At 49.7% G+C, this 57,671-nt stretch carries 48 protein-coding genes (2 of these 48 cut by a window edge); 31 read left to right on the top strand and 17 right to left on the bottom strand.

The window, feature by feature from the left end; translation table 11 throughout:
- The 3 genes in view from COW20_23535 to COW20_23525 are tightly spaced (at most 57 nt apart) and all read right to left on the bottom strand, a layout consistent with a single transcriptional unit that may run on beyond the window.
- On the bottom strand, nt 1-89 hold the 5' end (the start) of the coding sequence (locus COW20_23535) for an ADP-ribose pyrophosphatase (protein ID PIW44618.1). The gene continues 361 nt to the left of window position 1, outside the view; 89 of the gene's 450 nt are visible here — the first part of the coding sequence; it begins with the start codon at nt 87-89; its stop codon lies beyond the left edge, outside the window.
- Complete coding sequence (locus COW20_23530) at nt 86-424, bottom strand: hypothetical protein (GenBank protein PIW44617.1); 339 nt, start codon at nt 422-424, stop codon at nt 86-88. Before COW20_23530 ends, COW20_23535 begins: the two co-directional genes overlap by 4 nt.
- Before the next feature lie 57 nt (nt 425-481).
- On the bottom strand, nt 482-2,620 hold the full coding sequence (locus COW20_23525; GenBank protein PIW44616.1) for an RNA-binding transcriptional accessory protein: 2,139 nt from the start codon (nt 2,618-2,620) through the stop codon (nt 482-484).
- Between the two features lie 23 nt (nt 2,621-2,643).
- Here COW20_23525 and COW20_23520 point away from each other — a divergent pair, with 23 nt between their 5' ends.
- Both COW20_23520 and COW20_23515 read left to right on the top strand, forming a co-directional pair.
- Nucleotides 2,644-3,072: a hypothetical protein gene (locus tag COW20_23520; protein PIW44615.1), complete on the top strand. Its 429-nt coding sequence runs from the start codon at nt 2,644-2,646 to the stop codon at nt 3,070-3,072.
- A gap of 59 nt (nt 3,073-3,131) precedes the next feature.
- Nucleotides 3,132-3,413, top strand: a complete 282-nt coding sequence (locus COW20_23515; protein PIW44614.1) for a hypothetical protein — start codon at nt 3,132-3,134, stop codon at nt 3,411-3,413.
- Between the two features lie 106 nt (nt 3,414-3,519).
- Here the strand turns inward: COW20_23515 and COW20_23510 are convergent, their stop codons facing one another.
- From COW20_23510 to COW20_23490, 5 genes are all read right to left on the bottom strand, one after another.
- Nucleotides 3,520-4,122, bottom strand: coding sequence for a hypothetical protein (locus COW20_23510; GenBank protein ID PIW44613.1), 603 nt, complete (start codon nt 4,120-4,122; stop codon nt 3,520-3,522).
- A 15-nt stretch (nt 4,123-4,137) separates the two neighbouring features.
- A complete protein-coding gene (locus COW20_23505; GenBank protein PIW44612.1) occupies nt 4,138-5,022 on the bottom strand; it encodes a hypothetical protein in 885 nt (294 codons plus the stop codon).
- A 155-nt stretch (nt 5,023-5,177) separates the two neighbouring features.
- Nucleotides 5,178-5,663, bottom strand: coding sequence for a hypothetical protein (locus COW20_23500; protein ID PIW44611.1), 486 nt, complete (start codon nt 5,661-5,663; stop codon nt 5,178-5,180).
- A gap of 4 nt (nt 5,664-5,667) precedes the next feature.
- The gene (locus COW20_23495) at nt 5,668-7,878 is read right to left on the bottom strand and encodes a hypothetical protein (protein PIW44610.1); all 2,211 of its coding nucleotides are present in this window, start codon (nt 7,876-7,878) and stop codon (nt 5,668-5,670) included.
- 315 nt (nt 7,879-8,193) lie between these two features.
- A complete protein-coding gene (locus COW20_23490; GenBank protein PIW44609.1) occupies nt 8,194-9,141 on the bottom strand; it encodes a symporter in 948 nt (315 codons plus the stop codon).
- An 89-nt stretch (nt 9,142-9,230) separates the two neighbouring features.
- Here COW20_23490 and COW20_23485 point away from each other — a divergent pair, with 89 nt between their 5' ends.
- From COW20_23485 to COW20_23455, 7 genes are read left to right on the top strand one after another with little or no spacing between them, the layout of a single operon-like run.
- A complete protein-coding gene (locus COW20_23485; protein PIW44608.1) occupies nt 9,231-10,169 on the top strand; it encodes a hypothetical protein in 939 nt (312 codons plus the stop codon).
- On the top strand, nt 10,166-10,606 hold the full coding sequence (locus tag COW20_23480) for a divergent PAP2 family protein (GenBank protein ID PIW44607.1): 441 nt from the start codon (nt 10,166-10,168) through the stop codon (nt 10,604-10,606). Before COW20_23485 ends, COW20_23480 begins: the two co-directional genes overlap by 4 nt.
- Before the next feature lie 15 nt (nt 10,607-10,621).
- Nucleotides 10,622-11,989: an arabinose efflux permease gene (locus COW20_23475; protein ID PIW44606.1), complete on the top strand. Its 1,368-nt coding sequence runs from the start codon at nt 10,622-10,624 to the stop codon at nt 11,987-11,989.
- Nucleotides 11,970-13,436 carry a hypothetical protein gene (locus tag COW20_23470; GenBank protein ID PIW44605.1) on the top strand — a complete coding sequence of 489 codons (1,467 nt, stop codon included), beginning with the start codon at nt 11,970-11,972 and terminating at the stop codon, nt 13,434-13,436. Before COW20_23475 ends, COW20_23470 begins: the two co-directional genes overlap by 20 nt.
- 6 nt (nt 13,437-13,442) lie before the next feature.
- The gene (locus COW20_23465; protein ID PIW44604.1) at nt 13,443-14,378 is read left to right on the top strand and encodes a hypothetical protein; all 936 of its coding nucleotides are present in this window, start codon (nt 13,443-13,445) and stop codon (nt 14,376-14,378) included.
- A 29-nt stretch (nt 14,379-14,407) separates the two neighbouring features.
- Nucleotides 14,408-16,270, top strand: a complete 1,863-nt coding sequence (locus tag COW20_23460) for a polysaccharide biosynthesis protein (protein ID PIW44603.1) — start codon at nt 14,408-14,410, stop codon at nt 16,268-16,270.
- Nucleotides 16,267-17,082 carry a hypothetical protein gene (locus COW20_23455; GenBank protein ID PIW44602.1) on the top strand — a complete coding sequence of 272 codons (816 nt, stop codon included), beginning with the start codon at nt 16,267-16,269 and terminating at the stop codon, nt 17,080-17,082. The genes COW20_23460 and COW20_23455 overlap by 4 nt, the downstream gene beginning before the upstream one ends.
- Here the strand turns inward: COW20_23455 and COW20_23450 are convergent.
- A complete protein-coding gene (locus COW20_23450) occupies nt 17,057-17,434 on the bottom strand; it encodes a single-stranded DNA-binding protein (GenBank protein ID PIW44601.1) in 378 nt (125 codons plus the stop codon). The genes COW20_23455 and COW20_23450 overlap by 26 nt on opposite strands.
- 240 nt (nt 17,435-17,674) lie before the next feature.
- Between COW20_23450 and COW20_23445 the strand changes: the two genes are divergently transcribed.
- From COW20_23445 to COW20_23425, 5 genes are all read left to right on the top strand, one after another.
- Nucleotides 17,675-18,373: a hypothetical protein gene (locus COW20_23445; protein ID PIW44600.1), complete on the top strand. Its 699-nt coding sequence runs from the start codon at nt 17,675-17,677 to the stop codon at nt 18,371-18,373.
- 206 nt (nt 18,374-18,579) lie between these two features.
- Nucleotides 18,580-21,867 (top strand): hypothetical protein, encoded by a 3,288-nt coding sequence (locus tag COW20_23440; GenBank protein ID PIW44599.1) that lies wholly within the window; start codon nt 18,580-18,582, stop codon nt 21,865-21,867.
- An 11-nt stretch (nt 21,868-21,878) separates the two neighbouring features.
- Nucleotides 21,879-22,745: a hypothetical protein gene (locus tag COW20_23435; GenBank protein PIW44598.1), complete on the top strand. Its 867-nt coding sequence runs from the start codon at nt 21,879-21,881 to the stop codon at nt 22,743-22,745.
- Between the two features lie 160 nt (nt 22,746-22,905).
- Nucleotides 22,906-24,558, top strand: coding sequence for an alpha-amylase (locus COW20_23430; GenBank protein ID PIW44597.1), 1,653 nt, complete (start codon nt 22,906-22,908; stop codon nt 24,556-24,558).
- A 42-nt stretch (nt 24,559-24,600) separates the two neighbouring features.
- Entirely contained in the window at nt 24,601-25,548 is a 948-nt protein-coding gene (locus tag COW20_23425) for a family 2 glycosyl transferase (protein ID PIW44596.1), read from the top strand.
- A gap of 21 nt (nt 25,549-25,569) precedes the next feature.
- Here the strand turns inward: COW20_23425 and COW20_23420 are convergent, their stop codons facing one another.
- The gene (locus COW20_23420) at nt 25,570-26,856 is read right to left on the bottom strand and encodes a hypothetical protein (protein ID PIW44595.1); all 1,287 of its coding nucleotides are present in this window, start codon (nt 26,854-26,856) and stop codon (nt 25,570-25,572) included.
- 381 nt (nt 26,857-27,237) lie between these two features.
- Between COW20_23420 and COW20_23415 the strand changes: the two genes are divergently transcribed.
- Nucleotides 27,238-28,035, top strand: a complete 798-nt coding sequence (locus COW20_23415; protein PIW44594.1) for a hypothetical protein — start codon at nt 27,238-27,240, stop codon at nt 28,033-28,035.
- Between the two features lie 66 nt (nt 28,036-28,101).
- On the opposite strand, the gene COW20_23410 is transcribed toward COW20_23415, so the two are convergent.
- Complete coding sequence (locus tag COW20_23410; protein PIW44593.1) at nt 28,102-30,159, bottom strand: hypothetical protein; 2,058 nt, start codon at nt 30,157-30,159, stop codon at nt 28,102-28,104.
- A gap of 7 nt (nt 30,160-30,166) precedes the next feature.
- Complete coding sequence (locus tag COW20_23405; GenBank protein ID PIW44592.1) at nt 30,167-31,195, bottom strand: hypothetical protein; 1,029 nt, start codon at nt 31,193-31,195, stop codon at nt 30,167-30,169.
- A gap of 171 nt (nt 31,196-31,366) precedes the next feature.
- Here COW20_23405 and COW20_23400 point away from each other — a divergent pair, with 171 nt between their 5' ends.
- The 5 genes from COW20_23400 (at nt 31,367) to COW20_23380 (ending at nt 37,866) form a co-directional block, all read left to right on the top strand.
- Entirely contained in the window at nt 31,367-32,005 is a 639-nt protein-coding gene (locus COW20_23400) for a methyltransferase (protein ID PIW44591.1), read from the top strand.
- A 55-nt stretch (nt 32,006-32,060) separates the two neighbouring features.
- Nucleotides 32,061-32,690 (top strand): hypothetical protein, encoded by a 630-nt coding sequence (locus COW20_23395; protein ID PIW44590.1) that lies wholly within the window; start codon nt 32,061-32,063, stop codon nt 32,688-32,690.
- Between the two features lie 94 nt (nt 32,691-32,784).
- Nucleotides 32,785-36,486: a hypothetical protein gene (locus COW20_23390; protein ID PIW44589.1), complete on the top strand. Its 3,702-nt coding sequence runs from the start codon at nt 32,785-32,787 to the stop codon at nt 36,484-36,486.
- Nucleotides 36,483-37,238, top strand: coding sequence for a hypothetical protein (locus tag COW20_23385; protein ID PIW44588.1), 756 nt, complete (start codon nt 36,483-36,485; stop codon nt 37,236-37,238). Before COW20_23390 ends, COW20_23385 begins: the two co-directional genes overlap by 4 nt.
- Before the next feature lie 109 nt (nt 37,239-37,347).
- Nucleotides 37,348-37,866: a hypothetical protein gene (locus COW20_23380; GenBank protein PIW44587.1), complete on the top strand. Its 519-nt coding sequence runs from the start codon at nt 37,348-37,350 to the stop codon at nt 37,864-37,866.
- A 62-nt stretch (nt 37,867-37,928) separates the two neighbouring features.
- On the opposite strand, the gene COW20_23375 is transcribed toward COW20_23380, so the two are convergent.
- Nucleotides 37,929-39,404, bottom strand: coding sequence for a cell envelope integrity protein CreD (locus tag COW20_23375; protein ID PIW44586.1), 1,476 nt, complete (start codon nt 39,402-39,404; stop codon nt 37,929-37,931).
- Between the two features lie 63 nt (nt 39,405-39,467).
- On the opposite strand from COW20_23375, the gene COW20_23370 reads away from it, so the two are divergent.
- The 7 genes from COW20_23370 to COW20_23340 all read left to right on the top strand — a co-directional run bounded on the left by COW20_23370 (nt 39,468) and on the right by COW20_23340 (nt 48,209).
- The gene (locus COW20_23370; protein ID PIW44585.1) at nt 39,468-39,821 is read left to right on the top strand and encodes a hypothetical protein; all 354 of its coding nucleotides are present in this window, start codon (nt 39,468-39,470) and stop codon (nt 39,819-39,821) included.
- Nucleotides 39,822-39,923: 102 nt separating this feature from the next.
- Nucleotides 39,924-40,559 carry a hypothetical protein gene (locus COW20_23365; GenBank protein ID PIW44584.1) on the top strand — a complete coding sequence of 212 codons (636 nt, stop codon included), beginning with the start codon at nt 39,924-39,926 and terminating at the stop codon, nt 40,557-40,559.
- Between the two features lie 21 nt (nt 40,560-40,580).
- Nucleotides 40,581-41,255 (top strand): isoprenylcysteine carboxylmethyltransferase family protein, encoded by a 675-nt coding sequence (locus tag COW20_23360; protein ID PIW44583.1) that lies wholly within the window; start codon nt 40,581-40,583, stop codon nt 41,253-41,255.
- A 240-nt stretch (nt 41,256-41,495) separates the two neighbouring features.
- Complete coding sequence (locus COW20_23355; GenBank protein ID PIW44582.1) at nt 41,496-42,116, top strand: hypothetical protein; 621 nt, start codon at nt 41,496-41,498, stop codon at nt 42,114-42,116.
- Nucleotides 42,117-42,463: 347 nt separating this feature from the next.
- On the top strand, nt 42,464-44,029 hold the full coding sequence (locus tag COW20_23350) for a hypothetical protein (GenBank protein ID PIW44701.1): 1,566 nt from the start codon (nt 42,464-42,466) through the stop codon (nt 44,027-44,029).
- 77 nt (nt 44,030-44,106) lie between these two features.
- On the top strand, nt 44,107-47,481 hold the full coding sequence (locus COW20_23345) for a methylmalonyl-CoA mutase (GenBank protein ID PIW44581.1): 3,375 nt from the start codon (nt 44,107-44,109) through the stop codon (nt 47,479-47,481).
- Nucleotides 47,463-48,209 carry a hypothetical protein gene (locus COW20_23340; GenBank protein ID PIW44580.1) on the top strand — a complete coding sequence of 249 codons (747 nt, stop codon included), beginning with the start codon at nt 47,463-47,465 and terminating at the stop codon, nt 48,207-48,209. Before COW20_23345 ends, COW20_23340 begins: the two co-directional genes overlap by 19 nt.
- On the opposite strand, the gene COW20_23335 is transcribed toward COW20_23340, so the two are convergent.
- From COW20_23335 to COW20_23325, 3 genes are read right to left on the bottom strand one after another with little or no spacing between them, the layout of a single operon-like run.
- Complete coding sequence (locus COW20_23335) at nt 48,206-49,309, bottom strand: UDP-N-acetylglucosamine 2-epimerase (non-hydrolyzing) (protein ID PIW44579.1); 1,104 nt, start codon at nt 49,307-49,309, stop codon at nt 48,206-48,208. The two genes, COW20_23340 and COW20_23335, sit on opposite strands and share 4 nt — an antisense overlap.
- Entirely contained in the window at nt 49,306-51,582 is a 2,277-nt protein-coding gene (locus COW20_23330; protein ID PIW44578.1) for a hypothetical protein, read from the bottom strand. The genes COW20_23335 and COW20_23330 overlap by 4 nt, the downstream gene beginning before the upstream one ends.
- A gap of 5 nt (nt 51,583-51,587) precedes the next feature.
- A complete protein-coding gene (locus tag COW20_23325; GenBank protein ID PIW44577.1) occupies nt 51,588-52,580 on the bottom strand; it encodes a UDP-glucose 4-epimerase in 993 nt (330 codons plus the stop codon).
- A 238-nt stretch (nt 52,581-52,818) separates the two neighbouring features.
- Between COW20_23325 and COW20_23320 the strand changes: the two genes are divergently transcribed.
- The 4 genes from COW20_23320 to COW20_23305 are packed head-to-tail and all read left to right on the top strand — an operon-like array spanning nt 52,819 to nt 57,570.
- Complete coding sequence (locus COW20_23320; protein PIW44576.1) at nt 52,819-54,204, top strand: hypothetical protein; 1,386 nt, start codon at nt 52,819-52,821, stop codon at nt 54,202-54,204.
- Between the two features lie 3 nt (nt 54,205-54,207).
- On the top strand, nt 54,208-55,188 hold the full coding sequence (locus COW20_23315; GenBank protein PIW44575.1) for an NAD-dependent dehydratase: 981 nt from the start codon (nt 54,208-54,210) through the stop codon (nt 55,186-55,188).
- Entirely contained in the window at nt 55,185-55,721 is a 537-nt protein-coding gene (locus COW20_23310) for a phosphoheptose isomerase (GenBank protein ID PIW44574.1), read from the top strand. Before COW20_23315 ends, COW20_23310 begins: the two co-directional genes overlap by 4 nt.
- A gap of 49 nt (nt 55,722-55,770) precedes the next feature.
- Complete coding sequence (locus COW20_23305) at nt 55,771-57,570, top strand: hypothetical protein (protein PIW44573.1); 1,800 nt, start codon at nt 55,771-55,773, stop codon at nt 57,568-57,570.
- A gap of 28 nt (nt 57,571-57,598) precedes the next feature.
- Here the strand turns inward: COW20_23305 and COW20_23300 are convergent, their stop codons facing one another.
- Nucleotides 57,599-57,671: the end of a hypothetical protein gene (locus COW20_23300; GenBank protein PIW44572.1), read on the bottom strand. 1,424 nt of this gene lie beyond the right edge of the window; the window shows 73 of its 1,497 coding nt (coding positions 1,425-1,497); the start codon falls outside the window, past its right edge; its stop codon occupies nt 57,599-57,601.

Below are 57,671 nucleotides of genomic sequence, written 5' to 3'. Positions count from 1 at the left end.
CACCCGCGAGCCGGGGTGCGTACCAGCAAAAAGCGCCCCTCATCCTTCTGGATGCAGGCGCAGGCACAGAGCAGATGGTGGACGTTCAATGGGCCTGAAGTGCGCCCAAGGTCTGCTGATACCCTGTAAACAGATTGGTCAGGGCAGGAAAGCGGGCCGAGAGACGTTGAAACTCCTGTGCCGTCAGATAACGGGCATAGGTGGGAATCAAAACCGTTGCCATATCCGGGCGGTTGCTAAAGATATCAATCATGGCATCGCAGAGATGATCAGGGTGGTTGCCCTGGGCAAAGGTATTCAGGTAAGGAATCGCATCTGAAGCACTGGCGAGTATCGGGCTCATAGGCTTTCTTCTTTCATCACGCTTGGTATTGTCTGGCGAAGAGAAATTTGGCGCAGACCAAAATCCTTCCGTTTTCAGCATAATGTGAAACACAACACATTTCTGTGAGCAAGCCAACATATTTTGCGTGATTCAGACCTAAAGTTTGGCGGTCAACTGAATCCGACGGCGTTTGTAATCCACATCAAGCACCTGCACGCGCAGGGTTTGTCCCACCTTGACCACTTCCTGGGGGTCGCGTACAAAGCGGTGCGAAAGCTGGGATACATGCACCAGACCGTCCTGATGCACCCCAATATCCACAAAGGCCCCAAAGGCCGTAATATTGGTAACCCGGCCTTCAAACAGCATTTCAGGTTTGACATCTTCGAGTTCCTGCACGTCTTCACGAAAAACCGGGGCTTCAAACTGCTCGCGGGGATCCCGGCCTGGTTTTTGCAATTCCAGCAGAATATCTTTGAGGGTATGCTCGCCCACATCGCCTGCCTGGTAATTTTTCAAAGACAGCTGCGGCAATAATTCAGGCCGCTTGGGCAATTCAGCCACGGCCACGCCCAAATCACGCGCCATGCGCTCCACCACAGCATAGTGCTCTGGATGAACGCCCGTATTGTCGAGCGGGTTCTGGGCTTCGCGAATGCGCAGAAAACCAGCGGCCTGTTCATAGGTTTTGGCACCCAAGCCTTTGACCTTGCGCAATTCCTGACGAGAAGCAAAGGCTCCCTTTTGATCACGGTGTGCCACAATTTCTTTGGCAAGTTTCGGCCCCAGCCCTGAAACCCGCTCCAGCAAAGGGGCTGAAGCAGAATTCAACTCAACCCCCACCTGGTTCACGCAGGATTCGACAATCTGATCGAGCTTGGCGGCCAAGGCCGTCTGGTTCACATCGTGCTGGTATTGCCCCACTCCCAAAGAGCGCGGTTCCACCTTGACCAGCTCTGCCAGCGGGTCTTGCAAACGGCGGCCAATGGAAATCGCCCCCCGGACGGTTAAATCCAAATCGGGGAATTCCTGGCGGGCAATCTCTGAAGCAGAATAGATCGAAGCGCCTGATTCGGAGATTCTGACAAACACAGGCTTTTGTCCCGCCTCTTTGAGCCAGGCACGCACGGCTTTTTCTGTTTCGCGGCTGCCGGTGCCATCGCCCAGGGCAATCGCTGCGGGCTGGTATTTATTAAACAGCTTGAAAAAAGCTTCTTTGGCCCGGTTTTCATTCTGCACAAGATAGATCACCGTGTCTTCGAGATACTGCCCAGTGGGGCTCAGGGCCACGCATTTGATGCCGGTACGCAGACCGGGGTCCAAGCCCAAGACAGGCCGGGTACCAAAGGGGGCACTCATGAGCAAATCGCGCAGATTGGCGGCAAAGATCTCAATCGCGGTCTGATCGGCCTGGAGCTTTAATTCTGACAGAATTTCGCTTTCGAGAGAGGGCAGCAACAGACGCTCCCAGGCGTCGTCCAGGGCCAGACGCACCTGATCGCCCCAGGCATTGGGCTGAATCTGCAACTGGCGGCGCAGGCGTTCCAGCAGGCGTTCGGCCTCCAATTCAATTTTCAGGCTGAGGACTTTTTCACCCTCGCCCCGGCGCAGGGCCAGATAGCGGTGCGAAGGGATTTTTTTAACGGGTTCTTTGAAATCAAAATAATCGCGGTATTTCGCCGCTTCTGGGCTGTCTTCTTTTTGCCCGCGCGCCAAACGGGACGTGATCACCCCAAAATTGCGCAGATTTTCACGGGCCTGCTCACGCAGACGGGCATCTTCAGAAATTTCTTCTGCCAGAATATCCCGCGCACCCAGCAAAGCCATTTCGGGATCGGTGATCTGCTCAGAAAGAAAGGCGCGGGCTTTTTCAGAGGGGGCCAGGCGCTCTCTTTGCAGGCGCATGATCAGCGCCAGGGGTTCCAAGCCCGCCTCACGGGCTTTCTGCGCTCGGGTTCGACGCCGGGGTTTAAAGGGCAGGTAGAGATCTTCAAGCTCAGTTTTATTGCGCACCGCCGCCAGGGTTTTGGCCAATTCGGGGGTCAGTTTGCCCTGTTCTTCAATCGATTTGAGAATGGCCTGTCGCCGCTCCTCTAATTCACGCCAGTATTTCAGGCGCTCTTCAATCTGGCGGATTTGCACCTCATCCAAAGCGCCTGTACGGTCTTTGCGGTAGCGGGCAATAAACGGCACGGTTGCGCCCTCATCCAAAAGGCTCACGGTGGTCTGCACCTGGGCCAGGCTCAGTTTAAGCTCCTGGCTGATTTCATCGAGGGGGTTGAAGGAAGTGGTCATAAGCGAAAGCCTTTGCTGTGAAAATGATTCGTCTGCTGTATTTTAACAGGTGCGCCCCTGAAGCAGCGCAAACGCCTTCGCTTGAAAAACAGGCAGCTCTCAAAACTCAGCCGCTCTGGGGCTGCTTGGGTTGGCTTGAAAGCGGAAAAGTATATCCCACCAGCAAAGCAGATATCTCTGCCCCCACCCGCAAAAAAATCCCCATGGGGGGCACCAGTGCAGGTCTGGCAATTTTGGGCGAGGTGATTTACAGCGCAGAAGGAGAATCGATGCAGTCAGAGCAGGTTTTGAACAATCCCTTTCACCCTGAACTGACCCTGCGCAACGATTTTATCAAACTGCCGCTGATGCAGAATCTCTTAACCGACAGCCATTTTGCCGAGCGCAACCGGCAGGGAAGACTCTTGGCTTTTCTGGCCCGAGCCCGCTCTAAACGGGGCCCAGTCAATTAAAGGGCATTGGCATTGACGAGCGCACCGCCCTGCTGGTCGAGGAAACAGAATCCGGTCAAGTGGTGGGGCAGGTGATTGGCAAGGGCAGTGTCTGGTTCTATCGCCCGCTGGCAGAATATCCTGAGGTGTTTCAGCCGCAGAAACCCCTGAGCTGGAGCCATGGGGGAAAAGCAATAGAGGTTTATCAGATGCCGGACCATCCCTTTGTTCCGCCTGATCCTACAGCGGCTTATTTAAACGAAGCGAATCTCTTTGATCTGAAGGCCTGGAAACCCTTACAGGGGCGTTTTGAGCAGCTGTTTTTTTCGGCTGAAGCAGGTATTTTGAAGCGCAGAAAGTAGGGGAAAAGTCTCGAAAAGGGTGGGCCACCCTCATTCAGCGCAGCGCAGGGGCTGAACAGCAGTGCATTTCTCACCTGCACCGAAAAGGAACGTCAAACTTTGGCTCTTAAGAGGCCATGTCAAACAAGGTTTGCCAGTTTTCTTCGAGAAAACGATCCTCTTTGCCTGTATAACCCAAGCTCTTGTAAAAAGCAATATAGTCTTCGACTTCCTGACGCAAAAGCCTTCCCTCATCGGCTTTGTGTGACATCATTTTATAAATCGCACCGTTTACCAACTCCAAATAAAGACCATCTAAATCTGTATAATCGCTATCGAAAAAATCATCGGCCAGCCAACATATCACTTTACACTCCCCCTGTTGATCCACCTGAGTAGTATCCAGAATATGCATAAAATCAGGTGCCTCATCATCAATCAGAATATACTGCTGAGGTAAGGGAAAGCTTGGATCCTCACGATAAGTCTGCGTGAGGGAAACTACGGGTTGATCTGAGATCGCTAATTCAGGCTCATAAAGCCTTAAACCTAAAAGATCGGCTTTGGAGTTAAGAGAAATATGTTCCAGAAAATAACGATAGGTTGGAGGAAAAACCACACCCAAATAGCGTTCCGCTGCCGCAATGACTCGAAGAGAACATTTCTGTTCACCTATGCCTAAATTTTTTCGTTCTAATTCATAGGCCTTGAGTAAACCTGCAATACTCATAAATTTTCCTTTAAATTAGTTTGTACAAGCTACAGCATTGTCTCCATAGTTAAGCTGATAACCTCGAGTTTTCCAGTATGCCTCTTTTAAATTGTCAAACTTATTTCGATTTATACGGCTTGGTCTTTCTGGGTGACTGACGCGTAAATGAATAGCTTTGGACATTTCTGCAATGGGGCCATCAGGATTTTGCTCAAAATGATGTAATTCGGTAACAATATTATCTCGTCCACTATTATCACATGGTGCATAGCCATCTAACATCCACTCCAAATTTGTCCGGGTGGGTGGAGGCAGCGTCCCCTTACGATTACAAGAAGAATTCAAACCACCAATCTGACTCTGATCTTGAAAAACACGCATTGGATTCTGTTGACCAGATACGCTGTGCCGAAACTCTTTGCATTGAGAACTTGAGTAAGAAATCGCAATATTGCCCGTTTTATCAAGCACATCAATACTCAATGGAAAATCTGAACGGGTACAGGTCTCAAAACATCCCGGTGGGCTGGGAATGGGTGTTGGAGTCGGAGAAGGCGTACCACCCCCATTTCCTCCGCCATTATTTCCACCACCAGTACCGCCGCCTGTGCCGGGATAATTCAGTGCAGCGCAGGGGCTGAACAACAATGCATTTCTCACTTGGGCAATATACGGCCAATAGGGCAGGAGCTGATTCATGATCAGATCCACTTTGCTGTTCATCTGCTGGGCCAAAGACAAGGCTTGAGGGCTATAGTTCAAAGCCTGAGAAAGCAATAGCTCTAGCGCCTTTTTCAGCGCCTCTTTCTGGGCAAATGCCAGCAAAGAGCTGCCATTGACGACGGCGGATCCCGCTGCTGTTCCCGCAGCGATGGCACCAGAAGCTACGGCATCTTTCCACACTTTCAATTGATTCAACAGCTTCTGAACATTGTCAATTTCCTTCAGCAGGGTCTGCCGCTGCTGAGGCAGATTGGCAGCCTATAATTCCAAAATTATTAGTATCGGACTCTAACAATGTTATTTAAACGGTGAAAGAGTTCTTGAACACAAAAAAATATTGTTCTGCCATCTCAGAAATGTCTATTTTGCTTTTGCCACTGACGCTCTTTTTTCACTAATTCATCAAACTCAGACCAGTCATAAACCATATCTATGGCCAGCTCTCCTGGAAGTGAAGGATTAGCATAATATTTGATATCTAAGTTTGGATGATATTGAAATAGTAATTGAATCAAAGATATATCAACGCTTCTTAAAAGACCTTGCTCATCATAGGATTGGTCTCTTTGTTCAATCGCCAACTCAATTGCATGGTGCAAAGCGGTCCAACCTTTAGAGCATTGAGCATTTATATCCGCACCATTCTCTAAAAGTAATTTGGTCATTTCATAATCACCCATTTCAATTGCCATTGTTAATAACGTCATATCTTCAGAGACTATTTTACTTAGCCGAGGAATAGAGTGAGAATTTTCAACAGCGTACTCTAAATCGTGACGACAAATGGCTTGAATAAATGAAAAAAAATCATTTTTATATTCCATTTCATCTTTCATTTACTTAATAACACTTTCCAGTTTTATCAAACCAATGCAAATTAATACTTGGAAATTTGCGCCTAAACTCTCCAGCTAAAGGCTTACAATGATTACAAGTTTCTTTATCTGCATATAATGTTACGTTGTTAATATTTGGATTGTGGTTATAATATTGATCAGCAATATATTCAACAGTTTTCCTTTCCGCATCTGTGTAATTATATGGATTTCCAGAGGAGTTTAGTATAGAATCTGTAAAATATCTCTCCCGGCCATCTTCTTCAGGTGTAGGCACAGTTCCTGTTCTAGATTTAGGACCAGAATGAGCAACTAAATCTTGAGTAAAATTATTGGTTTTCACATCTGTAATAGCAATAACCCTACCCAAACCAATATTACCATCAGGCCTAATACGAGCATTCTGAGCTCTTGAATCATAATCTTTGACCATCTTCTGCATATCCAATCCAATAGGGCATTGGCTTTCATATGGATTCGGTGTTGGTGTCGGAGAAGGCGTACCGCCCCCACCATTGCCGCCCCCGTTTCCTCCGCCATTATTTCCACCATTCCAATTGAGACAGTTGCCTTCCTTACAGGCATTCACAAGAGCAATAAGTTTCTGAGCCGCATAACTCAAATCGTTCACCACTCGTTTCTGCTCTTCATATTCAAGCTTGTCACGATAAGCTTTTGCTAACAAAGATTCTTTTTCTGCAATGTCTTTTTGCAAAGCCTGAATTTTCGTCTGTTCTTGATCAATTTTTTGCTGCGTATCCCGCTCATCATCTCTCACAGCATTGATCTTTTGGGTTAATTCCAATATCCGTGCCTGAGCAGCATCTTTCTCCTGCTTGCTCATGTTTTTGATATTATTTTGCAGTTGCACCTTTTCTTGCGAATAGCCTTGGCGCTCAGCAGCTAATGTCTGTAGGATTTGTTTAAAATTTTGAATCTGATTTTGAGCTTCTTGAACCTGATTTTGAAGAGCTTGTATTTCTATAGGATAATCTCGAATGTTATTGTCGATACCCTCAAGCATATCATCCAACAAACGATCGTAACCCGAAAGAGATACCTCAAGTTCTTCAGTGACTCCAATCTGGCGCATTCCCCCCGCTGCTTGAATACTAAAACTTTGCCCACTTTCTAAAATCGCCAGTTGCCCAGGTGTCAAATTTTTTCCTGTCAGTTTTGCTGTATCTAAAATGGCTTGTCTCAACTTTTGATTCATATCCTGAAGTTGGCTCCGATACTTTTCATCACAAGGCAGAGTGGCCTGTACAGGACAAGCTTGGAGCGGTGAAGAAGATGTATTGGGCGTAGGCGTGGGAACAGGAGTTGGGGTTGGATAGGTAGATGGAGTGGGTGTAGGTTGGGGAACCCCATCAAATAACACCAAAAAATCGATATCGATACTTCCCTGGGCTGAACCCACCTGATTGGGGGTAAATACACAGCGCTCATTGCCCTCGACATACTCAATCGAATAGTAGGAATAGGTCAGGGATCCACTAAAACTGGCGGTAAGATGCGCACTTTGACCGTTGGGGTTTAATACCAATTGGGCTTGAGAGACAGGAAGTACTTGATAACCTGTTCCCCCCCAAGCAGCCTGATTACAGCCCCCAGGCTGTGAAGGAGGATTCGACCAATAATAGTCAAGATCTCCATAACTTGTTTGACTGGAAGCTAAACTGAAATTAATACCATCGCTGCTGATCATTTCCATTTGCAGGGCTTCTCGTCGGGAATAACCAGAGCTTGTTCCTGTCGCTGTTGTGAGTTCTGCACTTGCCCCTACTTTAATGCGGGTAGCAATCGCTTGGCCTGAGCTGTTCGTGCTTCTTTCCAGTACATTCAGACCATAGCCAAAACCTGCATTGGGTGCTGCTTGAAGTGAGTCCAAGGTCAAGGTATCTCCCTGGGGAGCAAAACCTGGGGCAGACCAACTCATAACAGCACTCAGACTATTCACACAGCCCCCATTGCAGCCCGTATCTTGGGGCAAAGCCTGGATTTGAAACTCCGGCAGGCTCGAAGCATTCAAAGGATTGTTGCTATAGACATAAACCGTATCTTGGGGAACCAGCGAGCGTTTGGTATTTTGGATTGAAAAGCTGCCCTTGGGGGCCTGTGGGTTTAAAACCGGGGCTTGGGCCATACAAGAAAAAAGCATCAGACTGGCCAGAACACTGGCCGTAAAAGGTTTAATCGCTTTGGTTAAGTGCAAAACACGCCCAGAGGCGAGAGGCGAGAGGCGAGAGGCGAGAGGCGAGAACGATTGTATTGCATAGGTCAGACTCCATCAGAGATTCAAGTAGGAATGTCCAACAGTTTAGCAAAAAAATTTACAGATTCTGTCAACGCCTTTTTAGATTTTGTAGAATTTTCTTTAAACATTTGTCATATATAATCATGCAGATCAAAGTCTAAAAGCCGCAAACAAAATCAAGCTCTAACCCACCAGATTTTGTAATAATTAAAGTATTTACTCAAAATACTGTCTTAATTCTTTAGAATTTTTAACAAACACAAAACACCCGGTTCAAGAAGCTGAAGCCCCCACCCCAAAAGGCACCCCTTCGGCAGCCTCAAAATGCAGAGGCCGCGCCCGCCAAAAGAGCGCCAGCGCCAGCCCGGTAATCAAATGCCAGACCCCCCACCAGGCGGCAATCAGAGCCATGCCCCCCAGGCCATTGAAAAAATTAAAGACCAGAATCAGGCCAAAACCTGCATTCTGAATGCCCACCTCAAACGAAACCGCACGGGCATCAAAGAGCGTCAGTCTGAGCAAACGGGCGGTCCAATAGCCCATGGCCAGGGCCAGACCATTGGTAATTGCCACAATCCAGGCTGCAATGCCAATATATTGAATGAAATAATTAAAATTATTGCGCAAAGCCAAGCCAATAAAGACCAAGAGAAAAACCAGAGAAAAAATTTGAAAAGGGCGCAAGAGGCGTTGCGACCACTGGGGAAAACGCAGATTGACCCCCATGCCCAAAGCCAAAGGCAGAATCAGAATTAAAAACACGGTCTGAAAAATCTCGGGCGGGTTCATGGCAATCGATTGCAGCAAGGGAGCGGTTTGCGGATTGAGACGCCCCCAAAAAGCAAGATTAAAGGGGGTCATCAGAATCGAAGCCGCCGTCGAAACCGAAGACATGGTCACCGAAAGTGCTGCATTGCCCCGGCTGAAATGGGTTAAAAAATTTGAGAAGCTGCCCCCAGGGCAAGCCGCCACCAACAAAAGTCCCAAGGCAATACTCGGTTGCGGCCTGAGGAGCAGAATCAGGACAAAGGCCAAAGCAGGCAAAAGTAAAAACTGGCAGGTCAAGCCAATCAAAGGGGCGCGGGGAGAGCGCAGCACACGGCGAAAATCATCGGGGTGCATGTCCAGGGCCACCCCAAACATAATCACGGCAATGGCAATATTGAGAATATTCAAACTTTGGGCACTAAAATTGAGACGAACCAGGTCAATCTCCATCACGGACCTCACTGCAACAGGCTGAAACAAGCATAACACAGGATCTGAAAGGTTCTAAGACGCGTTGCAGGGGTGCCCGCAGCCCCCTTTGTGTGTATAATGGGGGGAAAAACAGGCAGCTTGAAACAATTCATACCATGACCGAAACGCTTCGTTTGGCAAGCCATCTGCAACCCTGGCAAGCCCGCATTGACCAAAGCTTAAAAGCCTGGCTGGAGGCCACGGTAGCTCCCCAACTTTGGGAGGCCATGGCCTACAGCGTGCTGAATGGCGGCAAACGCATTCGCCCGCTGCTGGTGCTGCTGAGCTGCGAAGCCTTGGGAGCAAACCCAGAGCCAGCCTTGCCTGTGGCCTGCTCCCTTGAGCTGATTCACAGCTATTCCCTGGTGCATGATGATTTGCCCGCACTCGACAACGACGATTGGCGGCGGGGCCGCCTCTCTAACCACAAACAGTTTGGCGAAGCCCTGGCCATTTTAAGCGGAGACGCCCTTTCAACCTATGCCTTTGAATTGCTCAGTGCTCCCAGCTCCCTCCCGGCAGAGATTCAATTGCAGGTGATCCGCGAGATCGCTTCAGCCTCTGGCCCCTCGGGCATGTGCGCGGGGCAGGTACTGGATATGTTCGCCGAGGTTTCAGAAAACAAGAAGCTTGAAACGATCACCCAGATTTACCGCCTCAAAACCGGGTGTTTGATTCGAGCCGCAGTACGCTGTGGGGCCCTGATCGCGCAGGCAAGCCCCGCCCAATTGGCAGCCCTGACAGAATACGCCGAAGCCCTGGGCTTGGCCTTTCAGATCCAGGACGATATCCTCGACCTGACAGGCAGCCTCGACAGTCTGGGCAAAACCCCGCAAAAGGACGTGGAGCAGGAAAAACATACCTGGCCCTGGGCCGTGGGGATCGATGAAGCCCAGAAAAAAGTCTCCCTGTGCCTGGACAAAGCATTGCAGGCCCTGGACCGGGAACCATTGGTAGAAACCCATTGGTTGAAAGCCATGGCCCATTATCTCGTGGAGCGGCAGGCATGAGCGAAATCTTAGGAGCTTCACTTTTCGCGATGCTCTTTGCACAATTTCTGAAACTCTTCACCTCCCTGCTTCAGAATCGCAAACTCAATCTGATGCGTTTTGTTGAATCAGGGGGCATGCCCAGCTCGCATACCGCATTTGTGGTCTGTCTTTCCTGCTCGATTGGGATCGTAGATGGCTGGCAGAGCAGCACCTTCGCAATCGCCGTCACCTTTGCCTTGATCGTGATGTATGATGCCACAGGGGTGCGCAGAGCCGCCGGACTACAAGCCCGGGTTTTGAACCAGATTATTGACGAACTTGAAAAAGGACATATGATTCAGGATAAACGTCTCAAAGAACTCTTGGGGCATACCCCCAAAGAAGTTCTGGCTGGCGCTGTTTTAGGCCTGCTGGTCGCCTTTGTATTTAATACCCCTGTGCCCTTAGTGCCCTAAAAAAGGTAAGCAAATATGCGAGAGACAGAAATTCCCCCCACCGCTGCACCCCGTTCCAGTTTTCGCGCTGTTTGGCGCAACCAGAGCTTTATGCGGCTCTGGCTTGGCCAGGTTTTTTCTCAATTGGCAGATAAGGTAATTCTGGTTTACCTGATTGTCTTATTGGTTGCGACGGGCAATACTGCCAATTCAGATATTTCACGCCTGACCCTGGTCTTTACTATTCCTGCGGTTTTGTTTGGCTCCCTCGCGGGTGTCTTTGTGGACCGCTGGAATAAAAAATGGCTGATGATCATTTCCAATGCCCTGCGCGGCGTCTTTGTGCTGGCCCTGCCCCTTGCGCTTTTCTTTGGCGACAAAGGCTTTCTCTGGATCTACGCCATGACCTTTCTGATTTCAACCGTCACGCAGTTTTTTGCCCCGGCAGAAATCGCGATGATTCCCACCTTGATTGAAAGACACAATCTATTGGCCGCCAATTCATTGTTTACCACCACCATGCTGGCCTCTGTCGTGATTGGCTTTGGCGTGGGAGATCCGATTCTGCGCATGGTGGGCGATCATTACGGACACCTGGCAATTGGGGGCATGTATTTTGTCTCTGCAATTTTTCTGGTCATGGTTCACCCCCGCTTTCAACCCCAGGAACAGAAAAAAAGCAGTTCCTCTGTCATTCAGGAGATGAAAGAAGGCTTTCAGTTTATTCTCAAGGATCAGGCCATTTTGTTTTCTTTGCTGCGCTTGATTCTGCTTTTTTCAGCCTTTGCCGCTTTGACCATTCTCGTGATTGGTTTTGTCGAAGATGTGCTGCGTCTTGAAAAACGTTATTTTGGCTATTTACTGGCCGTCTCAGGGCTGGGCATGGGGCTGGGAGCAGGCATGGTGGGCCGTTTCGGTTCGGCCATCGGCAAAGAACGCTTGATCTTCACAGGTTTTTTGAGCATGGGCAGTGTCTTAACCCTGCTCTCCAATATTCATATTCTTTCCGGTGCGCTGGGCTTCTCATCAAAAGCGGGCCGGGCCTCGGGGCTTGAAATTGCGATTGCCCTGCTGCTGGCCCTGCTGCTGGGCTTAACCGCCGCAGGCATTGCCGTTCCCCTGCAGACCATGCTCCAAGAAGAAATCCCGGAAGGCATGCGGGGCAAAGTTTTTGGCGTTCAGAATATGCTGATCAATACCGCCCTCACCTTGCCGATGTCCTTGGCCGGTATTTCAGCGGATTTAGTCGACAACTGGTTTCCAGGGCATGGGGTTGAAATGATTATGACCGGCGTGGGCCTGAGTTTGATCATGGGGGGATTATTGGAACTGATCGTTGTCAAAAAAGGCGGACTGCAGATGGCAACATTGGAAGGAGCAGGACATGAAAAAGCAGCAGAATAAATCCCCCCAATGGCTTGAAGATTTTCAGCTCTTTCTGGCTGAGAAGCAGTGGCAACATTTTTTTTCAGATTCAGAATGGCAGGAGCTTTTGGCCCTGTCTCAAAAAGAGAGTTGGGATACACGCGCTCAATCCAATTTTTGGGAACGGCTGTTGATCAATTGGGAAACCCGCAACCTCGTAAAGAGCCGTTATGTCTATCCCCAAGTGCGCCAGATTTTACAAAAATATATTGAATTGCTGCACCGGGATCAGGGCTGGTCTTTAGAGCAGATGAACAATCTGCTCTTTGCCCTGGCGGAAACCCAGATTGATCAGCAACGCAAACAGTTAATTTTTTGGAATTTTGAATACGAAAAAAAGGCCGAGCGCTCGCAAATCACCGAGAGTGAAAATGAGCACGCCCAGGCCGAATTTTACAATCTGCGAAAACTAACCGAGTATATCAGCCAAAAAACACTGCAGACAGAAAAAGAGGTCATTCATCACGCCCTGGACGGGCTGATGGGCATTCTTGACGCGGATTATACCGCACTCTTTCTCGGTGAAGACCCCCGTTCCACCAAAGGCACCTTTTATGTCTGCCGCCAGGGACAACTCGAAATTTTTCCAGATTTTCAACTCAGCAATAACAGCTTCTGGAAAATCTATCTGCGTTCGATACATAAACGCACGGACAGTCAATTGGCTGAGACCATGATGTCTGATGGTTTTGGTTCTGCCGCAGAAAAAAGCGTGCATGATTTGTTTCCCGAAACCCAATCCCTCCTGATTCAACACCTGCGCTTACCGGATCTGCTCAATGGCTTTATTTTGGCCTGCAGTCAGGAAGCCTTTGCCTTTGACGGTTTTCGTCAATTTTTTCACGTTATCGCCACCACCGTTGCCCATACCATTCAAAATACCCGCCTGCATGCCCGCATCAACGAAATGGCGATCCGCGATGCGGTCACAGGCCTGTATAACCGCCACCATATTGATGAACGCCTGCGCCATTCCTTTGCCATTTCCAAGCGCTATAACCGTGAGCTTTCCCTGATCATGGTGGATATTGACCATTTTAAAGCCTGCAATGATACCTATGGCCACCAGGCTGGAGACGTGGTTTTGCGTGAAGTGGCCCAGTTAATGCAAAACCGTTTGCGCGCCACCGACGTGATCGGGAGATATGGCGGCGAAGAATTTATGATCATTCTGCAGGAGACAGGGCATCCCGGAGCCAAGATTGTGGCTGAAAATCTGGTCAGAAAAGTACACCAATCCCTGCTCGATATTGGCCTGGAAGACCCGATCAAAGTCACCGTTAGCGCAGGTTTTGCCTCTTATCCCAGCGATGTTTTAAGTGCCGATCAATTGGTACATTTAGCAGATATGGGGCTTTATGAAGCAAAACACCAGGGCCGGAACCGGGTCTGCTACACAGGTTCCGTTCAGGACGTGTTACAATAGGCGCGTATGAAAACCCACCTTGAAATCCCTGAATTTAAAAACGCAACGGCCGTGGCCATTGGTACCTTTGATGGTTGCCATCTGGGCCACCAATCCGTGATTCAAAGCATGCTTCAAGAAGCCAAGGCACGCCAGCTGAATTCCGTAGTGCTCAGTTTTCAGAATCACCCGCTCTCTGTTTTGGCGCCTGAACGCATGCCTGCGCTGCTGAGCAGCTGCACTGAAAAAGAAATTGCTCTCAATCGGCTGGCTCCCGACGCGGCCGTTTTGCTGAATTTTGATCAAAGCTTCTCAGAACTCAGCCCCGAAGCTTTTGTCGAAGAAATTCTCGTCAAAAAACTGCAGGCCAAACATGTGACCGTTGGCTTTAATTTTCATTTTGGCCACCAAGCCCAGGGCACGCCTGAACGGCTCAAGCAACTGGGGCAACAATATGGTTTTGAAGTTTCAATCCACCCCCCTTATGAATTGGAAGGCAAAGTGATCAACAGTTCAAGAATTCGTCAACACCTTCAAAACGGCCAGCTGAGCGAAAGCGCACAACTTTTGGGAGACGGCTACTTGATCGCCGGCCAGGTGATACGGGGCCAAGGTATTGCCTCAACAGTACTGGGGGTGCCCACTGCCAATCTGGCCCTTGAAACCCCAGGCAAACTGCTTCCCCCCCACGGCGTTTATGTCTGCAAAGTCAAAATTCCAGGCCAGGCCACTGATTTTTCAGGGGTTCTGAACTTGGGCATGCGTCCTACCTTTGATGGCCTCAACCTCAGCCTGGAAGTTTTTGTGCTCAATTTTTCAGGCGATCTCTATGGCCAATGGCTGGAAGTGCGTCTGTTGCATTTTATCCGGCCCGAAAAACGTTTCAATGGGCCTGAAGAGCTGAAAACTCAAATTCAGGCCGATATTGTGCAAGCCCGTCAATTTTTGGAAATGCCTGCTTGAATGAGAGCGCTGGCGGCTGAGCACCTCACGTGACTGCACGCCTGCCTTTGTTTCGCCTGGTTCACGTTTCGCTCGATATTGTCCTTTGCTTGGCCGTTTACCTCTGTGTTTATCTTTTGCGTTTTGAAGGGCAAATTCCACAAGCAGAACTGAGCGCATTCTGGGTCTGCCTGCCCCTGCTCTCTGCTTTGCGCCTGTTTTCAAACTACAGCCAGGGCCTCTATTCCCATCTCTGGAAATATGTTGGGCTGCGTGAGCTTTTCAGTATTTTCAAGGCTGTTTTGCTGGGTTCGCTCTTCTTTGTGGTCTCCACCTATCTTTTGGGTTTAACAGGCTTTCCGCGCTCCATTTTCTTTTTTGAGGGTGCTTTTTATTTCCTGGCGATTGGAGGCGTACGCTTCAGTCGCCGCTACTCTTCTGAAATGCGCTTTTTCAAACAGAATCAGCCCAGCTCCCGCGCCTTGATTATTGGCGCAGGAGATGCAGGCATGATGGTAGCCGCCGGTATGCTGCGCACCCCAGAACAGGGCTTTATACCCGTCGGTTTTATTGATGACAACCCAGAAAAATGGCGCGCCCGAATCCATGGTCTGCGGGTCTTTGGCGATCGCCAGAAAATCGCAGAAATCGTCACAGATCGTGAAATCGATACTGTGATTGTGGCCATGCCCTCTGCCCGGCGCCAGGTGATTCGTGAAATTGTAGAAATCTGCCAACCGCTTCCTGTGCGTCTGCAGATCGTACCCGCCACCTATCAAATTCTCAAAGGCGAAGTTTCGATTGAGCAGTTGCGCCAAATTCAGATTGAAGATTTATTGGGGCGCGACCCCGTTAAAATCAACGATGAAAACCTTCAGAGCTTTATCAAAGGCCGCAAAATCCTGGTGACAGGAGCCGGTGGCTCCATCGGCTCTGAACTCTGCCGCCAGATTCTGGATTACCAACCCGCCATGCTGTATTTAATCGGCCATGGCGAAAACAGTCTCTATCTTCTTCAAAACGAATTAAAAAATCGTCAAATCGAAACAGTGGTCGCAGATATCCGCAACCGCCCCCAAATTGAAGCTCTTTTTCAAAGACTTCAGCCCGAAATTGTCTTTCATGCCGCAGCCCATAAGCATGTGCCTTTGATGCAGGACAATATTCAGGAAGCTTTTTTAAACAATGTACTGGGCACCCATTTTTTGCTGCAGGCGGCTCAAAAAGCCCAGGTCAACACCTTTGTACAGATCTCTACAGACAAAGCGGCAGAGCCCAGCAATGTTATGGGGTTAAGTAAATATTTTGCCGAACTGGCTGTCCACCGCATGGAACACAACCATACCGACCTGAACTGCAGCATTGTGAGATTTGGCAATGTGATTGGCAGCCGGGGCAGCGTGATTCCTCTGTTTCAACGCCAGATTGAGAAGGGGGGCCCCCTCACGATTACCGATCCAGAAATGACGCGTTATTTTATGACCATTCCCGAAGCCGTTCAATTGGTCTTACAGGCCAGTATTCTCAAAGCCAAAGCCCAAACCTTTATTCTGGATATGGGAGAACCTGTTCGCATTCTGGACTTGGCCCAAAATCTGATTCGTCTCTCAGGTTACCAGGCCGATGAAATCGAAATTCAGACCGTGGGGATCCGTTCAGGCGAAAAGTTACATGAAACCCTGGTCTGGCAGGATGAACAACTGCTGCCTACACCCTGCCCACAAATTCTGGCGGCAGAAGCCTCTGCCGAAAGACTTCAGAACCATCTGAGCAAACTCGAAAGCATTCTGACCTATTTACAGGCTTCCGACGAAATACCTGATTTTGAAAACTGGTTAAAAACGCAGGTCTTTCCCCATTTTCCGTTGCTCGATCTCAAACAGGAAAGCCCGCCTCCCCGGAGCGCCCTGTGACCCCAGATACTGAAGCCCAAACAGAAGAACGAAAGTGGATTCAGCGCAAACTCAACGCACGCAATAAGATTCTTACCCACCTTGAAGCCCGTCTGCAAAACACACCTGACGATCCCCATCTTTTATTTTTGCAGGAAGAACATCTGCGTGCCAGAGACCAGCTCTTTGAAGAGATGAAAAGTCTGGATCTGCAATGGCAGGAAAAACATTTAAAACTTTCAGAACTTGTCGATGCCTATCTCAGTGAGACCCAAGCCTCCACACCTTCTGAACCCCAGGAGCAAACAGCTCAAACCTCAGAGCAGCAAGCCCATCTGACAGAATTAAAGACCTGGAAAGAACTCTTGGAAAAAGTCGAAGAACGCCTCCTGCGCTTGCCAGGGGATCCCCGTCTCTTGCGTTTACGCAGTGAACACCAATGGCGTATTTTGTGCCTGGAAGAAGCCTTGAGCACAAGCCAGACAAGCCCCCCCTCACATGCAGATCAGCCCCACTCACCAGCGCAGGAAGCTCAAAACCCTGGACAGAAATTGCCAGCGCCCCCCCTTGAGGAAAAAACAGCTGAGAGACCTGCTTTGGCACCAGAAACAGAAAGCGTAAACCCAAGCGAAAACTCAGGCAGCCGCATTGAAAAAGAACTTGAAACCTGGAAAGCAATGCTCGAAAAAACACGCAACAGATTGCTTGCACGCCCTGAACTCACCCACCTGAAACCCCTCCTGGCGGAATACCAGAGCCGGATTGAAAAGCTTGAAGCTGAATGCGAGAAAGAAAAGCGTCAGGAACCTAAAAAGGAAGATCCTCAGATTTAGGCGGAGCCAGATCGTGCTTGCTGCCCAATAAACGCAAGCTGATATTGTGAATTACCATTTCGGGAGTTCCTCCCTCAGGGGGCAGGCGAAACTCTATCCGGCCCCGAATTCCCACCAGCGATCCTTTTTTAACGTATTCATAGGCAATTTCAGCCTGACGCCCCCACAACTCAATTTTAAACCAATCGGTCTGGCTTTCACCGTCTGGGCTTGATTTTGGGCGATCCACAGCCAGACTGAAAGTGGCAAGGGTTTTGCCACTTTCAAAATACTTGATCTCTGGATTGCGACCGGCACGGCCCACCAGAATGACAGTATTAATACTATTGGTGCGGGGGTGGAGATTTTCCATGCTGTTTATTTTAGCACAGCTGATCCTGTCTGGAATCTTCTCGCTGAGAATACGGATTATTTGAGCGGCCTGATTGACGCAGAGATATTCCCTGTCTATACTTTAAACAGCAAGTGATGTGACCAGACACACAAATTCAGTTCTTGATACAAACTGAATAGAGTGTGTCGCAGTGACACAATACGCCACAGGCAAGCCCTTGAATTGAAGGCAGAAATACAGCAATGGAGTGGACGCCAGGTGAGTTACGTACAAATTCCTGAAAAAACAGAAAGTATGGCCCGTTCAATCGAAATTGGCAGCATACTGAAACAAGCTCGTCTCCAAAAAAATATTTCGCTTGAAGAAGTTTCAAAGCAAACCTTTATCAAACTTCATTATTTATACGCGCTTGAAGAAGGCTATCTCGATCAATTGCCCGCCCCAGTCTATACCTCAGGTTATATCCGTCAGTATGCACGTCTCTTAAATCTTGACGAAGCCCATCTGATTCGACAGTACCATGAACAAATTGGCACAGGCCGTGGCTATAACCGTTCAGGCAACAACACAGTGGCCTCAGGCGAAGGCAATACACCTGTCGATAGCCAATTTACACCGATCTTGTCACAACGCAATGGCAGCAGCCAGCTTGAAGAAATTGGCCTGCCACTCAGTCAGAATATGACCAAAAAAACGGGAGTCAGCACAGTATCCATGAATCAGAACCAAACCCCTATCGCACCACAGAGTCAAATCTCTGTTGCCACCTCTGATAAACGGGTCGTTGACACCATTGAAGGGGCTCGCAAAGAAGCCCTGACCATGCGTCATCAAACAGAACAATATGCCGATACCGTCTTAAACCACGTTGAAGATGAAATTCAAAAAACCCTGACGGTCATTCGCAATGGCCGTGCCTATCTGAAAAATCGACTTGATTCTTACGCAAAACAGTAAAACCCTTTGCAGACACGATTTTTTTACCAGGACGTCTTCTCAAACAGAAGACGTCCTTTTCTAATTTGGCTATCTTGTCCGTCTTTTAAACAGGGTTTAACCCCTCTGCCGAATTTTAACGCATGGGCAGCCCCCTGTTTTCCTATAATATCTGAAAGCACCCTCAGCCCGAGCCGAGTGAATATTTGATCTGGAGTAGTTAAACCATGAGCAGCAATGTCCAATTTTCCGGAAATAACCGTCAGGTTCCTGATTATGTTCTCAACAGTCCCCGTGAAAATGTTTTTGAAAAAAACAATGTCCGTTTCCGGATCAATGGCCAATACCTTACCGATTTCAGCGACAAAGGTATTAAGTCCTTTATCAAAGACAACTACAACAGCAAAACGGGTTTTCTCGGCGGATTGGGTTTGGGTTGGGGCGGTAAAGACCTTGATTTTAAAGAAGTCAAGGCTTTTATTCAAGCCACGGCTGCCAATGCAGAAAAGCTGCAGGGTGCAACCTTTGATCTGACAGATCCTGAACTGGGTCTGTTTGACGACGATGATATTACCGTCAAAGACATTCAACACAGTTTCTCACTGCAGTTTAAAGAAGATGTCGGCAAGTCCTCTACCGAGGTATCGTTTGTGGATGCCACAGGCGGAAGCTATGATTACCGCACCGCCACCCAAGCCGAGAAAAAAACAGGCGAGGCCTTGAAAAAAGTTGAAGGTCAAAATGCCAAACTCAAGGAAAGCCACGATGACGCGGTTCACGCCCGCAATAAAATTGCCGATCGGATTGGCGATGACGCCGTTTCAAAACTTGCAGAAATCGATGGCCGTCTGGTCGATATCGATGAAAATATTGCCTCTGTAGACAGTGATATCAAATCCACCCAGGAACGTCTGAGTCAAGGCCATGTGGACGGAGCCGAACGTCGCCAGCTGTCTTTGGCTCTGCGTGGCATGAAAGCAGAACGCGAAGATCTGCTCAAAGACAAAGAAAAACTCAATAAAGAACTCAAAGAAAAACATGGTTTCTGGAGTTTTGTAGGCGGTGGCAGCACCTTAGAAGACCTGCGCCGCGCCAACCGTGAAGTCGAGCTGGCCCGTAAACGCATGGAAGCTTTCCAACCCCAACTGGAAGAAGCCCGTTCGGCCCATCAAAAGGCCACTGAACGCCGCAAAGCCGTTGAAGCAGGCAAAAGCCTGGCTGAACTGGATGCTGCCGAGGCCCCACCCGCAGCCCAACCCCCTGCAGAAGAAGCTCCAGCCTCTCCCGCAGATACGGCTGCTCCTGCCGCAGAACAACCGGTTGCCCCCCAAGCCCCCGCTCAACCAGCAGCAGCCCCTCCCGATCTGGCCTTGGAACAGGATGTTCAACGCCTGTTGACTGCATCTCCAGCTCAACAACTTGAAGCCATCAACAAAATTCCAGCCGAAAAACGACAGGCCTTTCTGCAAATTACCGACGACTATATCAGAGCGGCAGCTCCTGACAACCCCTTGGGGCTTGGCGCAGAAGATTTTCAGGCCATTTCTCAGCTTAAGAATGCATCCGCCAGCCTGCGCCTGAATGCCCTCTTAAGCTGGCCCGACAGCCAGGACGAATATCTCAGCAAACGCGATAACCGTATCAAACAGGAAATTCTCAGCCAGCTCAATGAACAGCTTTTTGCCCAGCAACTGGCCCAGCAGGCCCAAACCCTGCGCAGCAAACTGGCAGGCTCAACCTCCCAAGAGGAAGTCTTTACCCCACCCGGCGCAGAAGAAACAATTCCTGCTCCTCAGGCTGCCGCACAACCCACTGCACCTGTGGCCCCACCCCAAGCCCCCAGTGTTCCAGCCGCTGAACAACCCGTGGTTCCCCCTGCCCAGCCCCAGCAGCCCGTCGCTCCCCAAGCCGGTGAAGGCGAAGGCTTTCCGATTGCCCCCAATCCCTTGGTGACCGAAGTGCCCACAGCAGCAGAATCTCCCACGGCTATTGACTTACAGGCCTTCCTGCAACTGACACCCCAACAGCAATTACAGCGTTTTCGCGATCTGAACCCTGCGGATCAGGCCCAGGTCTTCAAAAGCCTGGACACCCAAGGCAAGGCTCAGGTTCTGCTGCATGTCACCACCCAAGCAATTGACAATCAAACCATGCGCAGCCTGCTGATCGGGCAAATGAGCCCTGAAGAAAAAACCCAGGTCGCAGCCATCTACCAATCCGTGCTCCAGGAAACCGCAGGCCAGAACTTCTCTCAAACCACCGAATTGAATCTCTTGGTGGGTGAATTAGGTGAAAAAGCAACGGTTGCCCCACTTTCTGAAGCGCCAGCCCAACCCGTGGTCGCTCCTCAAGCTCCCGAAGTAAAAGCCCAGGCACCGGCCCAACCAGTTCCTCAAACAGGCGCCAGTGATGCCCCTGTCTCAGCTCCCATCGTTGAAGAGCCGGCCGTCAGTCCCCAGACGCCCAAGCAGCCCGTTGCGCCAGCAGCAGAAAAACCCCCGGTAGCTCCCAGCACAAAACCAGCAGCCCCCCCCGCTTTCAAGGCCCAGGACTTCCTCAATCTGCCTGCTGAAGAAGCGCTGGATAAATTTCCAAGCTTAAACAAAGCACAGCAGAAAGAAGTTTTCAAACTCTATAATGATCAGGCCAAAACCGAAATTCTTTTGGCCCTGACCTTGAGAACTCCCAATGAAGCAGCCCGCAATGAGCTGATCAAAACCATGTCTCCGGCAGAAAAACAAGCTGCCGCAGGAATTTTAATGGAAAGTCTACCCGCCGTTCAGGGCTACCCTGATGTGGCCGCAGGCATGACCGCTGTGCTGAATGCTCTGGGAATCGCACCCGATCAGGTACAGCCCACGGCACAGGCTCCCCAAGCACCCGCCTCTCAGGCCCCAGCAGGCCCCACGGCACCAGGTGCTCAGCCCACGGATCTGGGCCAAATCAATCTGGCCCCAGCAGGCCCCCAAGCTCCTGGCCCCGCAGCCGCTCCCAAATTGGATCAGAATGCCGAATTGGCAGAGCTGGGCAAAAATCTCAAGAACAAAACCTATTTTGGGTATGGCGGTCTGGCAGAACCTCAAAAGGTCAGCGAATTGGCAGAACAAATCTGGGTCAATGGTACCGCCAAAAACCGCAATGATTTAGCCAAACTGCTGGTAGACAATGGCCAATCCGCTGAATTGGGTCGAATTCTTGGCAATTTGGGCGTCACCGATCAGGAAGTGGTTTCTGTGGTCAGCAACCCCCAATTCCCCAGCAGCCGTTTCATGAAAGATATTGATGATGGCCGTTCTTTCCTGATTCTTTACTCCTTGGCGGGTGCCGCTTCCAAGGGAGACAAAGCAGCCCAGAAAGTCATTTCAACCACTCTGGATGACTATATGAAAGGCATGGATCGCGAAACACCGATCAAGCGTATGAAAAACCAGGCCATGGCCGAAGGCATTTGGAATAAAATGCCCCAAGAAATCCGTACCAAGGCTGACAAAATGCTCAGTTCCTGGTGGAACTAGGCGCCTGAAAAATGACCGGTGGGGTATTAAAAGATCAAAGCTTTATTGCACTTGATCTTGAAACCACCGGTCTTTCTGCAACCCGAGATCGCATTGTAGAAGTTGCAGCGGTGCGCTTTCAACTTGAAACAGGCCCGCGTGAAACCTATAACCAATTGGTCAATCCGGGGGTTCTGATGTCGGATGAAGTCATTGCCATTCATGGCATTACAGACAGCGATGTCGCCTCTGCTCCCAGTTTTGCTGAGATTGCCAAGCCCTTGGAAGCCTTTCTAGAGGGCAGCATTCTTTTGGCACACAATGCCAGTTTTGATCTTGCCTTTCTGGCCTGTGAAATGCGCAGACAAAATGCCCCCTATCCTACACAGGCCACCATCGATACCTGTCGGCTGGCCCGCCTGCTTCTGCCTGAAGCCCCCAATTACAGGCTGACCACCCTGATTGAAAGCTTTCAACTGGCCAATCATGGGCCCGCACACCGTGCCCTGCCTGATGCCCTGGCCTGCGCAGAGCTGTTTAAACTCTGTGTGAGCAGACTGCCGCTCGGCCCAGACACTTCACTCGAAAACTTTTGGGAAAACTATCCCAGCGTCTGCCACCAGTTGGTATCCCCAGCGGTGAGCCCCAAACACCCTTTGGCCCACGCTCTTACAGAAGCCATACGCCAACAGGTCGATATTCGGATTGGCTACCACAATGCCCGCAATGAACGCATAGAAAGAATCATCACTCCTTTATTTTTGGCTGGGCGAGGCAATTACACCTATCTTGAGGCATTTTGCCATTTACGTCAGGAAAACCGTCAGTTTCGTCTTGAACGAGTCTTTTCTTTTGATAAAATCCTTGAGCCGAGTGCAGTAGAAACTGTTATACTGTGAGACAGATTCCAAATCCTCTGGGCAACAGAGTCAGGAAATAATTTTCAAGTTGATTGTAAATTTCTGTTTAATTTTTAGCAAGTAAAGGTTAATTTCTTGTTAAAATTAAAGAAGATGATCTTTGTTTTTATTCAGATGTTTTCCTTAAAGGGGTTTCGCAATGAAACAGTTACGTTCGCTCTTGACCACTGCCTTGCTCAGTAGCTTGGCCCTTACCGCCTGCTCCAGCCTAAGCAACACACTTCTTCCCGTTGGCACACAAACAGCTGGACGGGTACAGGCTCAAGCTGCCAGCTCAGCCCAAACCAACCTTTCTGCCTATTCCATCGGGGCCGCCAAAAATCTGATTGCTGCGCGCAAACAAAGCCCAGCTCCTGCTCTGGCTGCTCGCAATCTAAGCGCTAACTTCGCAACCCCCGAATGGGTCAAAGACGCTGTTTTTTATCAGATTTTTCCTGAGCGTTTTGCCAATGGCAATACCCGCAACGATCCTCCCGGCACCGAGCCCTGGGGCAGCAAACCCAAGCTCTATAATTTCATGGGGGGAGACCTTGAAGGCGTTATCCAAAAATTGCCCTATCTAAAAGAACTGGGTATCAACGCGATTTACTTCAATCCTATTTTTGAAGCCCCCAATTCAAACCACAAATACAATACCGCTGATTATATGAAACTCGACCCCGCCTTCGGGGATATGAATACCTTCAAAACGCTGATTGCCAAAGCACACAGCATGGGTATCAAAGTTGTATTGGACGCAGTTTTTAACCACTCTGGCGATGCTCACTGGGCCTTTCAGGACGTGATCAAAAATGGGCCGAAATCCAAATATTGGAACTGGTATCTGGTGCATGGTTTCCCCGTGGTTCAGGAGCCAAAACCCAATTATGAATCCTGGTGGGGTTTTGCCAGCCTGCCCAAATGGAACGAATACAATCCTGAAGTGCGTGAATATCTCTTCAAAGCCGCAGAATACTGGACCCAACAGGGCATTGACGGCTGGCGTCTGGACGTCCCCAATGAAGTACGCGATATGAATTTCTGGCGTGAATTCCGCACCCGAGTCAAACGCATGAATCCCGAGCTCTATATCGTGGGCGAAATCTGGGGCGACGGTTCACCCTGGCTTCAGGGTGATCAGTTTGATGCGGTCATGAACTATCAGTTCCGCGAAACCGTCTTTGATTTCCTGATCAATGACAAAACCAGTGTTGACCAATTGGATTGGGGCCTGGAAGGGCTGCGTAAACGTCACCCCGACTCCGTCACCTATTCCATGTTCAATGTTTTGGGCAGCCACGATACCGCCCGTATCCTCAGCATGGCCAAAGGCGATATCAACAAGGTCAAACTGGCTGCTCTTTTCCAAATGAGCTATGTGGGTGCCCCTGTGATTTATTATGGGGACGAAATTGGCTTGGCCGGTGAAATGGACCCCGATTGTCGCCGCACCATGCCCTGGGAGCCTTCCCAATGGAATCAGGATCTGCGTACCTATTACAAACGCCTGATCCAAATTCGCAACCAATATCCTGTCTTGCGCCGAGGCAGCTTCCGCAGCCTGATGCGTCACAATGACAACCGCACCTTTGCCTATCTGCGTGAAGACGCCAAAAGCAAAATCATGGTCGTCATCAACAATAATCTCAAAGCCCAGGATATTCCCCTGGATCTGACTCGCGTCAATGTTCCAGATGGCAACTTGCGCGACCTGATCAGCGGACGCACTCTGCAAATCCGCAATGGCCAGTTGCTTGCTCCTCAGGTTCCGGCCAAAACAGGCCTGCTCCTGGAGTGGAGCCCGGCTCGCTAAACCCTTGAACTTTCTAGCCGCCACTTACGTGGCGGCTTTTAAATGTCTGCAGGGGCACACCATTCGCACATGTCACAAATCAGCATTCTCATTCCCAGCTATAATAGCCTCAAGAAATTGAAACTCTGCTTAGAATCCCTTCAAAACCAATGGTTTAGCGATTTTGAAGTGATCGTGATTGACGATGGTTCAAGTGATCCTACCCCTGATTATTTAAAAAATCTGGCCCAGCATTGGCCCCGTTTGCGCTGGGAACGCCTGCCCCAGAATCAGGGCCGTTCGGCGGCCCGCAACCGTGCCTTGGCTTTGGCCCAAGGGCCGCTGCTGATTTTTCTGGATAGCGATATGATTGTGCCGCCTGAGTTTGTCTCCGCTCACCATCGCTTTCATCTTCAACACGGCCCTGGCTGGATCGGGCAAGGCCAGGTCATCATCACCCATGACGCAGAAAACCCGACCCAAACCCCCTACAGTTCCTGGACAGATGCTTCTCGTGCTTTTTTTGATACCTGCAATCTCTCGGTTGCACTTGAGCCGCTTCAAATTGCGGGCGGATTTGATCCGAACTTTCGCCAATACGGTTGGGAAGATCTCGAACTGGGCATTCGGCTGCGCAGACAGGGAATGCGTTCAGCCCCCGTACCCGAAGCCCGGGGATACCACCTTGAAGCCCGTTTTTCGAGCACCGATTGGCCTGCCTTGATTGAAAAAGAACAGGCGCGGGGCGCAGGAGCCTGGCTCTTTTTTCAAAAACATCCCACGTTTGAAGTTCGCATAATCACGCAACTCACTCCCCTGCACCAGGCCTTGGATTGGCTACTGCAAGCTGGAGGGTGGCTCAATGAAGCCAAAATTCTGAAAAAGCTAGATACCCTTGCACAGCAGGGCCATGAAAAAATGGCACTGGCACTGGCCAGGGGACTTTTGAATCACCACCAGCTCAAAGCCCTGCACAAAGCACGTCAGACAAAAAATGAAAAAGCCCTCTGACGAGGGCTGAAAGCTTTTTAATTAATAGCCATAAACGGGCATGGGGCCGTAGGCCGGAGCTTGGTATACAGGCTGTTGGGGCTGAGCAGGCTGCTGAGGCTGAGCGGCAGGCTGGGTAGGTTTGGGTTGAATGCTGCCCCCCTCGAGCATGCCAATCACTTTGCTCTTGATCCATTCCTTGGCACCGGTCTTGACCAGCAGTTTGTCGGCAAGGTAGCCACCGAGCATGCCTGCCGCACCGACAATCAGAGTAACGGGCCAACCAGCCAAGCTGGTTGCTGCCAGCGCGGTCATGGCTGCACCCCCTACAACCGTGGCACCCAGACCAGTGAAAGCACCGGTAACGGTATCAGTGGCAACATTGGCCAAAACCTGGGTTTTGGTTTTCTTGCCCTGGAGATAGGCAATGCCGTTGGTGACGAGCGAGAAACCACCGCTGACCAAAGCAGAAAGACCAGTGGCTTTGACAGCCGTCATGCCCAGACCTTTCAGGCCAGAGAGCACTGAACCGGTACCATTTTTAACGGCTCCGACGATATTGCTGATTTGACCCGCTACAATCTTGCTATAGCGAATAGATGCAACGTTGGCACCCACCCAGGGAGACTGGGCTGCCAGAGCATCCATAAATTCCATTTTGATTTCCTGGTTGGCTTTGAAACGTGCCAGGATATTCTGGTATTTTTGCTCTTCCTCAGGATTGGGCTTATAGCCATATTTCTGAACTTTTTCTTCGAGAATCAGTGACCATTCAATTTCAGAAAGGGTGACCTGTTTATCTGCTGCGGGCAGATTGGGGTTGGTGAAAGCCTGAGAGGGCTGCTGGGGAGCAGCAGGAGCCACAGGAGCAGGACCAAAATCCTGGTACTGGGGCAGCGCGGGAGTGGAGCTCAGGGGTTGAATATTTTCACGCATCATGCTCAGCTGACTGCCAAGATTTTTATAATAAGCGGCTTCTTCAGCACTGGGCTGATAACCTTGCTGAACCTTGGTTTCCAGCTCAGTAGCCCATTGCAGATCGGTTTTTGAGATATTCAGAGCGGTCAGGGTTGGAACATAGGGAGAAAAATTCTGATTCTGTACATTCATCAGGGGAGCTGCATCCTGCTGAACAGGCAGACCGGTCTGGGCAAACTGAACGGCACTGGCAGGGGCGCTGAAGCTGGAGCTGGCACTGGGAATAAAGGAATCAGCCGCTACACTTTGGGGGGCGAAGCTGGCAGGAGCTGCCGGCATCAGTGCGGCAGGGGCAGGCAGAGAAGCATAAGCACTGGATGTAGGGAGTGTGCCTGTTACTGCGAAATTCATTTTAGGTATCAACCTCAGCTTTCATTTTCCATTTCAGTTTGCCTACTTATATCTTCCGCTGATTCCGATCCGATCTGACGTAAAGAAGGATAAGCCTCATATAACCTAGTAATAAGATTTGGTTAAGGCTTGCAGAGTTTCTTTTTTATTCACTCCCCTCAAAATCCTAACTAAAAAAACAAAAAAAATGGCACTCGCAAAGTATTAAATATTTATTAAGTTAACCCACTAAAGTTTTAATTTTGTTTTTTTTGTATTAAAATGACTTGAGTAAAGCAAACTCTAAAGTAATAATAGAGTTAATGTTCATCCGTGTATTTTTATGATTAAATGCGGCTTTGAACCGCAAACTGTAACGAAGCACAACAATTTGGAGGCTATATGGGCCGCGGAGATTTTGGATTTGACGGATTATATTCACTCGGCGCAATTAACAGCTGGATCGGTGTTATTAACTCTAACCTGAATGCCACCAGCCGTACCGGTTACAAAGCCAACAAGGTAAAGTTCCGCGGGGGTGTTAGCGAGATCGTTAGAAACCCCAATGGTCCGATGTTGGGCATTCAAATGCCCGAAACCACCCTCCAGATCGATGAAAGCTCGATTGACTTTTCACAGGGCTCGATTGTTGCCTCCACAGAGCCTACCCACTTGGCCATTCAGGGCAAGGGCTTTTTCCGTCTTGCCACCAATATTGGCGCAGGCGCAGGTTCAGTCGCCACCGGGATCGCCTATTACTCACGTGATGGAGAATTCCACGTCGTCAATCATGGCGGTGTTTTGCGTCTTGTACACAGCACAGGCCTTTATCTGGTTGACTTGAATGGCCGTGGTGCCATTCTGGACGTGACCAACGGTTTGATTGTCGTCAATGCCACAGCCTTTGCAGCAGGTGTGCATATCTTTGATGAAACCGATGTATTCAATACCTCTACCCCCAATTTTCTGCGTTTCAGCCGCTATGGTTCAACCGTCTTTGAATCGACAGCCGATTCGGTGATGACGGCCCTGGCCGCAGGGGATGCCCGCGTTATTTCTCAAAGTCTGGAAAGTTCAAACAGCTCACTGTCTCAGACCCTGCCCGAACTTTCACTGGCTCAGAAATTCTTCAGCGCGGTCAGCAAGGTGATTTCTGTACACCAAACCAATCTGGATACCGTTATCAACCTCGTTCGTTAAAATTTTCACAAAGAAAAAGCCCTCAGCTGAGGGCTTTTTCTTTTGCCAAAATCAACAGGCCTGGGTTCAGGCGATCATCTGCAAAAGCCAGTTTTGAAAAGCCCCGTTCCATTCTGTTTGATCAAAGATCAGCGCAGATCGCGCCTGAATCAGCTGCGAAAAGGTCTTTCTCCAGTCTGGGTCGGTTCCCAAAGCCAGGGCTTTTTCAATATAATCCTCACGGCTATTCGCCACTGTCTGGTTCAACCCCATGCGCTGATAAAGCCCCAGGGTAGAACGTGCTTTGAGATAAGCAGAAGGCAGGGTCACCACGGGCACCCCCAGGGCAAAAGCCAGAAAAGAAGTATTGCCGCCACTGAAATAGAGCGAATCCAGCACCAAATCGGCATGACGTAAGATTTGCAGAAAACCCTCAAAACTCTGAAAAGGCAAGAACTGAATCCGCTCAGCCACATCAGGCATCTCATGGGCAAAACGCCTTTGCAAAACCTCATGCCAAGAGGTATTCAAATAGCGGAACAACACAATTTGGGCTTTGGGATCACGGCGTAAAATTTCTGCAAAACAGAGATCCAGATCCGGGTGAATTTTAAACAGGGTCATGGGGCAAAAATACAAATGCTGATCCTCTGGCAAACCCAAATCGCTTCGCGAACGAAAAACCGGAAGTGCTGGCCGGGCATACTGAATCAAGCCCGGTAAGCCCACCCATTGCTCAGAATAGTGGCTCTGACAGCTAGGCAGTTCCAATTCTTGGCTGGTGACAAAATAATCAAGCGAAGCAATCCCACTCGTAAGCGGATGACCCGCCAGCATAAGCTGAACAGGTGCCAAACGGCTATAAGCCAACATATAGGCCATGGGATCCATGCCAATTTCAGGATAAATTAAAAGATCCAGTTCAGTCTGGCGAATCTGTTGCGCAGATTGCAATACAGATTGCGCAAGCGAAAGAGGAATCACCTGCTTGGCACCCCCCTGAAAATCTAAAAGTGTTTGATCGGGTTGATACGTCTGTTCATGAATCGGAAAAAAGAAGAGTTCAATTTCAGCATGGCGTGCCAACTCCTCAAAAATGCCACCGAAGCAAAAAGTAACCGCATGGCGATAGAGAAAGCGGGAGACAATCCCGATCCGGCGCGGCCCGTTCGAGCGCAGCGAAAGCTCCTGAGACAAAGCCGGAATCAAGGGTTGGTAAAGGCGGTAAATGCGCTCATTCCACACCCGATCCTCAAGATTTTGATACGCCAGATAAAAATGCAGGCTCATCAAACGAAAATCCTGAAGGGGCTCAGACCGCTGCAAAGCCTGATCGAGTAAAGCTTCGAACTCCAAGAGTGCAGTCTGCTGTGCCTGGCGGCTGGCAAAGACAGGAGCGGGCAAAAGATTAAACAGCATCAGGCGATTTCCTTGAGAAGGTTTCGCCGTGTAAATTTGACGCGCCTGGTTCTGCGCTTCAAAATAATCTAGCTTCAGCGAGGCGAGCATCTTCTGGCGCCGGGGCAATTCCCAATCAGGCAGCAGCTCAAGGCTGAGATCCAGATAATACAAGAATTTTTGAGTCTGGTTCTCTTGCTCATAAAGACAGGCCAGAAAATAGCAGGCCTGTCCAGACAGGGTATGACGACGCAAAAGCTGCTGATACCAAAGAATCTGAGCAGAGAGATCATGCCACAGTTCGAATAAACACTGGTGAAAAAAAAGATGTTCAGGTTCAAGCATCAAAAGCTGACGGCAGACCTCACAGGCCTCATCCTGCTTTTCAGCCCGCAAGAAGGCTTTCACCAGATTATAGGCACTGTGGGCAGAAAAAGAGAGTTGAAAGGCTCTTTCAAAATGCATAAGAGCAGCCAGGGAATCTCCCTGCTGCTCTAAAAGCAAAGCCAGATTGTTGTGGTATTCAGCCTCGGCAGGATTTAAGCGCAAGGCCTCAAGATAATAAGCCTGGGCAGCAGCACGTTCTCCGATCTGTTCACTCAAAAGCCCCAAACCATTCCAGATATCGGGCTCACTCGGAAATTCAAGCTGAAGCGCCTCAAGGATCTGGCGGGCAGAAGCAATTTGACCTGAGAACAGAAGCGCATAAGCGCTTTTGAGACGCGCTTGCAGTTCAGAAACAGACATTTAAGCGTTAAGCAGAAGGTGAAAGCTTGTTTTGGAGTCGTTCCAAAGCGTATTGCATATCCTGGTTTTCAGGTTGCAGAGCCAATGTCCGTTCAGCCAGAAACATCGCGCGTTCGAAATTGCCAAGGTTCTCATAAAGCCCCACCAACAGCTCATGGGCTTCGATCACATCGGGTTTTAGCTCAATCACCTTTTCAAAATAAGGAACCGCTTCTTCGAAACGCTCAAGTTCAAGCAAAATCATGCCGCGGTGCAGATAGGTGGTATCTTCTTGAGGAATGAGGCCCTCAAGATGTTCCAATTCACGCAGAGAGATTAAATATTTACCCTGGTTATGATAGGCATCGGCCAAGGTCAGACGGGCCTCAACAAAAGCTGGCTCCAAGCGCAGTGCATATTGCAGATTGGAAATTGAAGGGTAGTATTCGCGCATTTCGCTGTAGGCCATGCCCAACATAAAAAAGGCATTGAGATTTTCAGGGTCCATCAGAATCAATTGTTCGAAAACTTCAATCGCACGGCTGTAATTTTTTTGAGACACATAGGTAAAACCCAAACGAAAATGCGCATCGGTATTGTTGGGGTTGAGTGCAATCGCCTTTTTAAATTGTTCTTCGGCTTCAGCAAAACGTTCTTCAGCCAAAAGTTTAATGCCTTCACGCACAAATTCATCCATAAACTCAGGGCTGGTGGTTAAAGCCAGATAAACAGACTGTTTGAGGGAGTCTACCGCACGACGGGCTATTTTTAAAAGTGCAAAAACATTGTAAAGCGGAGACAAGGGCGGATGCAGATCGATCGCGTGAACAACTTCATTTTCAGACTCTTCAAGGCGTTGCTGCTTAAAAAGTGAGATTCCCTGCCGAAGGTGCGCATAGGCTTCAGGAGAAATGAGATCTCCCCCAGAATCCCTGCGCAGTTCTTCCTCAGGAAGAGAAAAAGCAGACTCTGACCCGGAAGAAGAAGGGGATGAAAAGGGTGATTTCGGTTCTGCCATGAAAATATTCAACTTTATCCTTGCATGATCCTGAGCCATTATACCATATCCGAAATAAGTGCGTAGCCCTGAAAAACAGAGCCTTCAGGCTTCTAAACACGGATTGAAACAGACTATTTCCCCAGATCGTAGCAGATTTAAGCACCAAAACAAGAGAGCCTTGCTGATTCATGGCATAATATTTTCATCTCACCTGCAAGGAATCCCCCCATGAAACCCATTGTTCCAACAGATATTGAAAACTATTGCCGTGCGCATACCACCCCTTTAAGCTCTCTGAAGGAAAACCTGATTTCAGAGACCTTTGCCCAGACAGAATTTCCCGAAATGCTGACCGGCCAACTCGAAGGCACTTTGCTGCGTTTTCTGGTTCAGTTGAGTCAGGCCCGCCGAGTTCTGGAAATCGGTACCTTTACAGGCTTCAGCGCCCTCTGCATGGCCGAAGGTTTGCCTGAAGACGGGGAGCTTATCACCTGCGATATCAATCCCGAATCCACCCGCCTGGCACAGAAAAGCTGGGCACAAAGCCCCCACGGAAAAAAAATTCAGCTCAAAATGGGCCCCGCCTTAGAAACAATTGCAGAACTGGAAGGCGAGTTTGATCTGGCTTTTATTGATGCCGACAAAACAAACTATATTGCTTACTGGCAAGCCGTGGTTCCCCTGATCAGAAAAGGCGGGCTGATTATTGTCGACAATGTACTTTGGAGTGGCAGAGTCTTGAACCCAGAGCGGGAAAGTGACCATGCCATTGTGGCCTTTAACCAGCATGCCAGACAGGATTCCCGCGTTGAATCCGTCATGCTCAGCATACGGGACGGTATGTTTCTGGCCCGCAAACAGGTTTGAAATTAGGGGTGGATTGGGATAAACTAGAAATTGAAATACTTTCAGGACATCTTGGATGTTGAGATTTTTTAAGATTCCCCCTGATGAAAACAATCCCGGCTTTACAGGCAACCGTCTTCATCAATATATTCAATCACGCTCTGTGCAAGACATGGCAAAAATGGCCTCAGAAATCAACCCTGACGTCAAGCAAATGATTGGCATGAATGTACAGGCGCTTTTGGGCTATTTACCAGGTAGCGATTTCACGACTACGATTTCCGCCAGCAAAGAAAATATGCAAAGTCTTTTGGCCTCAGCCATGCTCACCGGCTATTTTCTCCATGCCATGGAAAACCGCATGCTGATGGAAGATGTGTTTAAACAGGAAGAAAACGACTCAATTCAATCAAGTTTGGAAGAAGTTGAGCAATTGCTCAAATCTCCTGCAGAGCTCTTTCCTTTTGCTGAAGAAACTTCGGAAACCGAAACTTTGCAGGCAGAAAAAAAAGGCCGTTTTTTAAACGGAGATGAATTGCGCGAAGAAATCGAAAACGCTGAAGAAGCCGATATTCAGATTGAAATCAATGCAGCCAGCATGGACTTGCCTGCCCTGCTTGAAGAGCTTCAAAGCCTTCCTTTTACTCAAAATGCGAGTTCCTTACCCGAAGAGCCTTTGTCAGAGCCTGAAAATACCGATAGCTAAAATCAGGGCTTGCTTTGTAACTCTGCTCAGCGTTTCTGGATCCCCATGGTAAAATGGTTTTAAAACAGAGTTTGTAAGGGAAAGAGGCAAAGCAATGGCAGCTGAAAATGCATTCCAGGACCCCCTTCTCGAGGAATTGATCACACGCGAAGCAATTCGTTCAGAACAGGTGCAGGAAGCAGCTGATCTGATCGCTGCAAACCTGAAAGCAGGGCAAGAAGCCCTCTCAGGCAAACGCTATCTACTCGACCAAAATACTTACCAGTTTCGGGCGTTCTCTTATCCTGAGGACACGGAAATCTTCCAAATCCAACTGCCCAAACCAGAAGGCGCAGACAAACCCCTGAGCCAGAATGAATGGGAAGCCGCAGGCACGCATTTGACCCTGTTCAGCCAGGAAAGCGCCAAAAAGGTTGAGGATATCGCTTGGGAGCTATCGTCAGAACTCTCTGTTCTTTACAGTCCGCAAGGCCCCTGCTGGACAGGCAAGTTTCTCGAAGAACACCATCTGCCCTTGGGCCACAGCTTTATCTGGAACGCCTTCCCCCGCCAGGGAATGAACAACAGACCCCTCGACTTTTTTCTGAGCTATGGCGGAAAACTAGGCGCCGTAGCGGATCGCGGCGCAGGCCAGGTTCATATTTTAGACCTTGAAAGTGGAAGCCTGCTCAAATCTGTTTCAAGCCGCAATCCAGGCTCAAGCAAAGGCCTCAATATCTGCCTCTCAGAAAAACGGAAAAAGCTCTATATCACCGATAACAGCACAGGTATTACCGTGCTGAACCTGGAGGATCAAGGCAGTCATAAAATCTCACCCGGCGTGGGATTATTGGGCAATTGCCTGCTCAGCAAAGATGAAGATTTTCTGTTTGTACTGGCCACAAAACCCAATCCGGGCTTAAAGGTCATCGACCTGAACAACGAGCAGATGAGCAAAGACATTGCCATCAAGGGCGATTTATTCAGTGTCAACAGTGACGCCCCCGTGGATTTGATGGGGCTCTCTCCCGATGGCGAAAATCTCGTTTTTATGACCTATCTGAACGAGCCGGAACCCTTTACCCCAATTATCACGGTGATTGATGCCCCCCGTCAAAAGACAACCCAGCGTTTTTCGATTAAAGATGGCACCCGACCTGCCTCGCTCAATTTTTTAGGTATCAACCCAATTGTGGCAAAAAACCAAACCGTTCTCGATGTTCTCCTCAGCCAAGGCTTGGTTTCAGAAGAGGCGGTGCGCGATGCCCGAATTGCCGTGCGTCAAAAAGCCCTTGAAGAATCCATGCGCCAGCAGGAAAGCCAACAGGCAGCAGTGCCTACACTCGACCTGGAACAGCGGGCCTTTGAAGAGATGCAGCGCGAGAAAGAAGAAGTCCAGGAGCAGGATGAAGAGGCAGAAGAGGGTGGCCCGCCTCCCTTTAAGCCCGAAAAGGCCCCCCAATGGAATGTCTCGCCTGTGGCCGATGAACTGATTCTCAAAATTTGCGCTGACAATCTCTATATGCAATCCAAAGGGCAAGTGGAATTGCTCAATGACCCTGATTTAACCGAAAACCTGATGCGCGTGAAATCTGCGGCCACCCGTGCCCGCAACGAACTGGAATGGTATACCGGTGCGGTGATTAAACTCAAAAACGTGGTTGAAGAATACCATCTGGATATCGTCATTCTGCGCGAACAAATGGAAGATATGCTGCACAAGCATGAGCGCGACAGCCTGGTCAAGGCAGGCTTAAAAACCGTTCCCTCCAATTGTCCCAATTGCTCAAAGCCCTTGTTTGGCAGCTATATCTGCTCCTATTGCGGCTATGAAATTGAGCGCCCTGAAGAATTGCTCAAACGTGGCATTATCAGTATTGCTTCGATTCGTCCGCTCGATAACCTGACCGCAGGCCATTTCCTCTTGATCGATATCGAAGGCAAACGGATTTTAGAAGTCGATGAGCAAAAGCATATTTTCTGGACCATGGGCAAGGACATGCTCACTGAAGCTTCGATTGAATTTGCCTTTCCCCGTGACGCCGTGCGTCTGGCCACCCGCAATACCTTGATTACCGACTACAGTCTCGGTCGGATCATGGAAATTACCCCCAGTGGCCGTCTGTTTTGGGAATATGATCAAGGCAAATCTTCTGAGCACCGTCTGAAAAACCCTGTGCGTGCGACAGCCAATGGTTTAAACCACGTCTTGATTGTGGATCAGGGCCATCACCGTGTGATTGAGGTGGATAAGGATTCTGATCTGCACATGCAGTATGGCAAGATGGGCGAAGCAGGCGTAGCAGATGGCATGTTAAATATGCCCAGCGACGTTCAACGTCTCGCCAATGGCAACCTGCTGATCACAGATACCGGCAACCACCGTATTCTTGAGCTTGAAAACATGCAGTTGGTCTGGCAATACGGCAATCCTGAGAATAAAGACTCAGGCGGCTACGGTCTGGAACCCGGTTATCTCAGCTATCCCCAATCGGCACAACGCCTCGACAATGGCAATACCCTGATCGTAGATGCTGGCAATTTACGCATTCTGGAACTGGATCCTGAGGGCAAAATTCTCTGGGAACACTTTACCAATTCTGGCCCCGAAGAATACCATATGGATTCCCCCTTTCGGGCCACCTATCTGCCCAATGGAGTCGTCACAGTTTTGGGAGAAAGCTCCCTGTTTGAATACGATACCCGCGAGAAAAAGGTTGTTTGGGGCTGCCAAATGTCGGATTTTGAAAAGGCCAAAGCCGTTCTGAAAACAGAACAGGCCACCAAACGCTTTGTCAAACACGGGGTACGCAACCCCTATATGCGTCTTGAAAAAAGCGAAGAAGAACTTGCAGCGGCCTCCAAATCTGAAGCGGTACAGGCACTGATTGCCAAACGCATATCCAGTATGCGCACCTCAACCAGCAATAAGGCCCATGTGACTCTCTTGGGCAAACCAACCCTCGATCCGCTGCAGTTTTATTTGGTAGAGCGCACCAAAAACCGGGTATTGCAAGTGGATCGGGAAGGGCGCATGGATTGGCGTTATGGCGAAAAAGAAGGGGAGGTCTTGCTCAAACCACACTCCTGTACCCGCATGCTCTCAGGTCATATTTTGGTAGCAGATACTGACCAGCACCGCGTGATTGAAATTGATCCCAAAACAGCCAAAATTGTCTGGCAATTTGGTGAAACCGGCAAGGCCCTCAATGACAACAAAGGTCTGAACCGACCCCGTTGGGCCCAGCGCCTGGGCAATGGCAATACCCTGATCGTGGATCAGGGCAATAGCCGCATTTTTGAACTGAGCCCAACCAACGAAATTGTCTGGATTTATGAGGGGGTAGAACACCTGACGGGCCCCTATCAAGCCAGCAAGCTTGAATCGGGCAATATTTTGTTTACCGATTGGGCGGTACACCAAGTACTCGAAATTTCACAGGAGGGCCAGGTCGTCTGGAAATTTGGTGAACGCAAAACCTCTGGAGAAGATGGCCAACACTTGAGCTATCCAGAATTTGCCTCTCGCTTAAGCAATGGCAATACCTTGATTGCAGATACACGCAATGACCGCGTGATTGAAGTCAATTCTGAGGCCGAAATTGTCTGGGAATGCTCGGGACGCAAGGAAATCAAATACGGTTCCCCTTCCTACGCTCAACGCATGCCCAATGGCAATACCTTGATCGTGCACAGTCACAACCGACAAATCCTTGAGGTTTCTCCTGAGCTGAAAGCACTGTGGAAGCTGATGCTGCCCTTTGAGCGCCCGGCTGCCCCTGCACGCCCCAGTGGCACAGAACCCTCCCCCGCATGATCGCCCTGGTGACAGGCGGCAGCCGAGGGATAGGCAAAGCGATTGCACGTTCACTGGCACAACAGGGTATCACGACTTGGCTTTGCGCCCAGAATCGAGAGCGTCTTGAACAAGCCTGCAAAGAATTGCAGCAGGAAGGCTTGCCCGTCAAAGCGCAACAATTGGATGTAACCTCTCCTTGGGAGGTCGACGAAGTATTTGCAAAAATTGTCGCCGAAAGTGGAAGATTGGATATTCTGGTCACTGCGGCCGGTGTTTCAGGTTTCAGCAATCTGGAAAGCGATCAGGACTTACAGGTCTGGCAACGCACTATTTCCACCAATCTGAATGGAACCTATCTCTGTTCTCGGGCCGCCGTGCTTGAAATGCGCAAAACAGGGGGCGGTCGGGTCGTACATATTTCCTCTGTTTTGGGTTTAAAAGGCATCCGTCATTCTCTTGCCTATTGCGCGGCCAAGCATGGCGTCGTTGGGTTGACCCGCGCCTTGGCACAGGATGTCATGCCCTGGGGCATTACTGTCAATGCGGTCTGCCCTGGCTGGGTACGCACCGATATGGGCAAACAAAGCATGGCCGCCATTGCAGAGCACTATGATCTCCCTGCCGAGCTCTTTGAAGAAGAAGAACTGCGTGCGGTTCCACTCGGTCGATGGATAGAGCCCGAAGAAGTCGCAGAAATGGTCAATTACCTGGTTTCCCCTCAAGCAGCCGCCATCACCGGCCAGGCCTTTGAAATTTCAGGCGGATTATAATCACCAGAAATTCATGCAAGCTTAAATCACAGTTAATTTTCTTTACGTCAGAAATGAAGGCCGCTTGCGGATAATCAAACTATCAAAACCCGCGTAGAGGAAATTAAAAATGTCTATTCAAGCAATCAACAATACCGCCGTTATGCTTCAATCCAGTGCTCCCAAACAGGTAGCCCCCCAAACAGAAAAACCCGCTCCCGCAAAAGCCGAAACCAAAGGCGCTTTGGATACCTTCTCCAATACGTTAACAGGTGCTGTAACGGGTGCTCAGGCAACCGGTCTGCTTGCCGCCACCGGCGTAGGCATCATGACCTTTGCTGGTTTAAAAGACGCTCCAGCTTTCCATCGTGTTCTGCTTTCTGCTCTGAATGCAGGCGGAGGCGCCATGGCCGGTATGGCTATTGGCGGACTCAGTGGCGCTGTTGCCGGTGCAGTTGCAGATAGCAAATCAGGAGGCGCCATGGCAGGTGCAGCAACTGGTGCTGTTGCAGGAGCCGTCGCACTGACAGCTTTGAGTGTCAAAAGCGGCAAAGCCCTCGATTTAAAAACCTTGGCTGGAGGCGCAGCTCTGGGCGCAGCTCTGGGGGCTGTCGGTGGTTTCACTGGCGCCGCGATTAAAAATAAATAAAACCGCAAAAACATCAAAAAGCCCCTGGAAATTCCGGGGGCTTTTATCAGTTGGGCCAAAACTCAGCTGAGTTCGACGCTTGCGTTTGGAAGAGCGGGTTCCAACCGCCGCGAGAAAAACATCACCAGCGCCAAAACGCCAAAGAGACCCAAGCTGCCAATTAAAAGCGCGTAATCCTGTTGGTCGATAATCACATAGATAAAACCATAAAGCGCGCTTAGTATCCCTCCCATCACAACCGTTAAAGGCCAACTGCGCAAAAATCCTGCGGCATAGGCCGTAATCAAGACAATCGTCATGGCGGCAGCAATCAGATAGGCTTTTTCAAAGCCCAGAATTTCTGAGATCGAAAGCAACAAGGTATAAAAAACACAGAGCGCAAAACCCACCAGCAAATACTGCAGGGGGTGAACCATACGCCCTGTCAAAATCTCGACAAAGAAAAAGGTAAGGTAGGTCAAGCCAATAAAAAACAGAGCATATTTCACAGAACGCAAAACCTTGTGGTAATGATTCAAAGGTTGAATCAACCAAACCCCAAAACTGGAATTTTCAAAACTGTATTGCTTGCCATTCCAAAGCTGCGGAAAATTACGATTGAGGTGTAAAACTTTCCAACTGGCCGTAAAATCTTGGGCCCCAATTTTGCGCTCATCGGGCAAAAATGCGCCATCAAAACTGGGATTCGACCAGGGAGCCTTGAGCTTGACCGTGGTTTCCTGTCCCACAGGCACAAAGAAAAGCTTTTGGGTGCCTTTCAATTTCAAACGCATTTGAAAAGCAAGCGTTTTTTTACTCACGTTTTCAGTCAAGCGCACAGGGGTATGAATCCCAGAAGTAAAAAGATGATCGGTGACCGTGCCCGGATCCATAGCGTGCTGCTTACCAGCCCAATTTAAAGTCACCGTTTCTTTAATTCCGCGTAAATCTGAAATACCCGTTGAAACAAAGGCCTGATCCCAGAGCAGATTCTGGGCTTCAACCGGTAAATGCTGAAACTGATTCGGCGAAAATTTACCCTCAAGCTGAATATCTGAGGTATAAACCGTCATGGTGTAAATCCCCCTGTGAAGTATTTCAGGATTCAAGACACCGTTGACGGTGAGCTGCTGGGGTAAAAAATGAAGGTATTCAATTGTGGTTTTGGTTTTGCCCTTATCCATCAGAATTTCACGTCGGTAGGGAAGCGTGAGAATCGGCCCTGTCAGCGTCTGCGGATCTGCCCATTTTCGATTGATCTCTTCAGTCGCACTGTGTTGCAGACCTTCACGCTCATGCACCAGGCCCTGCACAAAAGCCACAGGAATCATAGAGAGCAGAAATAAGAACAGCATGGAAAACAATTTAAACGTAATCGAAGCACGCAAACGACGCCAGGATTGCAGAAGATCCTGCCAACCCAGATTGGGAGAGAGGGGGGGAGGGGATTCCATGATTAAACTCCTAAAGAACTTTATATAACAAAGTAATTTAAAATAATAATAAACTACTTTATAATACAAAGTAAAGTCCCAACCCCCCCTCAGTAAAAAAATCATTGTGCAAAACCCCACTTTCAAGAAACTGTATTATTCTGAAAAGAGTTCCCAAGAGGAAAACCTATGCCAGACACACCCGTTTATACCTTTCGCTTCACGGCCTTCAGCCCCCAGACGCTGATTGCACAAGCCTGCCGCTTTCACAATACGAAGCAGCGCGAAAAAGCTGCGCGCCTTGATGATCTCTTTGCAGAAGCAGAGTATATTTCAGCACAAGCCCACCCCCGTGTATTGGAGCGAGTTTGCGTCAATTATTTACACTACCTCTGTGAACGCCAATACCCTGAGATCAGTGAAATGCGTGGAAATGCCGAGCGTTTTGAGGAGTATGCACAGGCCAAACAAGCAATCTTGAAAAGCATTTCAGAACGTTTTGCCTGGTTGGAAGCAGAATGCAAACGACAAGCTTTGATTTAAATTTGGAAGCAATAAGTAAATTAGAAGCACCTTGCTCTTGACCTGTTTTTCACACTTTCGTATGCTAAACGGGAAAGGCTTATTTCAATAGGAAAATTGCCCATGGGTTCGATCTCTGCTGTCCACACTCAAGCTCAACGGCTCCCTGGAACAAGGGCCAAAGAACCTGTTCAAAAACCACCTTCTCCCCCTCATCAACCGGCAAAAGAACCTGTTCAAAACCGTTTGAATCCACACCTACCCGCTCAAGGTCAAGCAAATCCAGATATTCCCTTTCTCTCAGAGCAAACAGGTTCGATTGTGCTCAATGAAAGCGCCAAAACCCTGATCGAGGAGGGCAGCGAAGCGAGCGTTAAACAGACAGTCCCTGTTTTAAACCGCGCGGTGACAAGGGCCTCAAGCCATCTGGGCCGGGCTGCGACCCGCCGAGCTTCCCGCACTTTAGCAGCCTCTGTTCCAGTGATTGGAGCTGGCATTTCTGCCCTGGGAGCCCAAGATGATTTTAAACGGGCCGCACAAGAAAAAAAATTAAACCACTCCCTGGCCGCAACGGCTTTTCAAGCCTCAGCCTGGCTCAACAGCTTCGATGCCAGCATTGGGGTCTGGTCAGCAGGAGCAGCGGCCACAGGCGCAGGCCTCCCAATTGCCGCAGGCCTGGAAGTGGTAGGCTGGATCTCGACAGGGGTGGGCTTTGCTTTGGGAGTGGGGGGCGAATATTTGAGTCTGAATCAAGACTGAAGATTCACTTAGAAAGCAAAAATGCAGAAATCAAAAGCAATCATCGCAAGCTATCTCGGCCTCATCTTCTTTTCGGCCTTTATCTTTCTGGGTGCTGGGAAACTCTGGTACTGGCAAGGCTTCTTGTATTTGGTCGCCGCCCTGATCGGCACCACCTTCAACCACCTGCTGCTTCCCAAAGGTTCAACACTAACAGAAGAACGCATGAAAACAGCCCAAAACGGCTTGGACTGGGATAAAAAAATTCTGGGTCTGACGTTTATTCTCAGTCTTGTGACTTTTTTTGTGGCGGGATTGGATTCAGGAAGATTTCACTGGACAGGCAAGGTTCCCCTGAGCCTAACCGTGATCGGTGTGCTGCTCCTTTTGACAGGTCAACTTATTTTTGCCTTTGCCAAAAGAGAAAATGCCTTCTTTTCAAGCACGGTCAGACTGCAAACAGAAATCGGACACCAGGTCTGCGCTTCAGGACTTTATCGGGTCGTCAGACACCCCGGCTACCTCGGCCTGATCCTTGCGAATCTGGGTTTTCCTCTGATCATGAACGCCTATACTGCGTTTCTTCCCACCCTTCTGGGTATCGCCCTGATACTGCTCAGAACCCAACTTGAGGATCGTTTTTTAAACGAAAATCTTGAGGGCTACAGGGCATACGCCCAGAAGACCCCTTATAGGCTTATTCCCTGGGTTTACTGAGCTAAAAGCCCAAACAGTTTCTCCTCTCTGCTTGGTTTTTGCAAATCAGAGGGGTAAAAACTCGATTTCGCATGATTTAGGTTTAACTTATTTCTTTTTTAAACTTCACTTAAACTTGTTAACTCAAGTTTTGATGGCCTGTGGGGGATATAAGTAGTTAAGCATATACCAAGCTTTGGTAATCAAAGTAATTGGTAAGTAATCAAGAGCTTAAGGAGACCCCTGGCCTTGCAAACCACAATGACCACCCGCACAACGGTAACTACCAGCTACCGGGTTCAAAATCCGGTACTTCTGCCTTTGCCTCAATTGCTGCCAGCTCCGGCAGTCCCCTTTTGTCCTGGCCCCCCATCCAGGCCAGAACATCACGACAGCTATATTCCTGAGCAAATTCGCACAGGGCCTGTCGGCGATCTTTTGATTGGTGGCATTGTGGGCCATAAATACCAGGGCCAGTTCACTGAAGCTTTGCAAAACCTCAAAACCAATGGTCTGACCCTTGCTGGCCTGAAAGGTCTGGGACAAGCCAGTCTGAAGGCCGGGGGGCTGAGTGCCGGCATTACAGGTGCCGTCTCAACCTTTCAAAACTTTGCAGCCGTCGCAGGTGGGAAAATCAGCGCACGAGATGCAGTCAGCAATATCACCACTGACAGCGTGGGTGGACTTCTGGCCGGATCTACAGCAGGCATCGGAGCTGGAGCCGCCTCACTGGCCCTGGGCTCTTTGGGGGTCACCGGGCTTCCCCTCACAATTGGCGCAGCAGTGGCCGGTGCCCTGGGGGGTTTGGGAGGCAGCCAGCTTTATGAAGCCAGCGGATTACGCGATCGTGTTTTCCGAGGCGCACGGGCTTTCTTTGGCTGAACTTCAGGTTAAGCCCTGCTCCTGTGTTGACGACGAGGAGCTTAACCTTCAATAAAACACATATATAACCCTTGACTCATTATTTGAATCAAGGGTTATATTTTGTAAAAAAAATCATTTTTCCTTATTAATTAGAAATAAAACAGACCTTCTTAAAATCTGCCCTTGAGAAAATTCATATTTTTTAGAAAAAACCCAAATTTTTGCATTATTCAACATATGGAGTAATTCCTGAAAATTCAGACTCACAGTAAACTGAATGCAGAAATTGAAAAAACAATTTTAAAATACACTGAAAGAAAAAAAAGAGAATAACTTTTAGCATGTCCAACAAATCCACGCCCTTTCTGGATGCTGGTCAATACCTGAAGCGTGTACGCAAACAACAGGGACTCTCTCAAATTGAATTGGCTGAAAAAATGGCCCAGCTCATTCAAAAAGAATTGCCTGGTGAAGAGTTCAGTCAAAGCACCATTTCACAATTGGAACGTGGCTATATTCGCTTAAGTAAAGTTAAACTCCGCTTGCTCTTTCAAGCCCTGGGTATCAGCCCAGAAGAACGCTCACAACTCAGCCGCCTCTATCTCTATGAAAGCTCTCCCAAACAATCCAGCATGGGCTTTCATCAGCAGGAGTATCTGCAAAATCTGGGACGACAGGCCCTCGAAAAACCCTCTGACTTTTTTATACGGGCCAATCAAATTTCCTGTTATATGCAATTGGGTGAAATGCAAATGGCGATTATGCATGCCCAGGATGCCCTCGAAAAAGTACGGCTCACCGGCGCACAAAAGCTGATCCACTATATTCTGCAAAGCAAACTGCTCTCGGCCCAATCCACCCAGGAAAACAGCCGCACACGCCAATTGGAAATGCTGCAAAAGTCATGCCGAACACTTGAGGAGGGACTACAGGAATGGAGGCGACTGGAAATCCAGCTTAAAAATAAACTACCGGCCTCCCAATTTCAGCAACTTCGTCTGCATCTTACCCTGAGTCATTTTACCCCCCTGTTTCAACTGTTTAATCATCGCTATGGGCGCACACCGTTGGCTTCTTCCCTTGAGGAAATTCAAGCCGATTTCAAACAACTGGGACAGGTTCTTCAGGAACTGCGGACTGCACTGGCAGATCTCAAACAAGAAGAATGGTTTATTGACGTTAAATATTTGGAACGCGAAGACTTAAGAGTGCGGTATTTGTACCAGGAAATCTGGCAATCCCATTTTATTTTCCGCTATTTCCGTTCAGTTCAAGTGGCCCGCTCAGCGCGCAGAATCCGCGATATTCCTCAAATCATGCTCAAAAGCAAGCAAAAACTCAAAGCGATGAATAATCTGCGCAATTTATTTGGCATCAACGCCGAGGGAGAACTCACGCTGCAGGGAGCCGATGCCTCGCAACAGGAAGAGTCAGAAGCCTTGCAGAAATACACGCGCGATTTGGCAATGGGCATTCGTTCTCATTTTCTCAGTTACCAAAACCTGACCCAGAATGCGGGCCTTTACTCACCAGATGCCCAATTCAATGAATCCTTTACGAGTACCTATTTCCTTTTGCCTCAATTATTGGCTCGCTTAGGGGTTTTCAGCGATATGAATCTGGAGACCCTCTATTTTCTTACCAATTCAACGACCCAATCGAACTACCACTTTCTCTGCGCCAATTATTTTGCCCTGCGCTATATCTCGCTCTGTTTGCAGGGCAATTCGGAAATGCGCCTGGAATACCTTGAAAAGAGTGCTCTGCACTTTCACAAAACCAGTTTAAGCACAGAGAGAATCTTTCTTGAACCCTATCTCTGGACAGCCTATTTGCTGGCCATTTTCCGTGAAGACAGCCCCAAGGAAGAAAATAACAGCTTTGCCCGGATCAAAGAAGGCCTGCAAAAATGGGGTGAGGAATCCAATTAAGCCTTGGGGGTTCAGCCCCGGATAGAGGAAATCATCACGTATAATGTAGGCAGAGTGCCGTGAAAGGATGATTTCTCATGTACCATGCCCCTGAACGGGAAGCTTATATTCCCCAAAACCCGATTCGCCTGGTGACCGCAGCCTCGCTTTTTGACGGTCATGACGCAGCCATCAATATCATGCGCAGAATCCTGCAGATGACAGGTGCCGAAGTGATTCACCTGGGGCATAACCGCTCCGTCGCAGAAATTGTCGATTGCGCAATTCAGGAAGACGTTCAAGGCATTGCCGTCACCTCTTATCAAGGCGGTCATCTCGAATACTTCAAATATATGTATGATCTGCTCCAGGAAAAAGGAGCTGGCCATATCCGCATTTTTGGAGGCGGTGGCGGCACAATTCTACCCAGTGAGATTCAGGAACTGCATGCCTATGGCATTGCCCGGATCTATTCCCCTGACGATGGACGTGAACTGGGTCTGCAGGGCATGATCAACGATCTGCTCGAAAAATGTGATTTCGCAACCACGGTGCCTGAAAAAGCCTTACACGATCTGCAGGTCAAATCACCCCTGCAGATTGGCCAATTGATCACCCTGGCCGAGAATCATCCTGAGGCTGCCAGCCAAATCGAAGCACAGTTGGTTTCTCGCTCAGAAGTTAAAAATGTGCCCGTGGTCGGCATTACTGGAACGGGTGGTGCAGGAAAATCTTCACTGGTCGATGAACTCGTTCACCGTTTTTTACGTGATTTTCCCAATAAGACCCTGGCGATTGTTTCGGTTGACCCCACCCGGCGCAAAAGCGGGGGTGCTTTGCTGGGCGATCGCATTCGCATGAACAGCATTCACAACCCACGCGTCTATATGCGCTCCCTGGCCACACGCCAATCCAATCTGGCCCTCAGCAGACATGTGCGTGACGCTTTGCTGGTCTGCAAAGCCGCTGCCTATGATCTGATTCTGCTGGAGTCTTCAGGCATTGGCCAATCCGATACCGAAATCATTGAGCACAGCGATCTGAGCCTCTATGTCATGACCTCCGATTATGGAGCCGCCTCACAACTTGAAAAAATCGACATGATCGATTTCGCCGATCTGATCGCGATCAATAAATTCGACAAGAGCGGCTCCCTCGATGCTTTGCGTGATGTGCGCAAACAATACCGCCGCAACCGCAATCTCTTTCAGCTCGAAGACGAAGCCCTGCCGGTGATCGGCACCATGGCCTCACAGTTTAATGACCCTGGCGTGAATCAACTGTATAAACGCCTGATGGAGCGGCTCAATCAGCTCGGTGAGGGAGAATTTAGCTCTCAATTGCAGATGCCCCTGGCCGAAACAGAAAAAATATATATTATTCCCCCCGAGCGCACCCGCTATCTGGCTGAAATTGCCGACGAACACCTGCGCTACCAACGCCTGACCGAAGAACAGAGCACCCTGGCCCGCCAGCTCTTTCAACTCCAGGGCAGTCTGGCACTCTTGCCCCCTGAAGCAAAGCCTCTGCGCGCCGAATTGGAGGCGATTTACGCAGACAAACAAAAACACCTCAGCCCAGAAACCCGAAATCTGCTGGATAGCTGGCCTGAAATCGTCAAAACCTATACCGCCGATGAACTGGTTTACCATGTACGCCAGCGTGAAATCCGCCAGCCGCTTTACCGCACCTCGCTCTCGCAAAGCAAAATCCCCCGCGTGGCCCTGCCCAAAACCCAGGATTGGGGTGATCTGCTCAAATGGCGCATGACAGAAAACCTGCCGGGTGAATTCCCCTATACTGCGGGGGTCTTTCCCCTCAAACGCGAAGGCGAAGACCCCACACGTATGTTTGCTGGTGAGGGCGGCCCCGAGCGTACCAACCGCCGTTTTCACTATGTTTCGCTGGGCATGCCCGCCAAGCGCCTCTCAACCGCCTTTGATTCGGTCACCCTCTATGGCGAAGACCCCGATCCACGCCCGGATATCTATGGCAAAGTCGGCAATTCAGGTGTGAGCATTGCCACCCTGGATGACGCCAAAAAACTCTATTCAGGCTTTGATCTCTGCCACCCCAATACCTCAGTCTCGATGACGATCAACGGCCCTGCGCCTATGTTGCTGGCGTTTTATATGAATGTGGCCACCGATCAGCTCTGCGAGAAATATATTCACGAAAACAGTCTGGAAGCAGAAGTTGAAGCCCAAATTGAAGCGATCTATGCAGCCAAAGGTCTGCCCCGCCCCCGTTACCAGGGAGACTTGCCCGAAGGCAATGATGGCCTGGGCTTGTTCTTGCTGGGAGTAACCGGAGATCAGGTGCTGCCCGCCGAGGTCTACCAGCGTCTGCGGGCCGAAGCCCTGAGCAGTGTACGCGGGACGGTTCAGGCCGATATTCTCAAAGAAGACCAGGCCCAAAACACCTGCATTTTTTCAACGGAGTTCGCCCTGCGCATGATGGGGGATATTCAGCAGTATTTCACCGATCACCGGGTCAAAAATTTCTATTCGGTCTCCATTTCGGGCTACCATATCGCCGAAGCGGGGGCCAACCCGATTTCACAGCTGGCATTTACCCTTGCCAATGGCTTTACCTTTGTTGAGTATTATCTTTCACGCGGCATGAAAATCGATGATTTTGCCCCCAATCTCTCGTTCTTTTTCTCAAATGGGGTTGATCCTGAATATGCGGTGATCGGACGGGTCGCCCGCCGAATCTGGGCCAAGGCCATCAAACATGTCTATGGTGGCAACGATCGCAGCCAAAAGCTGAAATACCATATTCAAACCTCTGGCCGCTCTCTGCACGCCCAGGAAATTGCCTTCAACGATATCCGCACCACCTTGCAGGCCCTTTACGCCATTTACGACAATTGCAATAGCCTGCATACCAATGCCTATGACGAGGCCATTACCACCCCGACCGAAGAATCGGTACGCCGTGCCATGGCCATTCAGCTGATTATCAACCACGAGTTGGGGCTTGCCAAGAATGAAAACCCCCTGCAAGGGGCCTTTATCATCGAAGAATTGACCGATCTGGTCGAAGAAGCCGTGATGGCTGAATTCCGCCGCATCTCTGAACGTGGCGGGGTGTTGGGGGCCATGGAGCGCCAATACCAGCGCTTTAAAATTCAAGAAGAATCCCTCTATTATGAGCACCAGAAACTCAGTGGGGAATTGCCGTTGATCGGCGTCAATACCTTCTTGGGGAGTGATGGTTCGCCCACACTGATTCCCAATGAGGTAATCCGCGCCACCCCCGAAGAAAAAGAATACGCCATCAGCTCACTCCAAGCCTTTCAGGCCCGCAATGTAGAGACCGCGCCCGCCGCCCTCAAAACCCTGCAGGAAACAGCGATTCAGAATGGCAATCTGTTTGAAACCCTGATGGAGAGCGCCAAGATCTGCTCACTCGGACAGATGTCGGGTGCGCTCTATGAAGTGGGCGGACAATACCGGCGGAATATGTGATTCCCTGGAAAAAAATCAGAGCGGTCTGCTTTGACCGGGGCAATGTCACTCACAATTGCCGCCTGGGTCCAGCCACGAGAGAAAAGGATCGGATCGCGGCTCTGGCCTTGGCCCAACACTTACAGCACCTCACAGGACAGGGCTCTACCCCAGAGGCGATTCAAGCAAACCTGCTCACCCCCTGGCGGGCCAGTTTTGCCCAACGGCGGGAGCGAGGCCATGAATTGCCTCTTGAACCTTTTTTTATAAGGGCTTTTCCTGAGCTGAAGGACAAGCCAAACCAACTGCAGGAACTGATCTCCATTTTAGGCGCCACCCTGATTCAATGGGATCAACCAGCCCCCGATCTGCTTCCCCTGTTAAAAACCCTGAAAAAGGCAGACCTTCAGGTTGGAATCGTCTCAAATACGATTCTGCCAGACAGGGTTTATCTTCACAAATACCAGAGCGATCAGCTGACAAGCATGATTGATCACTATCTTTTCAGCTACAGTCAGGGCCTACGTAAACCAGAGCCAGAAATACTAATTCGGGCATGTGCCCAATTGGGGGTCAGCCCCCAAGAAACTGTGATGATTGGTGATCAAGAGGAGGTAGATCTTCGCTGTGCGCGAGAAGCAGGCGTTTATGCTGTTTTATACCGTCCTGAAAACACAAACAAAGCCCACCCCAATCAAGCTGATTTAATCATTCAAAGTTTTGCAGAACTTGAAGCCTGCCTGACTTAAACCCGCCGCCCGGTGGCATAGCCCGTATAATTGCCCAACACGATCCGGGCCACAGTCTGGCTGACCGCTGGAGCCAAATACTCTGGGGGTGGGTTCCAGGCGGCCCCTGTCGCCAACACGGTGCGCACCGCCAACAGAATCGCTTCCGGGGTGGCCCCGCTGATAAAATTGCTGCCGACCTCCAGGGTTTCGGGCCGCTCAGTCACATCCCGCAGGGTCACACTGGGCACCTTAAACAGGGCGCATTCTTCTTGAACCGTGCCACTGTCGCTTAAAACACAAAAGGCCTGCTTTTCAAGGGCGACAAAATCAAAGAGTCCCAGAGGTTCCATCGCCACCACTCCTGGCGGCAGTTCACGCCCCTGTTTCTGCAATTGCGAGCGGGTGCGGGGGTGCAGACTGCAAATTAACGGCAAATGGTAGGTCTGCCAAAGCGATTCAAAGGCCTGCAGAAAAGCGCTGAAACGCTCAGGGTTATCGACATTCTCTTCACGGTGCAAGGTCACCAGGAAATATTCCCCTGACTTGAGTTTCAGGGTTTCTAAAATGGTGCTGGCGGCAATCTGGGGCTGAAAATGGTCGAGCACTTCTTTGATCGGATTGCCGGTGACATAGATCCGCTCACTCTCCACCCCCTCCCGCAGCAGGTTCTGACGGCTGCGCTCAGTATAGGGCATGAGCATATCACTGCAATGGTCAATCACGCGGCGATTGACCTCTTCAGGTACAAATTCGTTATAACAGCGGTTGCCTGCCTCCATATGATAGACCGGAATGCCCTGACGCTTGGCCACATAGGCCCCCAAGCCGCTGTTGGTATCGCCCAAAATCAGAACCCGATCGGGTTTTTCCTGGGCAAAAACAGCTTCTACCTGGCTGAGAATTTTGGCAACCTGCTGCATGGGCGTCTCTGAGCGGGTTTCAAGCACATGATCCGGGGCTCGCAGCCCCAACTCTTCGAAAAAAATCGCATTCAAACGGGCATCGTAATTTTGGCCGGTATGCACCAGCACATGCGAAGTGAGCTGATCTAAAAGGGGAATAATCAGGCTCAGGCGGATAATTTCAGGGCGGGTGCCCAAAAGGGTCATGATTTTCATTGCTTGGCTCCATGCACTGCAAAATGGTCTAAAAGCCCCTTTAACCAGGCTTCATAGGCAGGAAAGCGGGGAATTTTTGCATTCAGGGCCCGCCCCCGCTGACGGGTCGCTTCACGATCGGCCAAAGCCTGTCGCAAACAGGTACGAAGGTCTTCAAGGTTTGAACTGAAGCTGATCCAGGCCGATTCAGCCCACTCAGCCGCCAGCCAATTCAGGCTTAAAAGCGCAGTTTCGCTTTGGGCCAGATAGGGCCAGAAAGGCAGCCACTGTGCCGGATCAGCCACAGGTTGCAGCCACAGCCAGGCCAATTGAAAAACGCCCATGGCCTCGGCCCTGTCGAGATAAGAAATTACAATATTTTCAATGTTTTCAGGATCTACCCCAGCCGCTTCAATCTCCTGGAAAACTTCTTCATATATCGCGTCGCGCTCTGAGGAGGCTTCAGGAATATCCAGAACCAAAAACAGCAGGCTCAAATCCGGCTGATTCAAACCCTCAGCCAAAAAGGCCTGTAAACTTTCACGCCAACGGGAACCGTTTTCAGGCGCGTACACAATCAAAATCACGTCCCCGGCCAAATCCTCTAACTCAAGCGGAAGATTCAAGTTTGGGGCCCAGGCAGGAAAAAAACTTTTTTCAGGCAGGGGCAAACAGGCGTATTCGGCCTGACTGACTTTTTCTGCCCCGCTTGCGCTGAACTGCCAGGCACAGACCTTGGCCAGCGCATCCTGTTCAGACAGTTCGAGCCAGCCTTGGGTCGAAAACACAAAGGAGCGTTCAGGCCCCGGCACAGCCACAATAGAGGTTTCAGGCCACAAGACCTGGCTCAAGGGCTGGGGCAGGGGCAGGTGCCAAGTGGCCAAACCCTTTAAAAATTCAGCGGCCCGACGAAAATCAAAGGCTTCAGCAGCCCACTGAATCAAAGCGCTCTGGGCCCGCTTGCTGTAAAGACAGCGCTGCTCGAGCAGATCAGGGTTGCCAATCGGCAGATAGGCAGATAAAGCTTCTAAAAAGGCCCCAAGCTCTCCCTGAGCCAGTTCCAGGGGGGGCAAATCCGCCAGTTCACGCTTCAAATAGGCTGCAATCTGGGTTTTCCAGTTTTCAAGCAAGCTGGGCAATTCTGCCTTCAAATCGGGCTCCTCGGCCCAAATACTGAGAGCGACCTCTGACTGGGGGCCAAAAGCAGCACAAAACTCTGTTAAAACGGCCAGCAAACGGTGACTTTTCAAGGCTGGGCGTGACAAGGTCAAGCCCCAGCGCAAGGGCAGTTTCAAACTGTAGGGGGCAAGCTCAGGGGGGGTGAGTTCGGTCAGCAACTGCGCACGCAGCGCTTGTGCCTGGGCCTGTTCTGTAGCAGGAAAAATAGCGTGCTCCAAAGTATACAAGGCTTCATCATAGATGCCCTGGCGGGCCAATAAGGGGGCATACCAAAGCGGGAATTGTGAAGTAGAAATACCCTGACGCCGCAGAGAATCTTCAATCTGGCTCAATTGAATCCGTTCCTTGGCGCTGCGCATCACCAAATTGGCTTCGGCAGGCACAATCTGGCTGTATTGGCCGGTATTGACCGGGTGAAAACGGCTGACCGTCAAAACTTCAGGCAAATAGCTCACCTCATAGCCCGCCAGCAAAATCCGCAACCACATTTCATAGTCCTGGGTAACAGACCAGCTGTTTTTAAAGGGGCCTACGGCTTCAAAGACTTTTTTGGGAATCAGGGTGGTGCAGCCATTGATCTGGTTGCATAAAAGCGAATAGAAAAGCATGTCCTGATCTTCTGCCGTGCCGGCCCCAAAGGGCCAGGTCACAGCCCCGCGTTCAGCCAATTGACGTTGCTGTTCGGCGACAGGCAAAGGACAATACTGGGCCAAATAATCAGGCTCAGCGCTTTCGACACCGGGTTGAGAATGCAATAAGCCCAAGCGGGGATGCGTTTCCTGTCGAGACTGAAAGACCTCCACATTGCGGGCCAGTTTGGTCGGCAGATAGTAATCATCTGCACTCAACCACGAAATATACTCCCCCTGAGACTCTGCAATCGCTCGGTTCAAAGCCCTGGCCACACCACAGCCCATGCGTTCCTGCTTGAAAAGTTTGACGCGTTCTCCCCTGTAACGGGCGACAATCTCAGGGCCCTGATCGCTGGAACCATCATCCACCACAATCATTTCAAGGTTGGGATAGGTTTGATTGAGCACGCTTTCAATCGCCTGGGCAATATACTGCTCATAGTTATACAGCGGCGTAATGACCGAGACCAGCGGCAAAGACATGGGATTTACTCCAGCAGGCAGGTTTGAAGAATCGCTTTGACTTGCTCCAGGTTCAGCAGCGTGCCACTGGCAGAGGTAAAATCGTGTTCTCTTGAAACCGGCAGAGGCGTATCATAGGTTCCTCGATAGAGTTCCTTCTGGTGATAGGCTTCCACACAGATCAGATTTTCATCAGAAAGAAAAGTGGCGCGCGCCAGTTCTTCCTGAGAGGCCAAAACCTCATGGATCTTCTCGCCGGGACGCACCCCGATATCGATATAGCCATATTCATCGAGGCTGATCTGGTGATAGTGCTGCAAATAAGCTTCAACCAAGGTACGTAAATCACTGGCTTCCACTTTTTGAATGAACATCTGACCATCGGTGCCCTTGTCGATCGCGTAGCTGACCAAAGCAACAGCCTGTTCCAGGCTCATCAGAAAGCGGGTCATGCTGAAATCCGTGATCGGAATTTTTTCATTGCGGCGGACTTTTTCACGCAAAAGCGGCAGAATCGAGCCCCGTGAACCAATCACATTGCCATATCGGGTGGTACAAAAAATCGTATCGCACTCACGGCTGGCCTTGGAGGTCATGATTTTTTCACCCAAAGCCTTGGCCATGCCATAGGCATTGATCGGGTAAACGGCTTTGTCAGTGCTGAGATAAATCGCTTTTTTCACCTGATTGGCCTGACAGGCCTTGACCAGATTGCTGACACCCAAGGTATTGGTTTTAATACACTCTTCGGTAAACAACTCTCCCACCGGCACATGCTTCAAAGCGGCAGCATGCACCACCACATCCATATCGCGGGCTGCCGCTGAATAGGCATCCGGGTCACGCACGTCACCGATAAAAGTTTCAAGTTTTAAATGGGGGTAGCGGGACTCCATGCCCACTTGCTTGGCTTCATCACGGCTCATCACCCGAACTTTACCCTGATACCGGATAGACTGAAGATGTTCAATAAATGCCGTACCGAATGAACCTGTCCCACCGGCAATGAGAATATTCATGGGTGTTTTCCCTTTAATCTGCGCAGAATTAAAATCTTAAAGTATATTTAAGCTTGCCAGGAATTATAGCATGTCCCACAGACACGGGGCAGCCGTAAGCAGAGAGCGATTCAGACAAAGCATGCTCGGACTCCTGTATCCTGATTTCTCAATCCTAAAAATGATATAATACGCCAGAATTGTAGAATCAAAAGATGTTCAAACATTTCAAAGATCAAATCTCAGCAGTGGAATTTTCATGAATGAACAAATAGTCCTGTGTCACGGTTGTTTTGATGTGCTCCACACAGGCCATATCTACCACCTTGAAAAAGCCAAGGCTCTCGGAACAAAACTCATTGTCTCGATTACCCATGAAGATTTCGCAAAACGCAAATTGCGTTTTTCGGCAGAAATTCGCAAACATGCTCTGGAAAGCCTCTCCTTTGTAGATCAGGTCATCGTGGTGCGCGACCGCACTGCCGAAACAGCGATTTTAGAAGTAAAACCCAGCTTTTACGTCAAAGGCAAAGAATACGAAGAACTCGAACTGGATCCCTCGGGCGATATCTACCGCGAAAAAACAGCAGTAGAGTCTGTTGGTGGGCAATTGGTCTTTACCGATGATGAAATACATTTCTCAGCCACCAAGCTCAAGGCCAGCAACGGCCCCTTTAAAGATATCTCCGAGGCGTATGATTTTCGCCTGGCAGATATCCTGAGCTTTATTCACGATGTTTCAGAGCTGAAGGTCTGTGTGATTGGCGAAACCATCATCGACCGCTGGACCCCTGTAACCGCTGAGGGAGTCTCGAACAAATCCACCTGTCCCACGGCCTTGGTCAAAGGAAGCTCTCAGGATCAGTTAGGCGGAGCCTATGTCATCGCCAGTCACCTGGCGGGTTTTGTCAAACAACTCGATCTGATCACCCCAGATTTCCGCTCTGTATGTGAGCTGCCGCTGGATGAACGCATTCACCATCGTTTCTATACCCAGGGCCATATCATCAAAGAACGCCTGTATGACCCCAACCTCAATACCAAGATATTTGAGGTCAAACGCTACCATTTACCCGAAGGCTATGAAAACAGTATTGATCTTGAAGACTATGATGTGGTGATTATCGCAGATTTTGGCCACCAGATGATTTCGCGCCAATGTGCGGCCCGCTTGAGCGGATTAACCCACAGTTTCTTAGCCGTGATGGCACAAACCAATTCCAGTAATTTGGGCTTTAACCGCATAGATAAATATCCCCAAGCCCATCTTTACTGCATCGACACCAAAGAAATGATGCTCTGCCTCAACCTCAATGAGCCCGTCAACTGGGAGCACCATCTCAAAGAAATTCAAAAATATATCAGCTTTGATCAACTGCTGGTGACACGAGGAACCGATGGCGCCTTTCACTACAATGGCGAAGCGATTCATTCTTTCCCGGCCCTTTCAGCGCAAATTGTCGACCCGATTGGGGCTGGCGATGCCTTTTTTAGTCTGGCAGCACTGGCGGGCTACCTCAATTACCCGCCCGAAAAAACCCTGCTTTTGGGCAGCTTGGCAGGGGCCATGAATACCCAGTGGCTCTGTAATAAATATTCAATTGAACCGGGCATGCTGATCGAAAGTGCAAAGAAGGTAATTTAAAAGATGAAAGTAATCGTCACCGGCGGCTGCGGCTTTATTGGCAGCCATTTAACAGATGCCTGGATCGCTCAGGGTGCAGAAGTGCTCGTGATCGACAATTTATCCACAGGCCTGCGCCAAAATCTGAACCCCCAGGCACAATTGCTTGAGAAAAGCCTGCAAGACCTCAGCCTGGAGGATCTCCCCCAACTGCAGGGCGCACGTTATATTTTTCACCTGGGGGCCTTGGCCTCGATCGTGCCCTCAATTAAAGACCCGCTGGATTATTTCGACAGCAATGTCAGCGGCACGGTCAGATTGTTGGAACTGGCCCGTCGCATAGACGGCCTCGAAAAATTTGTCTATGCCGCTTCGGGCAGTTGTTATGGTATTCCAGAGACCTATCCAACCCTTGAAGATGCACCGATTAAACCCGAATACCCTTACGCCTTTACAAAATGGCAGGGCGAAGAATTGGTTAAACACTGGGGCCTGGTCTATAACCTGCCTTGGCTCAGCCTGCGCCTGACCAATGTTTTTGGCCCCCGCAGCCGCACAGATACAGGCTATGGCGCAGTTTTTGGCGTTTTTCTAGCGCAAATCGCCAACCAGCAACCCCTGACCATTGTCGGCGACGGCCAACAAAGCCGCGATTTTACCTATGTTTCAGACGTGGTTCAGGCCTTCCAGCTCGCAGCTCAATCTGAAGTTTTGGCTGAAATTATCAATATCGGCTCGGGCAATCACTACAGCATCAATTATCTGGCTGAACTTTTAAAGCCGGTGGGCACCGTGCATGTGCCCAAACGCCCAGGGGAACCCGATATTACCTTTGTAGAGATTGCAAAGGCCCAAAAATTACTGGGCTATCACCCCCAGTATTCCTTTGAAGCAGGTGTGCAGACCATGCTGAATCAGATTGATTTCTGGCGTGAGGCACCGGTCTGGAAACCCGATTCCATTCAAGAAGCAACTCAAGATTGGTTTAAATACTTATCCAAATGAAAGAAATTTTTCAAGCTGAACTCAAAAGCCTGATCGACCTGATTCAAGCCATTCGAAGCGATGAACTGCAAGCAGCAGCCGATCTGATCCGCAAAACCCCCGGCAAATTGATTATTTTGGGCAATGGCGGTTCTAACGGAGTCGCCAGCCATATGGCGGAAGACTATACCAATAATTTCAAGCCCACGCTTTGTTTTTCTGATGCTGCTTTTATGAGCTGTTTTGCCAATGACTTTGGTTGGGAAAACGCCTTTCAACGCTGGCTGCAAAATTTTGCCCTGCCTGGGGATACTCTGATTCTGATTTCTTCTTCGGGTGCCTCACGCAATATTTTGAATTGTGCAGAATGGGCAATAGCCAATGGTTACCCCCTGATCAGCCTGAGCGGATTTAAACCTGAGAACCCGCTGCGCCAACTGGGAGACGTGCGTTTTTATGTGGAATCCCAAAGTTATAAAGACGTGGAATTGATGCATGCCATTATCCTGCACACCATCCTGGAAGCCCTGATCAAATCGAAAACAGCGCAATAAATAGCTTCCTGCACGTTTCCACCGATCATAAGCACGAAGGCCGAGAGACATGAACCACTCCCCCCCTTTAAAAACCACTCAAATTTTATTGGCAGAAGAAAACACTGCCGCGTTACAAAGTCTGCTCTGGCATCTGAGTCGGGAAGCCTTTGAACACAAACTGCAAATCCTACTGCTGCCCAAAGAGACAGAAGCCAACCCAGATTTAGCGCGGGATCTTCAAAATGCCTACCAATACTATGCCTATTTAAACGGAGGCTACCAAGCCGATCAGCCCTTTATCTGTCCTGTAGAAGTGTTTGCATACAATCCAACTGAGAAAACGGAACCCCTTCTTCAAGGCCAAGAAACCGTACAAATTCTGCTGAGTGACCCACTTTCACAAAAACAAAACGCAGGCTTAAAGAGCCTGTCTCAAATAAACGCCTCACTTCAGCACAACCAACCCCCTCAGACTGCCCAACCCGCTGAAATCTGGCACGATGAAAAGGCAGAAGAACTGCTCAAGAACTGTGTAGAAACCTGGAAACAAGCAGAACCAGAAACCCTGCAGGATCTCTGGAAAAGTTCTGCTGGTGCACTCTACCGTTGTTTACAGGATATGCAGCTTTGGCGGGAACGTGGCCTACAAACTCACAGTGTTTTATTTGAACCACTCATTCCAGAACTGTTAGCAACCCCCCAGGCCTGGCATCTGCATATGCTCTTGCTTTTATTTAAGCGTGTCTATCCCCTTGAAGCCCAAAACCTGGCAAAGGCTCCTGTCTTTTTCCAAACCCTCTATCCTTTTTATCTTCAAGCCAATCAGCAACATCTCGAAATTTTACCGCCCGTACAAGACTGGGAAGTAACGCTCCTGGTGATCACCTATAACCGCCCCGATTGGCTCAAACGCACCCTAGAGAGCATCCTGGCGCAGACCTACCCCCATTGGCGCCTGGCGCTGATCGACCACGGCTCCAGTGATTCAACCACAGGCTACTGCGAAAAGATGGCCCAACAAGATGCGCGGATTCACTTTCAGCGTTTGGAACAGAATCAGGGCATGCTGGGTCTGCAAGAGATCTGGCAAAAATTTTGTCAGGAATGCCCCACCGAATTGCTGGCAATCGTCTCTGACGACGATTGGTATGCCCCCCATTATCTTGAAACCCTGGTGAACTATCTGCAAGCCCATCCCTGGGTGGCCAAAGTTTTTGGCAGTTATCAAAATGTGGATATTCATGAAAAGCCCTTGCAAGCCTATGGCCCACTCTATCCCCAAGCCTGCCGTGTAGAGCCCCGAATTGAACTGCAAAGGGCCTTGGTCGCCAGCATGTTTTCAGAGCACCATTTGATTCGCAAACAAGTTCTTAAACGCATTGTTGCGGCAGACCCCTATGTGGCCCCCGGCTCAGAATACGCAGCCTTTGATTTTATTCTTGGCGTCAAATTGCCTGCGCTCTTTGAGGTGGGATATGTCAGCGAATCGCTCTCCTTTATCACCCTGCACGGACAATCCACTTTTATTCATGATGCCAGCATGAGCTATTATCTTCTGGTGGTACTCGAAGAAATCATCAAAGACTATAGCGCACTTTTTGGCTCAAACAGCTTTCCGCTGAGCAGCGCCGAGCATTTCATGCGTGAACAAATTGAAAGAAATCTTGAAAAATTCAAACAGACGCTCTTCTCTCTGCCCGATCCAAAGGGCCTGGAACAACAGATTCAAACCAGTCAAAAAACCTGGGCACAATATCTGCGTTTAAAATCCGAATTCCTGCCGCTTTGCCATCCCCAAAAGGCAAGCCTGTTTAGCTCCGACCCCGAAGCCGCTTACCAATACAAAAGCCCAAGCCTTCGTTATTGAGAAGACTTGGGCCAATCGAAAAAGACGTTTAACGTCCCGCTTGAATCAACATGCCCTCTTGCATCTTAAGAGCGTGGGAAGGCAGATTTTTAATCGAATTC

The sequence above is a fragment of the bacterium (Candidatus Blackallbacteria) CG13_big_fil_rev_8_21_14_2_50_49_14 genome (assembly GCA_002783405.1).
Classification (GTDB): domain Bacteria; phylum Cyanobacteriota; class Sericytochromatia; order UBA7694; family UBA7694.
Note: the sequence above shows the minus strand (reverse complement) of the source record. Positions and strands in the feature narration are given on the sequence as shown.

Coding starts and splice junctions, on each gene's coding strand:
- COW20_23530 (PIW44617.1), bottom strand. CDS start 424: ATGCTGAAAACGGAAGGATTTTGGTCTGCGCCAAATTTCTCTTCGCCA.
- COW20_23525 (PIW44616.1), bottom strand. CDS start 2,620: ATGACCACTTCCTTCAACCCCCTCGATGAAATCAGCCAGGAGCTTAAA.
- COW20_23520 (PIW44615.1), top strand. CDS start 2,644: ATGATTCGTCTGCTGTATTTTAACAGGTGCGCCCCTGAAGCAGCGCAA.
- COW20_23510 (PIW44613.1), bottom strand. CDS start 4,122: ATGAGTATTGCAGGTTTACTCAAGGCCTATGAATTAGAACGAAAAAAT.
- COW20_23500 (PIW44611.1), bottom strand. CDS start 5,663: ATGAAAGATGAAATGGAATATAAAAATGATTTTTTTTCATTTATTCAA.
- COW20_23480 (PIW44607.1), top strand. CDS start 10,166: ATGAGCGAAATCTTAGGAGCTTCACTTTTCGCGATGCTCTTTGCACAA.
- COW20_23475 (PIW44606.1), top strand. CDS start 10,622: ATGCGAGAGACAGAAATTCCCCCCACCGCTGCACCCCGTTCCAGTTTT.
- COW20_23470 (PIW44605.1), top strand. CDS start 11,970: ATGAAAAAGCAGCAGAATAAATCCCCCCAATGGCTTGAAGATTTTCAG.
- COW20_23465 (PIW44604.1), top strand. CDS start 13,443: ATGAAAACCCACCTTGAAATCCCTGAATTTAAAAACGCAACGGCCGTG.
- COW20_23450 (PIW44601.1), bottom strand. CDS start 17,434: ATGGAAAATCTCCACCCCCGCACCAATAGTATTAATACTGTCATTCTG.
- COW20_23440 (PIW44599.1), top strand. CDS start 18,580: ATGAGCAGCAATGTCCAATTTTCCGGAAATAACCGTCAGGTTCCTGAT.
- COW20_23435 (PIW44598.1), top strand. CDS start 21,879: ATGACCGGTGGGGTATTAAAAGATCAAAGCTTTATTGCACTTGATCTT.
- COW20_23430 (PIW44597.1), top strand. CDS start 22,906: ATGAAACAGTTACGTTCGCTCTTGACCACTGCCTTGCTCAGTAGCTTG.
- COW20_23425 (PIW44596.1), top strand. CDS start 24,601: ATGTCTGCAGGGGCACACCATTCGCACATGTCACAAATCAGCATTCTC.
- COW20_23420 (PIW44595.1), bottom strand. CDS start 26,856: ATGAATTTCGCAGTAACAGGCACACTCCCTACATCCAGTGCTTATGCT.
- COW20_23415 (PIW44594.1), top strand. CDS start 27,238: ATGGGCCGCGGAGATTTTGGATTTGACGGATTATATTCACTCGGCGCA.
- COW20_23410 (PIW44593.1), bottom strand. CDS start 30,159: ATGTCTGTTTCTGAACTGCAAGCGCGTCTCAAAAGCGCTTATGCGCTT.
- COW20_23405 (PIW44592.1), bottom strand. CDS start 31,195: ATGGCTCAGGATCATGCAAGGATAAAGTTGAATATTTTCATGGCAGAA.
- COW20_23400 (PIW44591.1), top strand. CDS start 31,367: ATGAAACCCATTGTTCCAACAGATATTGAAAACTATTGCCGTGCGCAT.
- COW20_23395 (PIW44590.1), top strand. CDS start 32,061: ATGTTGAGATTTTTTAAGATTCCCCCTGATGAAAACAATCCCGGCTTT.
- COW20_23390 (PIW44589.1), top strand. CDS start 32,785: ATGGCAGCTGAAAATGCATTCCAGGACCCCCTTCTCGAGGAATTGATC.
- COW20_23385 (PIW44588.1), top strand. CDS start 36,483: ATGATCGCCCTGGTGACAGGCGGCAGCCGAGGGATAGGCAAAGCGATT.
- COW20_23380 (PIW44587.1), top strand. CDS start 37,348: ATGTCTATTCAAGCAATCAACAATACCGCCGTTATGCTTCAATCCAGT.
- COW20_23375 (PIW44586.1), bottom strand. CDS start 39,404: ATGATTTTTTTACTGAGGGGGGGTTGGGACTTTACTTTGTATTATAAA.
- COW20_23370 (PIW44585.1), top strand. CDS start 39,468: ATGCCAGACACACCCGTTTATACCTTTCGCTTCACGGCCTTCAGCCCC.
- COW20_23365 (PIW44584.1), top strand. CDS start 39,924: ATGGGTTCGATCTCTGCTGTCCACACTCAAGCTCAACGGCTCCCTGGA.
- COW20_23360 (PIW44583.1), top strand. CDS start 40,581: ATGCAGAAATCAAAAGCAATCATCGCAAGCTATCTCGGCCTCATCTTC.
- COW20_23355 (PIW44582.1), top strand. CDS start 41,496: ATGACCACCCGCACAACGGTAACTACCAGCTACCGGGTTCAAAATCCG.
- COW20_23345 (PIW44581.1), top strand. CDS start 44,107: ATGTACCATGCCCCTGAACGGGAAGCTTATATTCCCCAAAACCCGATT.
- COW20_23335 (PIW44579.1), bottom strand. CDS start 49,309: ATGAAAATCATGACCCTTTTGGGCACCCGCCCTGAAATTATCCGCCTG.
- COW20_23330 (PIW44578.1), bottom strand. CDS start 51,582: ATGTCTTTGCCGCTGGTCTCGGTCATTACGCCGCTGTATAACTATGAG.
- COW20_23325 (PIW44577.1), bottom strand. CDS start 52,580: ATGAATATTCTCATTGCCGGTGGGACAGGTTCATTCGGTACGGCATTT.
- COW20_23320 (PIW44576.1), top strand. CDS start 52,819: ATGAATGAACAAATAGTCCTGTGTCACGGTTGTTTTGATGTGCTCCAC.
- COW20_23315 (PIW44575.1), top strand. CDS start 54,208: ATGAAAGTAATCGTCACCGGCGGCTGCGGCTTTATTGGCAGCCATTTA.
- COW20_23310 (PIW44574.1), top strand. CDS start 55,185: ATGAAAGAAATTTTTCAAGCTGAACTCAAAAGCCTGATCGACCTGATT.
- COW20_23305 (PIW44573.1), top strand. CDS start 55,771: ATGAACCACTCCCCCCCTTTAAAAACCACTCAAATTTTATTGGCAGAA.